This is a genomic window from Lentzea alba (assembly GCF_011067745.1).
Taxonomy (GTDB): domain Bacteria; phylum Actinomycetota; class Actinomycetes; order Mycobacteriales; family Pseudonocardiaceae; genus Lentzea; species Lentzea alba.
Genome location: NZ_JAAMPJ010000022.1, coordinates 1 through 56,138, shown reverse-complemented (window position 1 = coordinate 56,138; position 56,138 = coordinate 1). Strand labels below are relative to the sequence as shown.

The 56,138-nt window shown below is 67.7% G+C and carries 57 protein-coding genes, 3 tRNA genes and 1 other RNA gene (1 of these 61 running past the window's edge); 39 read left to right on the top strand and 22 right to left on the bottom strand.

What is annotated here, in order from left to right; genetic code table 11:
• A protein-coding gene (locus G7043_RS46850; protein WP_166056164.1) for a GNAT family N-acetyltransferase crosses the window boundary here: on the top strand, positions 1-193 show its 3' end. The gene continues 629 nt to the left of window position 1, outside the view; only the last 193 of its 822 coding nucleotides appear in the window; its start codon lies beyond the left edge, outside the window; the stop codon is at positions 191-193.
• Here G7043_RS46850 and G7043_RS46845 read toward each other — a convergent pair.
• A complete protein-coding gene (locus G7043_RS46845; RefSeq protein WP_313888440.1) occupies positions 176-625 on the bottom strand; it encodes an Lrp/AsnC family transcriptional regulator in 450 nt (149 codons plus the stop codon). The two genes, G7043_RS46850 and G7043_RS46845, sit on opposite strands and share 18 nt — an antisense overlap.
• Positions 626-705: 80 nt before the next feature.
• Between G7043_RS46845 and G7043_RS46840 the strand changes: the two genes are divergently transcribed.
• The 6 genes from G7043_RS46840 (at position 706) to G7043_RS46815 (ending at position 7,176) form a co-directional block, all read left to right on the top strand.
• Positions 706-1,137, top strand: coding sequence for a rhodanese-like domain-containing protein (locus G7043_RS46840; RefSeq protein ID WP_166056160.1), 432 nt, complete (start codon positions 706-708; stop codon positions 1,135-1,137).
• A gap of 25 nt (positions 1,138-1,162) precedes the next feature.
• Positions 1,163-1,918 carry a type 1 glutamine amidotransferase gene (locus G7043_RS46835; protein ID WP_166056158.1) on the top strand — a complete coding sequence of 252 codons (756 nt, stop codon included), beginning with the start codon at positions 1,163-1,165 and terminating at the stop codon, positions 1,916-1,918.
• An 86-nt stretch (positions 1,919-2,004) separates the two neighbouring features.
• Positions 2,005-3,138 (top strand): inorganic phosphate transporter, encoded by a 1,134-nt coding sequence (locus G7043_RS46830; protein WP_166056156.1) that lies wholly within the window; start codon positions 2,005-2,007, stop codon positions 3,136-3,138.
• Positions 3,135-3,320, top strand: a complete 186-nt coding sequence (locus G7043_RS46825; RefSeq protein WP_166056154.1) for a hypothetical protein — start codon at positions 3,135-3,137, stop codon at positions 3,318-3,320. The genes G7043_RS46830 and G7043_RS46825 overlap by 4 nt, the downstream gene beginning before the upstream one ends.
• A gap of 26 nt (positions 3,321-3,346) precedes the next feature.
• Positions 3,347-6,247, top strand: coding sequence for a bifunctional [glutamine synthetase] adenylyltransferase/[glutamine synthetase]-adenylyl-L-tyrosine phosphorylase (locus G7043_RS46820; protein WP_166056152.1), 2,901 nt, complete (start codon positions 3,347-3,349; stop codon positions 6,245-6,247).
• Positions 6,244-7,176, top strand: coding sequence for an NADP-dependent oxidoreductase (locus G7043_RS46815; RefSeq protein WP_166056150.1), 933 nt, complete (start codon positions 6,244-6,246; stop codon positions 7,174-7,176). Before G7043_RS46820 ends, G7043_RS46815 begins: the two co-directional genes overlap by 4 nt.
• A gap of 64 nt (positions 7,177-7,240) precedes the next feature.
• Here G7043_RS46815 and G7043_RS46810 read toward each other — a convergent pair whose 3' ends face one another.
• Positions 7,241-7,474, bottom strand: a complete 234-nt coding sequence (locus G7043_RS46810; protein WP_166056148.1) for a hypothetical protein — start codon at positions 7,472-7,474, stop codon at positions 7,241-7,243.
• Between the two features lie 185 nt (positions 7,475-7,659).
• On the opposite strand from G7043_RS46810, the gene G7043_RS46805 reads away from it, so the two are divergent.
• Genes G7043_RS46805 through G7043_RS46795 form a run of 3 tightly spaced genes read left to right on the top strand, consistent with a single transcriptional unit; the run spans position 7,660 to position 8,887 of the window.
• On the top strand, positions 7,660-8,151 hold the full coding sequence (locus G7043_RS46805; protein WP_166056146.1) for a hypothetical protein: 492 nt from the start codon (positions 7,660-7,662) through the stop codon (positions 8,149-8,151).
• Positions 8,152-8,206: 55 nt separating this feature from the next.
• Entirely contained in the window at positions 8,207-8,368 is a 162-nt protein-coding gene (locus G7043_RS46800; protein ID WP_166056144.1) for a hypothetical protein, read from the top strand.
• 18 nt (positions 8,369-8,386) lie between these two features.
• Complete coding sequence (locus G7043_RS46795) at positions 8,387-8,887, top strand: NADAR family protein (protein ID WP_166056142.1); 501 nt, start codon at positions 8,387-8,389, stop codon at positions 8,885-8,887.
• Here G7043_RS46795 and G7043_RS46790 read toward each other — a convergent pair.
• Positions 8,868-9,398, bottom strand: a complete 531-nt coding sequence (locus G7043_RS46790; protein WP_166056140.1) for an NUDIX hydrolase — start codon at positions 9,396-9,398, stop codon at positions 8,868-8,870. The two genes, G7043_RS46795 and G7043_RS46790, sit on opposite strands and share 20 nt — an antisense overlap.
• 74 nt (positions 9,399-9,472) lie before the next feature.
• Here G7043_RS46790 and G7043_RS46785 point away from each other — a divergent pair, with 74 nt between their 5' ends.
• Entirely contained in the window at positions 9,473-9,742 is a 270-nt protein-coding gene (locus tag G7043_RS46785; protein WP_166056138.1) for a hypothetical protein, read from the top strand.
• A 53-nt stretch (positions 9,743-9,795) separates the two neighbouring features.
• On the opposite strand, the gene glnA is transcribed toward G7043_RS46785, so the two are convergent.
• A complete protein-coding gene (gene glnA, locus G7043_RS46780) occupies positions 9,796-11,220 on the bottom strand; it encodes a type I glutamate--ammonia ligase (RefSeq protein WP_166056136.1) in 1,425 nt (474 codons plus the stop codon).
• Positions 11,221-11,388: 168 nt separating this feature from the next.
• On the opposite strand from glnA, the gene G7043_RS46775 reads away from it, so the two are divergent.
• A complete protein-coding gene (locus tag G7043_RS46775) occupies positions 11,389-11,862 on the top strand; it encodes an RDD family protein (RefSeq protein WP_166056134.1) in 474 nt (157 codons plus the stop codon).
• A gap of 71 nt (positions 11,863-11,933) precedes the next feature.
• Here G7043_RS46775 and G7043_RS46770 read toward each other — a convergent pair whose 3' ends face one another.
• Positions 11,934-12,665, bottom strand: coding sequence for a DUF4191 domain-containing protein (locus G7043_RS46770; protein WP_086666914.1), 732 nt, complete (start codon positions 12,663-12,665; stop codon positions 11,934-11,936).
• A gap of 62 nt (positions 12,666-12,727) precedes the next feature.
• On the opposite strand from G7043_RS46770, the gene G7043_RS46765 reads away from it, so the two are divergent.
• From G7043_RS46765 to G7043_RS46750, 4 genes are all read left to right on the top strand, one after another.
• Positions 12,728-14,797 carry an ATP-dependent DNA helicase UvrD2 gene (locus tag G7043_RS46765; protein ID WP_166056132.1) on the top strand — a complete coding sequence of 690 codons (2,070 nt, stop codon included), beginning with the start codon at positions 12,728-12,730 and terminating at the stop codon, positions 14,795-14,797.
• Between the two features lie 148 nt (positions 14,798-14,945).
• Positions 14,946-15,203 carry a hypothetical protein gene (locus G7043_RS46760; RefSeq protein ID WP_166056129.1) on the top strand — a complete coding sequence of 86 codons (258 nt, stop codon included), beginning with the start codon at positions 14,946-14,948 and terminating at the stop codon, positions 15,201-15,203.
• A gap of 99 nt (positions 15,204-15,302) precedes the next feature.
• The gene (locus tag G7043_RS46755) at positions 15,303-15,626 is read left to right on the top strand and encodes a WhiB family transcriptional regulator (RefSeq protein ID WP_086666917.1); all 324 of its coding nucleotides are present in this window, start codon (positions 15,303-15,305) and stop codon (positions 15,624-15,626) included.
• A 287-nt stretch (positions 15,627-15,913) separates the two neighbouring features.
• A complete protein-coding gene (locus G7043_RS46750) occupies positions 15,914-16,786 on the top strand; it encodes a class I SAM-dependent methyltransferase (protein WP_313888439.1) in 873 nt (290 codons plus the stop codon).
• Positions 16,787-17,322: 536 nt separating this feature from the next.
• Here G7043_RS46750 and G7043_RS46740 read toward each other — a convergent pair.
• The 6 genes from G7043_RS46740 to G7043_RS46720 all read right to left on the bottom strand — a co-directional run bounded on the left by G7043_RS46740 (position 17,323) and on the right by G7043_RS46720 (position 20,789).
• A complete protein-coding gene (locus tag G7043_RS46740; protein WP_313888438.1) occupies positions 17,323-17,670 on the bottom strand; it encodes a MarR family winged helix-turn-helix transcriptional regulator in 348 nt (115 codons plus the stop codon).
• A complete protein-coding gene (locus G7043_RS49165) occupies positions 17,661-17,822 on the bottom strand; it encodes a hypothetical protein (RefSeq protein WP_242643463.1) in 162 nt (53 codons plus the stop codon). Before G7043_RS49165 ends, G7043_RS46740 begins: the two co-directional genes overlap by 10 nt.
• 30 nt (positions 17,823-17,852) lie before the next feature.
• A complete protein-coding gene (locus G7043_RS46735) occupies positions 17,853-18,395 on the bottom strand; it encodes a hypothetical protein (protein WP_166056125.1) in 543 nt (180 codons plus the stop codon).
• Positions 18,396-18,481: 86 nt separating this feature from the next.
• On the bottom strand, positions 18,482-19,792 hold the full coding sequence (locus G7043_RS46730; RefSeq protein ID WP_166056123.1) for an ABC1 kinase family protein: 1,311 nt from the start codon (positions 19,790-19,792) through the stop codon (positions 18,482-18,484).
• Positions 19,789-20,589 carry a hypothetical protein gene (locus G7043_RS46725; protein WP_166056121.1) on the bottom strand — a complete coding sequence of 267 codons (801 nt, stop codon included), beginning with the start codon at positions 20,587-20,589 and terminating at the stop codon, positions 19,789-19,791. The genes G7043_RS46730 and G7043_RS46725 overlap by 4 nt, the downstream gene beginning before the upstream one ends.
• Before the next feature lie 44 nt (positions 20,590-20,633).
• Positions 20,634-20,789 carry a DUF5679 domain-containing protein gene (locus G7043_RS46720; protein ID WP_166056119.1) on the bottom strand — a complete coding sequence of 52 codons (156 nt, stop codon included), beginning with the start codon at positions 20,787-20,789 and terminating at the stop codon, positions 20,634-20,636.
• A gap of 195 nt (positions 20,790-20,984) precedes the next feature.
• Here G7043_RS46720 and G7043_RS46715 point away from each other — a divergent pair, with 195 nt between their 5' ends.
• Positions 20,985-21,512, top strand: a complete 528-nt coding sequence (locus tag G7043_RS46715) for a M48 metallopeptidase family protein (RefSeq protein ID WP_086666923.1) — start codon at positions 20,985-20,987, stop codon at positions 21,510-21,512.
• Positions 21,513-21,580: 68 nt separating this feature from the next.
• Here the strand turns inward: G7043_RS46715 and G7043_RS46710 are convergent, their stop codons facing one another.
• A complete protein-coding gene (locus G7043_RS46710) occupies positions 21,581-22,888 on the bottom strand; it encodes a zinc-dependent metalloprotease (RefSeq protein WP_166056117.1) in 1,308 nt (435 codons plus the stop codon).
• A gap of 44 nt (positions 22,889-22,932) precedes the next feature.
• Here G7043_RS46710 and G7043_RS46705 point away from each other — a divergent pair, with 44 nt between their 5' ends.
• Entirely contained in the window at positions 22,933-24,012 is a 1,080-nt protein-coding gene (locus G7043_RS46705; protein ID WP_313888437.1) for a YlbL family protein, read from the top strand.
• 98 nt (positions 24,013-24,110) lie between these two features.
• On the opposite strand, the gene G7043_RS46700 is transcribed toward G7043_RS46705, so the two are convergent.
• On the bottom strand, positions 24,111-24,650 hold the full coding sequence (locus tag G7043_RS46700; protein WP_086666926.1) for a PPA1309 family protein: 540 nt from the start codon (positions 24,648-24,650) through the stop codon (positions 24,111-24,113).
• A gap of 94 nt (positions 24,651-24,744) precedes the next feature.
• Between G7043_RS46700 and G7043_RS46695 the strand changes: the two genes are divergently transcribed.
• From G7043_RS46695 to G7043_RS46685, 3 genes are all read left to right on the top strand, one after another.
• Entirely contained in the window at positions 24,745-27,747 is a 3,003-nt protein-coding gene (locus G7043_RS46695) for a UPF0182 family protein (RefSeq protein WP_166056113.1), read from the top strand.
• Between the two features lie 53 nt (positions 27,748-27,800).
• Positions 27,801-27,874 (top strand) — tRNA-Met (locus tag G7043_RS46690).
• 276 nt (positions 27,875-28,150) lie between these two features.
• Positions 28,151-28,224: transfer RNA gene (locus G7043_RS46685), tRNA-Met, on the top strand.
• 61 nt (positions 28,225-28,285) lie between these two features.
• On the opposite strand, the gene G7043_RS46680 is transcribed toward G7043_RS46685, so the two are convergent.
• A complete protein-coding gene (locus G7043_RS46680; protein ID WP_166056111.1) occupies positions 28,286-28,489 on the bottom strand; it encodes a hypothetical protein in 204 nt (67 codons plus the stop codon).
• A gap of 386 nt (positions 28,490-28,875) precedes the next feature.
• On the opposite strand from G7043_RS46680, the gene G7043_RS46675 reads away from it, so the two are divergent.
• The 6 genes from G7043_RS46675 (at position 28,876) to G7043_RS46650 (ending at position 33,693) form a co-directional block, all read left to right on the top strand.
• Complete coding sequence (locus tag G7043_RS46675) at positions 28,876-29,376, top strand: PadR family transcriptional regulator (protein WP_086666928.1); 501 nt, start codon at positions 28,876-28,878, stop codon at positions 29,374-29,376.
• Positions 29,377-29,436: 60 nt separating this feature from the next.
• Positions 29,437-30,540: a peptide chain release factor 2 gene (prfB, locus tag G7043_RS46670; protein WP_166056110.1), complete on the top strand. Its 1,104-nt coding sequence runs from the start codon at positions 29,437-29,439 to the stop codon at positions 30,538-30,540.
• A gap of 187 nt (positions 30,541-30,727) precedes the next feature.
• Positions 30,728-31,417: a cell division ATP-binding protein FtsE gene (gene ftsE / locus G7043_RS46665; protein ID WP_086666930.1), complete on the top strand. Its 690-nt coding sequence runs from the start codon at positions 30,728-30,730 to the stop codon at positions 31,415-31,417.
• A gap of 39 nt (positions 31,418-31,456) precedes the next feature.
• Positions 31,457-32,359, top strand: coding sequence for a permease-like cell division protein FtsX (gene ftsX, locus G7043_RS46660; RefSeq protein WP_086666931.1), 903 nt, complete (start codon positions 31,457-31,459; stop codon positions 32,357-32,359).
• Positions 32,360-32,389: 30 nt separating this feature from the next.
• Complete coding sequence (gene smpB / locus G7043_RS46655) at positions 32,390-32,866, top strand: SsrA-binding protein SmpB (RefSeq protein ID WP_045311206.1); 477 nt, start codon at positions 32,390-32,392, stop codon at positions 32,864-32,866.
• Positions 32,866-33,693, top strand: coding sequence for an amidohydrolase family protein (locus G7043_RS46650; RefSeq protein ID WP_166056108.1), 828 nt, complete (start codon positions 32,866-32,868; stop codon positions 33,691-33,693). The genes smpB and G7043_RS46650 overlap by 1 nt, the downstream gene beginning before the upstream one ends.
• Here the strand turns inward: G7043_RS46650 and G7043_RS46645 are convergent.
• Positions 33,678-34,319, bottom strand: coding sequence for a response regulator transcription factor (locus G7043_RS46645; RefSeq protein ID WP_166056105.1), 642 nt, complete (start codon positions 34,317-34,319; stop codon positions 33,678-33,680). The two genes, G7043_RS46650 and G7043_RS46645, sit on opposite strands and share 16 nt — an antisense overlap.
• Positions 34,307-35,545, bottom strand: a complete 1,239-nt coding sequence (locus G7043_RS46640; RefSeq protein WP_390829828.1) for a sensor histidine kinase — start codon at positions 35,543-35,545, stop codon at positions 34,307-34,309. Before G7043_RS46640 ends, G7043_RS46645 begins: the two co-directional genes overlap by 13 nt.
• A 121-nt stretch (positions 35,546-35,666) precedes the next feature.
• Between G7043_RS46640 and ssrA the strand changes: the two genes are divergently transcribed.
• Positions 35,667-36,044: a transfer-messenger RNA gene (ssrA, locus tag G7043_RS46635) on the top strand.
• Positions 36,045-36,300: 256 nt separating this feature from the next.
• On the opposite strand, the gene G7043_RS46630 is transcribed toward ssrA, so the two are convergent.
• Positions 36,301-37,215 carry a saccharopine dehydrogenase NADP-binding domain-containing protein gene (locus G7043_RS46630; RefSeq protein ID WP_166056102.1) on the bottom strand — a complete coding sequence of 305 codons (915 nt, stop codon included), beginning with the start codon at positions 37,213-37,215 and terminating at the stop codon, positions 36,301-36,303.
• 53 nt (positions 37,216-37,268) lie between these two features.
• Between G7043_RS46630 and G7043_RS46625 the strand changes: the two genes are divergently transcribed.
• Genes G7043_RS46625 through menC form a run of 4 tightly spaced genes read left to right on the top strand, consistent with a single transcriptional unit; the run spans position 37,269 to position 41,454 of the window.
• Positions 37,269-38,213: a GlxA family transcriptional regulator gene (locus G7043_RS46625; protein WP_166056100.1), complete on the top strand. Its 945-nt coding sequence runs from the start codon at positions 37,269-37,271 to the stop codon at positions 38,211-38,213.
• Positions 38,214-38,241: 28 nt separating this feature from the next.
• Complete coding sequence (locus G7043_RS46620) at positions 38,242-39,654, top strand: amino acid permease (protein ID WP_166056097.1); 1,413 nt, start codon at positions 38,242-38,244, stop codon at positions 39,652-39,654.
• A complete protein-coding gene (locus G7043_RS46615; RefSeq protein ID WP_166056095.1) occupies positions 39,632-40,351 on the top strand; it encodes a chorismate synthase in 720 nt (239 codons plus the stop codon). The genes G7043_RS46620 and G7043_RS46615 overlap by 23 nt, the downstream gene beginning before the upstream one ends.
• Positions 40,348-41,454: an o-succinylbenzoate synthase gene (menC, locus tag G7043_RS46610; protein ID WP_166056092.1), complete on the top strand. Its 1,107-nt coding sequence runs from the start codon at positions 40,348-40,350 to the stop codon at positions 41,452-41,454. The genes G7043_RS46615 and menC overlap by 4 nt, the downstream gene beginning before the upstream one ends.
• On the opposite strand, the gene G7043_RS46605 is transcribed toward menC, so the two are convergent.
• The 3 genes from G7043_RS46605 to hrpB all read right to left on the bottom strand — a co-directional run bounded on the left by G7043_RS46605 (position 41,439) and on the right by hrpB (position 45,457).
• Positions 41,439-42,041 (bottom strand): HD domain-containing protein, encoded by a 603-nt coding sequence (locus G7043_RS46605; protein ID WP_166056090.1) that lies wholly within the window; start codon positions 42,039-42,041, stop codon positions 41,439-41,441. The genes menC and G7043_RS46605 overlap by 16 nt on opposite strands.
• Positions 42,038-43,120 carry a macrolide family glycosyltransferase gene (locus G7043_RS46600; protein WP_166056087.1) on the bottom strand — a complete coding sequence of 361 codons (1,083 nt, stop codon included), beginning with the start codon at positions 43,118-43,120 and terminating at the stop codon, positions 42,038-42,040. The genes G7043_RS46605 and G7043_RS46600 overlap by 4 nt, the downstream gene beginning before the upstream one ends.
• Before the next feature lie 72 nt (positions 43,121-43,192).
• Positions 43,193-45,457 carry an ATP-dependent helicase HrpB gene (hrpB, locus tag G7043_RS46595; protein ID WP_166056085.1) on the bottom strand — a complete coding sequence of 755 codons (2,265 nt, stop codon included), beginning with the start codon at positions 45,455-45,457 and terminating at the stop codon, positions 43,193-43,195.
• Between the two features lie 27 nt (positions 45,458-45,484).
• On the opposite strand from hrpB, the gene G7043_RS46590 reads away from it, so the two are divergent.
• From G7043_RS46590 to G7043_RS46575, 4 genes are read left to right on the top strand one after another with little or no spacing between them, the layout of a single operon-like run.
• Positions 45,485-46,534 (top strand): glycosyltransferase, encoded by a 1,050-nt coding sequence (locus G7043_RS46590; RefSeq protein WP_166056083.1) that lies wholly within the window; start codon positions 45,485-45,487, stop codon positions 46,532-46,534.
• A 4-nt stretch (positions 46,535-46,538) separates the two neighbouring features.
• Complete coding sequence (locus G7043_RS46585; protein ID WP_242643462.1) at positions 46,539-47,336, top strand: GNAT family N-acetyltransferase; 798 nt, start codon at positions 46,539-46,541, stop codon at positions 47,334-47,336.
• 51 nt (positions 47,337-47,387) lie between these two features.
• Positions 47,388-48,674 carry an MFS transporter gene (locus G7043_RS46580; RefSeq protein WP_242643461.1) on the top strand — a complete coding sequence of 429 codons (1,287 nt, stop codon included), beginning with the start codon at positions 47,388-47,390 and terminating at the stop codon, positions 48,672-48,674.
• Positions 48,675-48,720: 46 nt separating this feature from the next.
• Positions 48,721-49,506, top strand: coding sequence for a DsbA family protein (locus G7043_RS46575; protein ID WP_166056079.1), 786 nt, complete (start codon positions 48,721-48,723; stop codon positions 49,504-49,506).
• Here G7043_RS46575 and G7043_RS46570 read toward each other — a convergent pair.
• Positions 49,499-50,737 (bottom strand): phenylacetate--CoA ligase family protein, encoded by a 1,239-nt coding sequence (locus G7043_RS46570; protein ID WP_242643460.1) that lies wholly within the window; start codon positions 50,735-50,737, stop codon positions 49,499-49,501. The genes G7043_RS46575 and G7043_RS46570 overlap by 8 nt on opposite strands.
• Positions 50,738-50,860: 123 nt before the next feature.
• On the opposite strand from G7043_RS46570, the gene G7043_RS46565 reads away from it, so the two are divergent.
• Positions 50,861-50,933: transfer RNA gene (locus tag G7043_RS46565), tRNA-Ala, on the top strand.
• A 367-nt stretch (positions 50,934-51,300) separates the two neighbouring features.
• Positions 51,301-51,666: a hypothetical protein gene (locus G7043_RS46560; protein ID WP_166056077.1), complete on the top strand. Its 366-nt coding sequence runs from the start codon at positions 51,301-51,303 to the stop codon at positions 51,664-51,666.
• 788 nt (positions 51,667-52,454) lie between these two features.
• Here the strand turns inward: G7043_RS46560 and G7043_RS46555 are convergent.
• Positions 52,455-53,189 carry a hypothetical protein gene (locus G7043_RS46555; RefSeq protein WP_166056075.1) on the bottom strand — a complete coding sequence of 245 codons (735 nt, stop codon included), beginning with the start codon at positions 53,187-53,189 and terminating at the stop codon, positions 52,455-52,457.
• A gap of 435 nt (positions 53,190-53,624) precedes the next feature.
• Here G7043_RS46555 and G7043_RS50290 point away from each other — a divergent pair, with 435 nt between their 5' ends.
• Entirely contained in the window at positions 53,625-56,030 is a 2,406-nt protein-coding gene (locus tag G7043_RS50290; protein ID WP_166056073.1) for an FG-GAP-like repeat-containing protein, read from the top strand.
• The last annotated feature ends 108 nt before the right edge of the window (positions 56,031-56,138 follow it).

The following is a 56,138-nucleotide window of genomic DNA, read 5'->3' as shown; positions in this document are numbered from 1 at the left end:
CAGGCACCGTCGGCGCGGTTACGGAGCCGCGGCCACGGCGGCGGTCAGCCGCTGGGCGTACGGGGCAGGTGTCGATCACGTCGTGCTGACGGCAGACTTGGCGAACCCGACCGCGAACTCCGTCTACCAGGGCATCGGGTTCCGGCACGTGTCGGACTGGTCCGAGTACAAGTGGTCAGCCGAAGAGCTCTGAGGACACCGGGCGGTTTCGGACGTGTGAGGAGAACACGAGCGAGGTGGTGGTGTCGCCGTAGCGCTGCATCACCTCGACGAGATCCTCGAGCTCGACCATCGACCGGCAGACGACGCGCAGCAGCCAGCAGTCGTCCCCGGTCACGTGGTCCGCGTCGAGGATCTGCGGCAGCACCAGGACGTGTGACCGGAACCGCGGCGTGTCCAGCGACCGCACCCGCACGCGCACGATGGACTCGATCGGCAGGCCCAGCCGCGCCGGCGACACCACGGCGACGAAGCCGGTGATCACGCCCAGCGACTCCAGGCGCCGGACTCGTTCGGTCACCGCAGGCGCGGACAGCGACACCTCGCGGCCCAGCGCGGTGAACGACATGCGCCCGTCGGTCTGCAGCAGCGAGAGGATCTTCCAGTCCACCGCGTCGAGTTCCACCTGGAAATCATAAGCAGAAGGCGCTGAACGCCTGGACTTCCGCATGTCCGAAGTGGAGCGGTCCAAGCAGGATCAGGGGCATGACGAACGCACTGCGCTTCCCCGCCGCCGATCCGCACGCCGCCGCCGCCCACTTCGCCGCCGAGCTCGCGTTCGAGGCGGACCCCGACGACGTCCACCGGGACCTGCAGGACGGCAACGTGCGGGGATACGTCCTCGTGGAGACGCGCGCACCGGAGGCGTTCGCCCAGGCGCGGATTCCCGGCGCGATCAACCTGCCCTACCGCGACCTGCCCGAGCAGCTCGACCTCGACCCCGACCTCGTCTACATCTGCTACTGCGAGAGCTTCCAGTGCAACGCCGCGACCAAGGGCGCGCTCGCTCTCGCGCAGCGGGGGTACCGGGTGAAGCGGCTCTCCGGCGGCATCACGGCGTGGCGGGAGGCGGGCTATCCGGTCGAGTCGGATCAGCTGGTCGGAGCAGGTGTTTCTAAGGTCGCGTGTCATTGCTGAGTGAAGCCGACATAGGCTCACCTATGTGACCGCACCGCGTTTGCTCGTTCTGCAGCCCTCGCAGTCCGACCCGTTGGCCAAGCTCGGCGAGTGGCTGGAGGCCGACGGTGTCGAGCTGCACCTCGTGTCGTTGAAGGACGAGCCGGCCCCGGAGAACCTCGACGGCTACCAGGGCGTGATCTGCCTCGGCGGTGAGATGGGCGCGCTCGACGACCTCGAGCACCCGTGGCTCGCCGACGCCCGCCGTCTGCTGTCGAGCGCCGTGGCGAAGAGACTTCCCACGCTCGCGATCTGCCTCGGCGCGCAGCTGCTCGCGGCCGCGACCGGTGGGCAGGTCCGCAAGGGTCCACAAGGGCCTGAGGTCGGGGTGTTGCTGGTCGCGAAGCGGGACGCGGCCGGCACCGACCCGCTGTTCGCGGACCTGCCGTTCACGCCGGACGTGCTGCAGTTCCACAGCGACGAAGTGCACCTGCTGCCACCGGGTGCGGAACACCTGGCAGCCTCGCCGAAATACCCGAATCAGGCCTTTCGGGTCGGAACGAGTGCTTACGGTCTCCAGTTCCACATCGAAACGACCCCGGAAATCGTCCTGAACTGGGCGGCGAAGGATCCTGAATCGGCGGCCTGCGCGCGGCCGCACCACTTCGACCAGGACTTCCTCGCCGAGGCCCATCGCGACTTCGAAGAGGTGTGGCAGCCGTTCGTGGCCAGATTCGCCAAGCTGGTGCGGGGAGAACTGTCGCCCGCGGGGTGTTTGGGCACACAACTTCCGTTGGTGTGACGTTACTTTCGTAGGTTATAGGGCATCCTGAGTACCCGGTACCGTCATCCATCGGACACCTTGTTCGATCCAGCCGGAGGATCAGTGTGGATCCCGCACTTGTAGTGATCATCGTCGTCGTCACTGCTCTCATCTTCGACTTCACCAACGGGTTCCACGACACGGCCAACGCCATGGCCACCTCCATCGCCACGGGTGCCCTGAAGCCCCGCACGGCGGTCGCGCTGTCGGCGGTGCTCAACCTCGTTGGAGCATTCCTCTCGGTCGAGGTGGCCAAGACCATCTCCGGCGGGATCGTCGACGACGCCCAGATCACGCCCGCGATCATCTTCGGCGGGCTGGTCGGCGCGATCATGTGGAACCTGGTCACCTGGTACGCCGGGCTGCCTTCGAGTTCCTCGCACGCGTTGTTCGGTGGCCTGATCGGCGCCGCGTGGGTCGCGTCCGGTGTGGACGCCATCCACTTCGCCAAGGTCGTCGACAAGGTGCTGGTGCCCGCGGTCGTCGCGCCGCTGGTCGCCGGTGTGGTCGCGGCCCTCGCCACGATCATCGTCTACCGCCTCAAGAAGGCCGCTGACCCGCGCGTCTCGCACACCGGCTTCAAGGTCGGCCAGGTCGCGTCCGCCTCGCTGGTCTCCCTCGCGCACGGCACCAACGACGCGCAGAAGACCATGGGCATCATCACGCTGGCGCTGATCACCTCCGGCTCGCTCGCGCCCGGCTCGGGCCCGCCCACCTGGGTGATCGTCAGCGCCGGTCTCGCGATCGCGCTCGGCACGTACCTCGGCGGCTGGCGCATCACGCACACGCTCGGCCGCGGCCTGACGACCATCGAGCCCGCCCAGGGCTTCGCGGCGCAGACCTCGACCGCCACGGCGATCCTCGCGTCGTCGCACCTGGGCTTCGCGCTGTCCACCACGCACGTCGCGTCCGGCGGCATCATGGGCTCCGGTCTCGGCCGGGACCGCCACGGCGTCAAGTGGGGCACCATGGGCAAGATGGCCGCGGGCTGGCTGCTCACGCTGCCCGCCGCCGGCATCGTCGGTGCCATCGCGGGCAAGTGGGCGTCGACGGGCACCGGCGGGATCATCGGGGTCGCCGTCATCGGTGGTGCCGTTTCGCTCGGCATCTGGATCCTGTCGCGGCGTGAGCCGGTGAAGCCCGAGCACATCGTCGACGAGGTGGCCGCTCAGGCCGAGCTGCACAAGGTTGCGGCATGACCGTCAACTGGACCGCGCTGCTCCAGGTCTTCGGCGCCACGCTGCTGGTCACGGTCCTCGTGGTGACTTTGTTCGTGCTCGGCATCCGCGCGTTGTCGACCGACAAGAAGATGCCGGCGTACGCGAGCTTCGCCGGGTGCGTCGCCGTCGTGCTCTATGGACTCTCTCTGATCGTCTTCTAGCTCTGTGAGGACTAGGTTGGCTCCTGATGAGCGAACCAGTCCGCCACTCTTCACCAGCAAGATTCGGTCTCACCGAGCCGCGCAGCGAGGAAATGCTGCGCGGTCTCGGCCTGTGGGCTGACCGCCGCCCGGCCGACGGCTCCGAACCTGTGCTGTTCGCGCTGTCCCGTTGCCCGGACCCCGACCTCGCGTTGCGCGGATTGGAGCGGCTCCAAGCGGTCGCCGACTGGGACGCGCTGTCGGCCGCGCTGCACGAGGACGTCGCGGTGCGAGGCCGGCTGCTGGCCGTGCTGGGGTCGTCGACGGCGTTGTCGGACTTCCTCGTCGTGAACCCGGACCGGTGGCGCTCGCTCACCGGCGAGGTCGACGTGTCGCTGGACTTGGCGGACGGCGACGTGCTGCGCACGGAGTACCGGGCGAAACTGCTGCTCGTTGCGGCCAACGACCTGGCGCACGTCGTTGAGTCCTCGTTGCCGTTCGTTCCATACGACACCGTGGCCGCGCAGCTGTCCGATCTCGCCGTGTCTGCGCTACGGGCGTCGTTGAAGCTCGCGTCGGAACGCGTCAACGGTGCGGACCGCTGCCAACTCGCCGTGATCGCGATGGGCAAGTGCGGCGCGAACGAGCTGAACTACGTGAGCGACGTCGACGTCGTGTTCGTCGCCGAGGGCGATCTGAGCGTGGCGACGCGGCTGGCCAGCACGCTGATGCAGATCGCCGGCCAGTCGTGCTTCGAGGTCGACGCGGCACTGCGGCCGGAGGGCAAGGCGGGCGCGCTGGTTCGCACGTTGGACGGGCACGCGTCGTACTACAAGAAGTGGGCGCGGACCTGGGAGTTCCAGGCGTTGCTGAAGGCGCGGCCGGTCGCGGGCGACGCCGAGCTGGGGCAGGCCTACCTCGACGTCGTGCGGCCGTACGTGTGGACGGCGGCCGAGCGCGAGAACTTCGTCGAGGACGTGCAGGCGATGCGTCGCCGCGTCGAGGACCACGTGCCGTCAGGGCTGGCTGACCGGGAGCTGAAGCTCGGCCGGGGTGGTCTGCGTGACGTCGAGTTCGCGGTGCAGCTGCTGCAGCTCGTGCACGGCCGTTCTGACGAAGAGCTGCGCATTCAGGCGACGACTGCCGCGTTGGCGGCATTGGGCAGGGGCGGGTACGTCGGGCGCAACGACGCCGCGGACTTCGGGCGCTCGTACCGGTTCCTCCGCACGTTGGAGCACCGTCTGCAGTTGCAGCGTTTACTGCGCACGCACCTCTTTCCTGCAGACGACGACACCGCGGCGTTGCGCTGGTTGGCGCGCTCGGTCGGTCTTGCGGCGGACGGGCAGAAGTCGGAGGGCCAGGTGCTGCTCGCGGAGTTCCGCAAGCACGCCAACCAGGTCCGGCGGCTGCACGAGAAGCTGTTCTACCGGCCGTTGCTGCAGTCCGTGGCGGGCGTGTCGACGGAGGCACTGCGGCTCACCACCAAGGAGGCCGTTGCCCGGCTCGCGGCGTTGGGCTACACCTCGTCTGACGGCGCGTTGCGGCACATCCAGGCGTTGACGCACGGCGTTTCGCGGCGCGCTCGCATCCAGGGTGCGCTGCTGCCGGTGCTGCTAGATCTGTTCGCCGGGACGCCTGATCCGGACGGTGGGCTGCTGGCGTACCGGAAGGTGTCCGAGGCGCTCGCGGAAACCCCCTGGTACCTGCGGCTTCTGCGCGACGAGGGCGCTGTCGTCGAACGGCTCGCGGTGTTGCTCGGCACCTCTCGGTTCGTGCCCGAACTGCTGGTGCGGGCGCCGGAGGTGTTGCGGCTGCTCGCGGACACCGAGGCGTTGGTCGGCCGTGATCCGCACGCCGTCGGGAATCCTTTGCGCAGCGCAGTCTCCCGGTACGACGACCTGACACGCGCGGTTGCGGCCGCACGGTCGTTGCGTCGGCACGAGATGTTGCGGGTCGCGGCTGCGGACCTGTTGGGCTTCATGCCGATCGAAACGGTGTGCGTCTCGCTGTCCGAGGTGTGGGGCGCGGTGCTGCAGAGCGCGTTGGACGCGGCGGTGCGCGCGGCCGGCGAACCCGTCGCGGCGTTGTCCGTGATCGGCATGGGCCGGCTCGGCGGGCACGAGCTCGGGTACGGCTCGGACGCGGACGTGATGTTCGTGTGCCGGCCGTTCGAGGGCGTGACCGACGCCGAGGCGGCGAAATGGGCGAGTGGCATCGTCGAGAAGATCCGGCGGCTGCTCGGCGCGCCGTCGCAGGACCCGCCGCTGCAGGTCGACGCGGATCTGCGGCCGGAGGGCCGGCAGGGACCGCTGGTGCGGACGCTGGACTCGTACCGCGCGTACTACCGGCAGTGGGCGGAGATGTGGGAGAAGCAGGCGCTGCTGCGGGCGCGGTTCATCGCGGGCGACGCCGCGCTGGGTGCCGACTTCGAGGCGTTGATCGAGCCGTTGCGGTATCCGGCTGACGGCCTGGACGCGGCGTCGGTGCGGGAAATCAGGCGGATCAAGGCACGGGTCGAGACGGAACGGCTGCCGCGCGGCGCCGACCCGAGCACGCACACGAAGCTCGGCCGGGGCGGGCTCGCCGACGTCGAGTGGACCGTGCAGCTGTTGCAGCTGCAGCACTCCGGCGCTGTTCCCGGCCTGCGCACACCGTCCACGACGGCCGCGATGGCCGCTGCTGTCGACGCCGGGCTGCTGGCTTCCGCTGACGCGGCGGCGTTGACGGCTGCCTGGAACCTCGCGACGCACGCGCGCAACGCCGTTACGTTGGTGCGGGGCAAGGCGTCCGACCAGCTGCCGACGTCGGGGCGCGATCTCGTCGCCGTCGCTTCCGTCATGGGGCATCAGCCCAACGGCGATCCGGGTGTCTTCCTGGAGGAGTACCGCCGCACCACGCGCCGTGCACGTGCGGTAGTGGAGCGAGTCTTCTACGGTGAGAAACCGTGAAAGCGATCGCGTTTACCCGGTTCGGCGACGCCGACGTCATGTCGTGGCAGGAGCTGCCCGACCCGCTGCTCGGACCTGACCAGGTCCTGGTCGAGGTCAAGGCGGCCGGGGTGAACCCGGTGGACTTCAAGATCAGAGCCGGTTACCTGCAGGGACTGCTGCCGCACCACCTGCCGTTGATCCCGGGCTGGGATGTGGCCGGTGTCGTGCGGGCGGTCGGCATCGGCGTCCAGGACTGGAAGCCGGGCGACGAGATCCTCGCCTACGGGCGTAAAGACCACGTGCAGTTCGGCACCTACGCCGAGCTGGTCGCGCTGCCGGACCGGATGATCGCGCGCAAACCGTCCAACGTGGACTTCGTGACGGCCGCCGCGCTGCCGTTGGCCGGTTTGACGGCGTTGCAGGCGCTGAAGGCCGTCGGCACCGGCACTGGTGACGCCGTGCTGGTGCACGCCGCCGCGGGTGGTGTCGGGCATCTTCAGGTGCAGATCGCGCGTGAGCTCGGTGCCGCGCGGGTGCTCGGCACGGCGTCGCCGCGCAACCACGAGTTCGTGCGTTCACTTGGAGCCGAACCGGTCGCCTACGGTGACGCGCTGGTGGACGCCGTGGCGGAGCTGGTCGGCGGTGACGGCCTGGTCGACGTGGTGGTCGACAACGTCGGCGGGCTCGCGTTCGACCAGTCGCTGCAGCTGGTGCGCGATCGAGCGCGAATGACGTCCATTGTGGACGGGCCACGGGCGCTGGAGCACGGCGTGATCAACACCTGGGCGCGTCCCAACGGGGAACAGACGCAGTGGCTGGTGGATCGGGTGGCGGCCGGTTCGATCCGCGTCGAGGTGCAGCAGACGTTCCCGTTGGCCGAGGCCGTGAAGGCGCACAAGCTCCTCGAAGGCGGGCACGTGCGCGGAAAAGTCGTACTGACGGCCTGAAAGCTTCAGGTTTGTTTTCAGGTTTGGGGGCACTCCTGCCGGAGTGCCCCCATTTCTGGGCTGCTCAGTCTTCGTCCTGGTCGGGGTCGACAGCGGGAGCGCTGGTGTAAACCTCGACCACCCACTCCTCCTCCAACGACTCCGCGTCGTCGGAGTCGGGAACGAGACGGTTGTAGACGCGGACACCGAGGTCGAGCACGTCAGCGGCCTGAACCGCTTCGAGAGCCTCGGCCGCCGAGTCGACGATGTGGGTGGTGAGCAGCTGCGGAGCCGTGAATTCGGCGACTTCTTGGGACACGCGCGGACCCTAGCGCATTGACGTTTCACCCAATCGATATGAGACTAGGCGCGCCCAGCGGGGGAGCGTGGGCAAGTCACGGGGGTCGAACAGAGGAAGTCATGCAGCATCGTCGGGTCACGCGCGGAGCAAAGACTGCGATCACCATCGCGGGCGTGGCTGCTGGGGTGCTCGCACTACTCGGTGTGATCCAGTTTGCACTGAGTGGCAGCAACTCCACCGCTCAGCCCAACACCACGACGACGACCACTACGTCGAACGGCGTCGAAACCCCTGATGGCGCACTGGAAACCACTGAGCCTTCCGCAGACGTGAAGGTGCAAACGGGTTCCTTCAAGCAGCAGCGCGGCATGCTGACCATAGAGGTCACACGCGTAGAAGCCGCGAACGGCCGTGTGAAGCTCTTCGTGACGGCCACGAACGCCTCCCAGGCCAGGATGACCCTCCCTCGCGACGGCATCGCGGTCTTGGACGATCTGAAGCGCACTTACACGGCGTCGAGCAGCAAGTGGGAAGGCCTGGTCACCCAGGGCACCACGACTCAGGGCACCGTCATCCTCGACGAGAAGCTCGGCACGGGTGTGAACTCGCTCACTCTGACGTTCTCGTCGATCTCCGGCCAGTTCGCCCCCACCGGCGCCGCGATCACCGTGCCGGGCATCCCGATCCCGAGGTGATTCGGTCCCACCGAGTGGGTACGCCTCTCGTGTGTTCAACACTTGGGAGGCACCTGTGGCTCAGCGTGGAAGTGATCAGCACGGCCCCGCCCGCGACGACGAGCTGAAGCGCGAGCTCGCGAACGAACTGCGCGCCGGCGGCCCGACACGTGCGCAGGCCTGGCGCGAGCCGGAGATGCCGGAACCGGACGAAAACCCGTCGGACGACCGCCCGTAGGCGACCTACTGTGGTCGCGTGAAGTACTTGTTCTTCTGGGGACACCGCCCCGAACGCGAGGGCAGCATCGGCAAGGGCTGCCTGTCGCAGTGGTGGCCGTGCTCGTTCGTCGTTGAGGGACAACAGTTCGCGTCGGCCGAGCACTACATGATGTGGCGCAAGGCCTTGCTGTTCAACGACACCGCCGTCGCCGAGCGAGTTCTCGCCGCCCGCACGCCAGCCGAGGCGAAGGCGCTGGGACGAGCCGTGTCGGGATTCGTCGATGCCACCTGGGTTTCCGCGCGCCTGGAGATCGTGGTGGAGGGCAGCCTGGCGAAGTTCGGCCAGGATCGGGCTCTGCGTTCCTACCTGCTGGGCACGGGTTCGCGCGTGCTGGTCGAGGCCAGCCCGCAGGACCGCGTGTGGGGCATCGGCCTGGTCGCCTCGGACCCGCGTGCCGCGGACCCGTCGACGTGGCTCGGCCTGAACCTGCTCGGCGAGGCCCTGATGGAGGTCCGCTCTAGGTTGTCCGCAGCGTGAGGTAGGTGGTGAGGGCCGCCAGCGTGAGGCCGCAGGGGATCTGTCCTTTTCGGATCAACGCCGGAATCTTGCTGAGCGGCACCCACTCGACCCTGGCCGCCTCGGCCGGGTCGTGCTCGCCGGTCTTCTCCGGGTCCGCGCCGACGAAGACGTGCGTGACGTGGTTGCTGATGCCGTTCAACGGGTTCATGGTGATCAGCGGCTCGATGCTGCGCGGCCGGTAACCGGTTTCTTCCTCGGTCTCGCGCAATGCCGCAGTCTTGGCGGTCTCGTTCGCTTCGAGGCGGCCTGCCGGAATCTCCCAGCCCCACACGCCGGTGGTGAACCGGTGGCGCCACATCAGCAGGACGTTGTCCTTCTCGACGACCACCACGGCCGTGGACGGGTAGGGCAGACGCACCACGTGGTGCTCGAACCGTTCACCTCGGGGGAGCTCGACGTCGTCGAGGTCGACGCTCATCCACTCCGAGTCGTAGATCCTGCGGGTGCCGTGCACCGTCCATTCCGTCACGGGGAAGCACTATCACGTGAACCTCGTGCCCACGCCACACGTGTGTCTAGGCGTAGGGAAAGCAGGGAGAGGCGATGTTCAGCTACTCAGGACCAGCCCAGCTCATCTACGTGGACGGCAGAACGGTCGAGCTGGACCGGGCGGATCTGATCGAGACGATGACCGGTGGGTTCTGGCAGTGGTCCGGTGCCGGGACGTCCTCGGAACCCCTCATCGACGGTGACGCCCTGATGAAGCTGCCGACCGGATCCATCGCCGATGTCGTGGTCTCCAACGTCCGGGTCATCACCGGTCCGAGAGGCGTGGCGTGCAGTGCGACGTTGCTCGGCAGCCACACGAACTGAGGGCCGGGTGACTGTTTCCAGTCACCCGGCCCTCAGCGTTGTTCAGAGGTCGATCACACGTCGTAGTAGAGCGCGAACTCGTAGGGGTTCGGGCGCAGACGCAGCGGGTCGATCTCCTGCTCACGCTTGTACGAGATCCAGGTGTCGATCACGTCCGGGGTGAACACGCCGCCCTCGAGCAGGAACTCGTGGTCGGCCTCCAGGTTGTCCAGCACCGCGTCGAGGGTGGCCGGGACCTGCTTGACGTCGCGGGCCTCCTCGGGCGGGAGCTCGTAGAGGTCCTTGTCGATCGGGGCCGGCGGCTCGATCTTGTTCTTCACGCCGTCGAGGCCCGCCATGACCATCGCCGAGAAGGCGAGGTACGGGTTGCCCGAGGAGTCGGGGCAGCGGAACTCGATGCGCTTGGCCTTCGGGTTGTTGCCCGTGATCGGGATGCGGACGCACGCCGAGCGGTTGCGCTGGGAGTAGACCAGCGAGACCGGGGCCTCGTAGCCGGGGACCAGGCGGTGGTAGGAGTTCACCGTCGGGTTGGTGAAGGCCAGCAGCGACGGCGCGTGGTGCAGGATGCCGCCGATGTAGTGGCGGGCGGTGTCGGACAGGCCCGCGTAGCCGCTCTCGTCGTGGAACAGCGGCGCGCCGTCCTTCCACAGCGACTGGTGGGTGTGCATGCCCGAGCCGTTGTCGCCGAAGAGGGGCTTCGGCATGAAGGTGACGGTCTTGCCGGCCTGCCACGCGGTGTTCTTGATGATGTACTTGAACAGCATCAGGTCGTCCGCGGCGTGCAGCAGCGTGTTGAAGCGGTAGTTGATCTCCGCCTGGCCCGCGGTGCCGACCTCGTGGTGGGCGCGCTCGACCGCGAAGCCGTTCGCCTCCATGTTGAGGACCATCTTGTCGCGGAGGTCCGCGTAGTGGTCGGTCGGCGTGACGGGGAAGTAGCCGCCCTTGTACTTCACCTTGTAGCCGAGGTTGCCGCCCTCTTCGTCGCGGCCCGTGTTCCACCAGCCGGACTCGGAGTCGATCTTGTGGAACGACCCGTTCGCCGTGGTGTCGAACTGGATCGAGTCGAAGATGTAGAACTCGGCCTCGGCACCGAAGTACGCGGTGTCGGCGATGCCCGAGTCGGTGATGTACTGCTCGGCCTTGCGCGCGATGTTGCGCGGGTCGCGGCTGTAGGCCTCACGCGTGAACGGGTCGTGCACGAAGAAGTTGACGATCAGCGTCTTCTCGATGCGGAACGGGTCCAGGCGCGCGGTGTACAGGTCGGGCAGCAGCAGCATGTCCGACTCGTGGATGGACTGGAAGCCACGCACGGAGGAGCCGTCGAAGGCGAGACCCTCTTCGATCGCGTCGGCGTCGAACGCCTTGGCCGGCAGTGTGAAGTGCTGCATCACGCCGGGCAGGTCGCTGAACCGCACGTCGACGAACTTGACGCCCTCGTCGGAGATGAACTTCAGCACCTCGTCGGAATTTTTGAACACCCTCGTCGACTCCTTGACTATGGACAACGGCTGGTCATCGCGAGCGACCGTATGTCGGCGGTGTTGCCCGTCCGTCACTCGGATGTTTCGCCAGTGTTAACGGGGCCGTCCGAAGGGGCAAGACGACCTGCCGGTCCTCACCCGTTGAGACGGCCTTACTCTGGTGGAGTGAGCAAGTGGACCGGTTCGTGGCTTTCGGGACCCGACTCCGTGCTCGAACCGGGCGAGGGTTCGAACGACGGCACGCAGCAGCGCTGGCGTGGCGAGCGCCACGGCTTCCCGGAGAAGGGGCCGGGCTCCATCGCCTCGATCGGCCGGCGCACGTTCGCCATCCTGGCCGACTTCATCCTCGCGGCGGGCGTCGCGGCGGTGTTCACCCGCCCTGACCTGCCGAAGAACTGGAGCCTGCTGGCCTGGTTCGTCATCACCGTGGTCGCCGTCGCGTTCTTCGGGTTCACCCCGGGGCACGCGCTGTTCGGGCTGCGGGTGGCGCGCATCGACGGCAAGGCCTTCGTGCACCTGCCCCGCGCGCTGCTGCGCACGATCCTGATCTTCCCGCTGATCCCGGCGCTGGTCTGGGACTCGGACGGCCGCTGCCTGCACGACAAGGCCGCCGGCACCGTCGTCATCAAGGTCCGCTAGAACCCGTTAGACGTGAAGAGGCCCGCCGCACATCTCGTGCGGCGGGCCTCTTCACGTCTAACGGGAGTGCGTCACCCGCGGCGGCGCAGCGTGCGCTGGACGTTGCGCATCTTCGCGCCCGCCGGCATCGGGCCCTTGGGCAGTGCGGCGCCGCGGCTGGCCAGCGCGGAGAGGCGGGTCTCGAGCGTGTCGACCTGGGCGGCCGTGATGTTGCGCGGCAGCTTCATCAGCGTCGACTGCAGCTTCTTGAGAGGGACCTGGCCCTCTTCGGTGCCGATGATGAAGTCGTAGATCGGGGTCTCGCCGATGACGCGCGAGATGCGCTTCTTCTCCTGCGCGAGCAGCGGCTTCACCCGGTGCGGGGAGCCCTCGGCGACCAGGACCACGCCCGGACGGCCGAGCACGCGGTGCACGGCGTCGAGCTGCGTGGTGCCCGCGACGGCGGGGGTCACGCGCCAGCGGCCGCGCAGGTTCTCCAGCGCCCACGCGCCGGCGCCCGGCTGGCCGTCGGCCTTGCGGAAGACGTTGCTCTGCACGCGACGACCGAAGATGATCACGGCCAGCAGCGCGCCGATCGCGACGCCCAGCGGCACGAACATCCAGACCGCGTTGAAGACCAGGCCCAGGACCACGGCGATCGCCGTGACACCGAGGACAGCCCCCAGCATCAGCGGAATCAGCGCCTTGTCCTCGCGGCGCTGCATCTTGAACGCCTCGAAGATCTGCTTGCGCCGTTCGCGGGATGCCGCGCGGCGAGCCTTCGCCGCTTCCTTGGCAGCCGCCTTGTCCTGCTTACCAGCCATGCTCACCAGGATACGGCGCGGTGGTATCGGTCTCGCATCGGCCGTCTGCGAGACTGCCGGGCATGGAGGCGTTGCTGGAGGGTCTTGATCCGGAACAGCGCGCAGCGGTCGAGGCGCCGCGCGGCCCGGTGTGCGTGCTCGCGGGCGCCGGTACCGGAAAAACGCGCACCATCACGCACCGCATCGCCTACCTGTGCCAACGCGGTCACGTCGCTCCGTCACAGGTTCTCGCCGTCACGTTCACCAAGCGCGCCGCGGGGGAGATGCGCACGCGTTTGCGCTCTCTCGACGTGCACGGCGCACAGGCCGTGACGTTCCACGCCGCCGCATCGCGCCAATTGCGCTACTTCTGGCCACGGGTCATCGGCGGTCCGCGCTGGGACCTCGTCGACCAGAAGATCCGCGTCGTCGCCCGCGCCGCGTCCCGGCTAGGGCTGCCGACCGAGCCCGACGCGCTGCGCGACCTCACCAGCGAGATCGAGTGGGCGAAGGCGTCGCTGCTCACACCGGAGGACTACCCGGTCGCCGCCGCGCGCGCCGCCAGGGACATCCCGGCACCCGCCGAGCAGATCATGAAGCTCTACACGACCTACGAGCAGCTCAAGAACGAGGCGCAGCTGCTCGACTTCGACGACCTGCTGCTCTACACGGCCGGGGCGCTGGAGGACAACGCGGAGGTCGCGCAGGAGTTCCGCGACCGCTACCGCTGCTTCGTGGTCGACGAGTACCAGGACGTGACGCCGCTGCAGCAACGCGTGCTCGACTCGTGGCTCGGCGGCCGCGACGACCTGACCGTCGTCGGCGACGCGAACCAGACCATCTACTCGTTCGCCGGTGCCTCGCCGCAGCCGCTGCTCAACTTCGCGCGACGGTTTCCCGAGGCGGTCGTCGTGCGGCTGGAGCGGGACTACCGGTCGACGCCCCAGGTGGTGGCGCTGGCCAACGACGTCATCAAGTGGGCGCGCGGACGTCCCGCCGGCTCGCGGCTGCAGCTCATCGGGCAGCGGCCGGAAGGGCCCCTGCCGCGGTTCCACGAGTTCGACGACGAACCGGCCGAGGCGGACGCGGTCGCGCGGCGCATCAAGACGTTGCTCGACGAAGGGGTCGCGGCTTCCGAGATCGCGATCCTCTACCGGGTCAACGCGCAGTCAGAGGTGTACGAGCAGGCACTCGCGTCGCTCGGCATCCCGTACCTGGTGCGCGGTGGCGAGCGGTTCTTCGAACGCGCCGAAGTGCGCCAGGCGATGATCGCGTTGCGCTCGGCCGGGGATCTTGACGGCAGCCTGCCCGAGGTCGTCCGCTCGGTGCTCGGCCGCGTGGGCCTGACCGACGAACCGCCGACCGGTGGCTCCGCCCGTGAGCGCTGGGAGTCGTTGCTCGCGCTGGTCGAGCTCGCCGAGGAGTTCGCCGCCTCGTCGCCGGAAGCCGACCTGCCGCGGTTCTGCGCGGAGCTGGACATGCGGGCCGAGGCGCAGCACCCGCCGACCGTCGAGGGCGTGACGCTGGCGTCGCTGCACGCGTCGAAGGGCCTGGAGTGGGACGCGGTGTTCCTCGTCGGGCTGGTCGAAGGCACGATGCCGATCCAGTACGCCGACGGCGACGAGGCGAAGGTCGAAGAAGAACGCCGCCTTCTGTACGTAGGCGTGACGCGCGCGCGTGAGCACCTCTGGCTGTCGTGGGCGTTGTCCCGAGCGGCCGGTGGACGCAAGTACCGCCGCCGCTCGCGCTTCCTCTACAGCCTCGTGCCCGAGAACCACCCGGCCGCACGGGTATCTGGCGGCGCGCAGCGGCCTCCTCTGATGAAGAAGGAGAAGCCGACCTGCCGGGTCTGCGCGTCGACGCTGGTCGAAGCGCAAGCCGTCAAGCTCGGTCGTTGCAGGTCCTGCCCGTCCGATGTGGACGAGGAGTTGCTCGAGTCGTTGCGCCAGTGGCGTGCGGGACGGGCGCGGGAGCTGAAGGTGCCCGCGTACGTGGTCTTCACCGACGCCACGCTGATGGCCATCGCGGAGCAGCGACCCACGGATTCGGCCGGACTTGTGGCGATCTCGGGCATCGGCGCCTCCAAGCTTGATAAGTTCGGCGACGACGTGTTGGGCCTGGTCCGAGCCGGTGTCGGGTACTCCGCCACCTGATCGGGACAAGTTTCGTTAAATAGGTTGCGAGCCCGTGGGACGGGGTCATAACCTGCTCATGCCGGGTCCGGAGGACCCGTCTGGGGAAGAAGAACTAACTACTAGAAGCTCTCGACAGCAGAGCTCTCTCTTGGAGGAGGTGGCAGTTGTGAAGCTCTTCAACACTTCGCGCTCGCTCGGCCTCCCCGTGTCCGAGGGTCTCTGCGCGTCCGCAGCCGCTCAGGCGATGTGGCAGAAGTCTGCCCTGAAGCCGGTGGCACTGCTGGGCCGCGAGCGCGGCACCGCCCTGCGCGGCACCGCTCTGGCCAGCGAGCAGCCGATCGTGCTGCCGGTCATCGATGACGTTCACAACTACACGAATGCGCTGTCCGCGCATCAAGTGAGAAGGCTCCTGCCGACCCCATAGAGGGGGTCGAAGGACCACCAGGCTCACGAAAGCCGCGGACTCGCACAGAGTCCGCGGCTTTCGTGTTTTTGCAGTACCCCACACAAGGAGAAAACCCTGATGTTGACCGCGACTGTCCCGCTCACCGGCGAGACACTTCCGGACCTCGCGGACGGGCTCGACCTGCCCTGCCGCACCCACAACCCCGACCTCTGGTTCGCGGACGTTCCGGCTGACCTCGAGAAGGCCAAGTCCTTCTGCGGGACCTGCCCGGTTCTGGCGGAGTGCCTCGCCGGCGCGATCGCCCGTCACGAGCCGTGGGGTGTCTGGGGTGGAGAGATCTTCGAGCGCGGTGTCGTGATCGCGCGGAAGCGGCCGCGTGGCCGTCCGCGCAAGGACGCGGCAGCTGTCGTCACTGCTGACAAGACGGAGGCGGCGGCGTGAACACCGTGACTACCAGCAACAGCACGATCCCCACCTACCTGAACGAGGCCCTGACTCCCATGTCTCTGAACGAAGAACTCGTGCGAATACGAATACAAGAAGCCCAGAGGTACGCGGAAGAGCAACGCCTGGCGAACCGCCTCGCGTCAGCGCAACGTTGGCGCAGGTTGTCGCGATGGGCGGGACGCAGAGCGGCTCGCTTCGACCTCTGACAGTCTCGAGCTGAGGCCGTCATCCACGAGAAGGTGGATGGCGGCCTCGGCCGTTCCTCCGTACCGTTTGCTTTTGTGTCGCACCACACTCACGACGGAATCGACTGGTCCGCCCGCCTCCACGCGATGAGGCGCTACGGCTCGCTGCAGTCCGAAGCGTTGTCCGTGGTCGCCCGCAGACTCGTGTCCCTGCTGCCCGACTCACCGGTCGTGATGGACGTCGGCTGCGGTGCCGGCTCCATGAGCGTGCCGCTGGTCTCGGCCCTGCGCGAACACGGCGGCGGCGTGCTGGTCCTGGTAGACGCCACGCCGGAGTTGCTGGACGCGGCCTGCACCGCGGCGCGTGCCGAGGCGGACGGCGCCGTGTCGATCAAGCCCGTGCTGGCCGACCTGGCAGCGGAAGACCCGCTGTCCTTCGCCGGCCCGGTTGAGCTCATCTGGGGCTCGCGGGTGATCCACCACCTCCCTGACCAGCTGCGCGGGGTGAAGCGCCTGGTAGAAGCGTTGGCTCCCGGCGGCTGGCTGGCCCTCGCCGAGGGCGGGCTGGAGACGCGGTTCCTGCCCTGGGACCTCGGCGTCGGCGAGCCAGGCCTGCAGGACCGCATGGCAGCGGCCCGCGCCGACTGGTTCGTGTCGATGCGCGAGAACATGACTGGCTCCGTGCGCCTCCCGGTCGGCTGGAACGTCGCCCTGGCCGACGCGGGCCTGGGCGAGATCAGCGCCTTCAGCTTCGTCGTCGACCACCCGGCCCCGGCCAAGCACCTCGTCCGCGAATGGGCGGTCGACCGCCTGACCTGGCTCGCCGAGATCACCGGGCCGTACCTGCACCCGTCCGATCGCGACGCGTTGCGCCGGCTGCTCAACCCGTCCGACTCCGAGTACGTGGGTGCGCGGGAGGACGTGTTCCTGCTCGAGACGGACACCGTCCACCTGGGACGGCGCCGATGACGGCTGGGGCGTCGCCGACTGCAGGGGCGTCGCCGGCCACGGCTTGCCACAGATGTGGGCGGTCGCGTGCCTCCGTTTCCGACCTGGAGTTCCTGGCCTGGTCTTCTGAGCGGACCGGTGGGTCGATCCGGTGGTTGTGTCAGGTGTGCTCGAAGGCCCACGTGCGGGACATCGAGGGCAAGCTGCCGGACGAGTACTGGCGCTGACTCACCTGGAGGGACCGGCCGCGGCCATCAGGGCTTGCCACGGGGCCGCGTCGAAGATCAGCAGGATCGAGGTGATCTTGCCGTTGGTGACGCGGAAGTGTTCGGCTGCGTGCCGACAGACGAGGCGGTGTGCACGTCGTAGATCAAGGTGGCCTCGGCGTCGCCGTACAACTCACTGATCAGTTCGACGTCGGTGACGATGCCGAGCAGACCGTCGAGTCCGCCCAGACAAGCGAAAATCTTCGCTTGTCTGGGCGGCCGCGGGAACGTCCCCTCGGAACCGGGCGTCGTGGTAGGCCCTGACGGTGCGTCGGGTCGCTGAATCGGTGGTCATGTCGTCTCCTGGGGCGGGTTCAGGTGCTGCTCGATCCGGTGCTGGTTCTCGGCGAGGCGCAGGCACAGGTGCCGGAGCAGGGTGAGCTCGTCCGGTGTGAAACCGTGGAAGAGCGCGGTCATGGCGCGTTGTGTCGGCTCGCGGAAGGACTCCAGCCACTCCTCGCCCGCAGGCGTGATCCGGGCGCGAACCGATCGGCGGTCGTGCTGGTCCTGGACCCGCTCCGCAAGTCGATCGTTCGCCAAGGTGTCGACCAGGCCGGTGACGTTTCGGGAGCTCACCCGTCCCGCGCGGGCGAGTTCGCCGATGCTCAGGCCCTCGTCGGAAGCTGTGCTCAGCCGCACGAGAACGTCGAACGCTCCCGCGCTGAGACCGCGTCCGCCCGCGCCGCGCCCGCGCCGTGCCCGCGCAAGCGGTCGACCGCCTGTGAAGCCGAGCGGACGGCTGCGGCCGCCTCCAACGCAAGGGTGTCGCCGTTCCGGGTGAAGGAGCGCATCGACGCTCGGACGTACCCATGATCATGCGGTCAGGTCGGGTAGAAGTGGCGTAAGGCCTGCCTGACCAGCGCCGTTCCTCGTCGGCTGCTCTGCTCCAACTCCTCGTGCAGCTCGCCCGGCGTGCACAGCCGCGCATCCACCACGGCGTCGAGGATGGCCACGACCGCGCGAGGGTTCGCCTCTCGCCGGGCGAGGTCCAGGCAGGCCCTGGCCGGAGAAGCCAGCCTCAGTCCGTCGCGCTGCACCACGCCCGGTGGCCGGGTCGTGCGTTCGAAGAGGATCCACGGGTGCGCTCTTCGCATGTTCTTTCCAGCCAGCACGTGAACGTGCCGGGGAAGTGGCAACGCGGCGCCTTGGCGGACGAGCGCGTCCGCTCCTGTGATCACCGATTCCGGGCCGGCGAACGAGAGAACCGCTCGAAGTCGGTCGAGTCGGCTGGGCGGCGACGGCTTTTGCAGAACGACGCCGGGAAGCACCTTTTGCCAGGGCCCGGAAGGTGCGCAGCGGCGGTGGATCTCCCGGGCGGACAGGCCGGATTCGAGCAGGTCAGCGGTGGTTGCGAGGTGTGCCATGCGGACCATCGTGGCCCACGGGCAGGCGGCGAAAACGGGCTGAGAGACAACCTGTGGACAACTCCGGGCAGGTTCACTCGGACGAGTTAGTCGTCGAATCCCGGCTGCCAGCGGGCGACGATTTCGCGGGCCGTCACGTGGGCGTCCAGCTGGCAGAGGATGCCGGTGGCTCCCAATGTCACGCGGTGAATCAGCAGGTATTGCGGGGGCAGGTTCAGGGATCGGCCGGTTTGCGAGTCCGGGCTGCGCAGGTCGCCCACACGTTCTGCCTGCGACTGCAGCCAGCGGCGGGTGAAGTGGAACGACTCGGTGCGCAGGGGCTCGACGAACGGGGCCAGGTAGCCGAGCACGTCCTCGCCGTGCAGGGACATGCCCTCGCGGATGAAGTTCTCGGTGCGCAGGAGTTCGACCAGGTCAGCGGAGCGGCCGTCGAGGGCGAGCCTGGTCATCAGGCCCAGCGTCTTGGGCAGGCCGTCGGGCAGGCGGGCCACGGCGCCGAAGTCGAGCACGCGCAGGCGGCCGTCGTCGCCCAGCATGAAGTTGCCGGGGTGCGGGTCCGCGTGCAGCAGGCCGGAGCGCGACGGGGCGGAGAAGTGGAACTCGGCGAGCAGCTGACCGGCCAGGTCGCGATCAGCCACCGAGCCCTCGCGAATGATCGACGACAGGCCGACGCCGGACGTCCACTCGGTCACCATGACCTTGGGCGATGAGGCGACCACGCGCGGAACCAGCACGTGCGGGTCGTTCTCGAAGGCCTTCGCGAACGTGCGCTGGTTCGCCGCCTCGTCGCGGTAGTCGAGCTCCTCCAGGTACCGGTCGCGCAGCTCCTCCAGCAGGGGGCGCACGTCGGTGCCCGGCATGATCGCCTGCAGCAGCCGGGAGAACCGCAGCAGTTGCTTCAGGTCCGCGCGCAGGGCCTCGTCGGCGCCGGGGTACTGGACCTTCACCGCCACGTCGCGACCGTCGTGCCACACCGCGCGGTGCACCTGGCCGATGGACGCCGAGGCGGCCGGGTCGTCGTCGAACGACTTGAAGCGCTTCGCCCAGGACGCGCCGAGCTGTTCGGCGAGCACGCGGTGGGTGGTGCGGGCGGGCATCGGCGGGGCCGCGGTCTGCAACTTGGTCAACGCCTCGCGGTACGGGGCCGCGAGCTCGTCCGGGACGGCCGCCTCGAACACGCTCAGCGCCTGGCCGAACTTCATCGCGCCGCCCTTGAGCTGGCCGAGCACCGCGAAGACCTGTTCCGCCGTCTTGGCGGTCACCTCGGCGTTGACCTCGTCGGCCGCGCGTCCGGTCAGTCGCTTCCCCCAGCCACCGACAACCCGGCCGGCCACCCCGAGCGGGAGGCTCGCCAGCTTGGCGGTGCGCTGCACGGCCTTGCGCGGAATCTCGGTCACTCGGCCATGTTATGTGCGGAGCACTGACAGTCAGGGTGCGGATACCAGCTACGCCTCTCAGCAACACCCGCCACGAGGTCGAGCTCGACAGTGGCGTTCAGCACGGCAGGTGGGGGCAGGTCGCGGCCCCGGAGGTAGATCAACGACTCCAGGATCTGCGCCACCGCGAGCGCCGCCGTTCCCGTCGCGAAGAGCACGTCGGTCGAGGCCGGTCGGCTGACGAGCTGGGCCGCGATGACGGGCCAGGCAGGGTCCTGGTCGGCGCGGTGCAGGTCCGCGCAGTTCAAGCACGAGGAACGGCCGGGCAGGACCAACGGTCCGACGATGCCCACACCTTCACGCACCCGCACGGGGAGATGCGGCGTCCGGAACGCCATCAGCGTGCTCACGAGGTTCGGATCGGGGACCAGCGTCGCCGCGAGCACCGTCAGATCCGCGTTGTGCGCCAGCTGAACGCTTGATTCAGCTAGAAGCGAAGTAATTGAAAGTGCAAGGTGTCCGGCGCCGTGGACGGCGGCCGTCGCGCCCTTCGCGGGGGAGCCGGTGTCGAGCAGACCGGCCTCTTCGAGCGAGTCGAGAACGGCGCTCAACTGGCTCGGGTCCTCGCCGCGCACTTTCAGTCTTTCACCCAGTTCAGCGACGGTGTGGCGGCCGTCGAGGGTGAGGAGCTGGTCGATCAGCGCTTCGGGCAGTGAGTCGATCACCACGGCGTGTTTCGGATCGGTGCCGACCTGCACGACGCCTTCGCCGCGGCGCACCACGGCGAGTCCTGCACGTACGCGAGGTCTCGTGTCCACATGAGAAGACTGGCAGGGGGCGGGGCCCCCTGCCAGCGGAAACGTCAGACCTTGGCCTTGCCGAGGATCCGCGTCATCTTCGTGCCGCAGACAGGGCAGGTGCCCTTCGCCATGCGCCGGCCGTTGGTTTCCTCGACCTTGCCGTCGAAGTCGCGCTTCTCCCGACACTTGACGCAGTAGCCGTTGTAGGTCTCGGCCACAGCCCCTCCCTTGCAGTTGTGAGTGCGGACACACTCGGGGACCTTGGCGCGACGGTACCTGGGCGAGGCGGTGATTCCGCGCATGTCGTTCTCGCGCGTGTCCAGCCGCCGTTCGGTGGAACTTCACCCGCCGGGTGCGCGGCTGCCGCCGGTTGGGGGCGGAAAATTGTCGGTGCCGCCGTTTACGGTGACTCCATGGCCGAACCGCGGGTGGAGGTGCGGCGGAGCCCCCGGCGCCGCCGCATGGTCAGCGCGTACCGGGAGGGCGACACCGTCGTCGTCCTTCTGCCGGCACGGATGACCAAGGGGGAAGAGAAGCACTGGGTGGCGGAGATGTTGAGCCGCCTCCAGCGCAGTGAGACGCGCAGGAAGTCACCTGCGCGGACGTCGGACGAGGCGTTGATGGCGCGGTGTGCCGAGCTGTCGGCGCGCTACCTCGACTCGCTCGCCGATCCCGTCAGCGTGCGTTGGGTGCCGCCCATGCGCACGCGCTGGGCGTCGTGCACGCCGACCGAGGGCACCATCAGGGTGTCCGAGCGGCTGCGCGACGTGCCGCCTTGGGTGCTCGACTACGTGCTGGTGCACGAGTTGGCGCACCTCTTGGTGCCAGGGCACGGCAAGGACTTCTGGGAGTGGGTGCACCGCTACCCGAAGACCGAGCGCGCCATGGGCTATCTGGAAGGTCTCTCAGCCGCCGCAGGCTGGGGCATCACCGAGGACTAAGGACCATCAACGCGAAACGCCCGGCGAGGGTGTGCTCGCCGGGCGTTTCGCATGTTCAGGAACCGGGGTCAGCTCTCGTCGGGCTTGCCGTCCTCGGGCTTCTCGCCGCTCTCGCGCATGGTGCGCTCCAGCTCCGCGATCGGGTCCTCGAGAGCGTTGCGGGTGTTGGTCAGCCGCTCGGCGAACTCCAGCGGGTCGTCCAGGTCCTCGGCGGTCGGGACGAGCTCGGCGTGCTCCCACACGCTGTCGCGCACCTCGACGCCGTGCTGGTCGCCGATGAGCTTCCACAGGGCGGAAGCGGCCCGCAGCTTGCGCGGGCGCAGTTCGAGGCCGACCAACGTCGCGAAGGTCTGCTCGGCCGGGCCACCGGAGGCGCGGCGGCGGCGCAGCGTCTCGCGCAGCGCCGGGGCACCGGGCAGGCGTTCGGACACGGCGGCGTCGACCACGACGTCCACCCAGCCCTCGACCAGGGCCAGCAGGGTCTCCAGGCGGTTCAGCGCCGCCTTCTGCTCCGGGGTGGTCTGCGGTTCGAGCAGGCCAGAGCCCATGGCCTCCTCGATGGAGGCCGGGTTCGACGGGTCGATCTGGCCGGCCAGCTGCTCCAGGGCCGATGTGTCGACCTTGATGCCCTTGGCGAACTCCTCGACGGTGTCGAGCAGGCGCTGCCGCAGCCACGGCACGTGCGTGAAAAGACGCTGGTGGGCGGCCTCGCGGGCGGCGAGGAACACCATCACCTCGGAGGCGGGGCGCTCCAGGCCCTCGGTGAACTTCTCGATGTTCGCGGGCAGCAGCGCCGCGGTGCCCTCGGGGCCGAGCGGCAGGCCGACGTCGGTCGAGGTCAGCACCTCGGCGCCGAGCTGCGCCAGGGCGTTGCCGAGTTGCGAGCCGAACGCCATGCCGCCCATCTGACCGAGCATCGACAGCAGCGGACCGGCCGCCTGTTTCGCCTCGGCGGGCATCGCCTCGACCCACGCGCCGGACATGCGCTGCGCGACCGGGTCGCACAGGCGCTGCCAGGTGGGGATGGTGCGCTCGATCCAGTCGCGCGCGGTCCACGCCTCCGTCGTGCGGGTGCCGGCGGGCAGCGACGTGACCGGGTCGAGCCACATCTCGGCCAGGTGCACGGCGTCCGTCACGGCACCGGACTGGTCGGCGGCGAACCCGACGGTGGTCGTCGTCGAGGACAGCTGCTGGAACGCGATCTGCTTGGCGAGGTCGTAGTTGACCGGCCCGCTCGACGTCCCGGCGCTGCTCAGCATCGCGCCCAGCTGGCTGAGCATGTTGCCCAGCTGGCTGAAGTCGAACGGGTTGTCTCCCGGCTTCCCGCTCTTGTCGTCGGGGTCGTGCGGGCTGAACCCGAACGGCACGTCACTCATGCCTCTACCGTACGCGGATCCACATGGTCGTACGCTGTTCAGCCGTGAGTGAAACCGTCACGACCGCACCCCCACCCGCGCCCCCGCCGAGGGAGCGCGGACTGACCCGCCGGACGTGGACGCTGATCGTCAGCTTCCTAGTGGTGGCGGCACTCGGACTGCTCGGCGGTTTCGCCAGAGTCCCGTACGTCGCGCTGGGCCCCGGCCCGACCTACGACGTGCTCAGCAAGGTCAAGGACACCGACGTCGTCTCGGTGGAAGGCCAGGACACCTTCCCCACCAAGGGGTCCCTGCGCATGACGACCGTTTCGCTCACCGACGACGTGTCGCTGTTCGGCGCTCTCGGCCTGTGGCTGTCCGGCCGCTACGCCCTCGCCCCGCGCGAGGAGTTCTTCAAGCCCGGCGAGTCGGAGGAGGAGGTGCAGAAGAACAACGAGCTGGCGTTCAGCGAGTCCCAGACCGCCGCCGAAGTCGCCGCGCTGCACTACCTCCAGTATCCGGGCATGGTGATCGCGAACCAGGTCACCAAGGGCAGCCCCGCGGACAACGTCATCCCGCTCGGCGCCCGCATCATCTCGGTCAACGGCAAGCAGGTGCAGAGCGCGGCCGACGTGAGCAGCGCGCTGGAGAACACCAAGCCCGGCGACCGCATCGAGGTGGCTTTCGAGAAGGACGGCACCTCGAAGTCGACCCAGCTGACCCTCGGCACCCGCGACGACGGCCGTCCCGCCGGCTTCATCGGCATCTCACCGGTGGACCGCGCCGACGTGCCGTTCAAGATCAAGATCAGCCTGTCGGACGTCGGCGGCCCGTCCGCCGGCCTGATCTTCGCGCTGGCGATCGTCGACAAGCTGACGCCGGGGGAGCTCAACGGCGGCAAGGCGATCGCGGGCACCGGCGAGATCACCGGCGACGGCACGGTCAAGCCCATCGGCGGCATCGCGTTCAAGATGGTGGCCGCGAAGGAGGCCGGTGCGACCGCGTTCCTCGTGCCGAAGGACAACTGCCAGGACGCGAAGCAGCAGGCGCCGGAGGGGCTCAAGCTGATCAAGGTCGAGAACCTCAAGGACGCGGTGTCGTCGCTGGAGGCGCTCAACTCGGGCAAGGACACGCCCGCCTGCTGATCGGTTCGGCACGCGGGGGCCCCGCGTTTCCCTGGAGGAAACGCGGGGCCCCCGCGTGCCGTTGGAGGCCGGGTTGTGCCAGCCTGGGGGTGTGAGGGTCAGGGGCGCAAAGTGGCGAGCAGGGCGTCGGTGAGGTTGGGCGCCAGCTCGGGGTGCTCGACGACCTCCTCTGGCACCTCGACCGTTCCGCGCAGCCGCAGCACGCAGGAGACGGAGCCGTCGCGCAGCACCGCCGCCACCAGGCGCGCCTCGCGGCGGGCCGGGTGTTCGGCCGCAAACCTGCGGGCTGCCTCGTCGTCCAGTTCGCCGTGCTGCAGTTCCGTCTCGGCTTCCGGCGGCAGGACCACGATCTCCTGGGCCAGTGCGCACCCGGTCACGGCCGGGGGCCACTCGATGCCCGCCAGCGCGTCTCCCAGGTCGCCCGTCAGTTCGTCCTGGGCGATCGGGGTCAGCGGGGAGGCTTCGGGGTCCAGCTGGGCCCGCAGCTCTGGTTGCTGCTCGATCAGGTCTGAGGTGGCCACGAGGGCGAAGAGTTGCGGGGGCTGCTCCCAGCCGCCCGCCCCGACGAACTCCTCTACCTCGCGGGCGACCGTCGGGAGGATGACCGCTGGCGTTTCACTCGCTGACACGCGTGTCATCGTAAGACCGCCGACTTCACGGGAACCCAGGGCGTCGTCCGTAGAGTTGGACTAAACGTACGTATTGAAATTCCGCGATCCAGGAGCGTGCCTCGTGGCCACACGGCCTCCAGTCGGACTGCCGAAACTGTCCCGACGCAGCCGAATCCTGCTCATCGTCGGTGTTGTGCTCCTGTTCGGTCTCATCACGGGATCGCGGTTGCTCGACACCTACGTGAACTGGCTGTGGTTCGGCGAGGTGAAATTCCGCGACGTCTACAGCACGGTGCTGCTCACCCGGCTGGGGCTGTTCGTGGCCGCCGGGGTCGTCGTGGGCGGCATCGTCGCGCTCAACCTCTACCTCGCCTACCGGTCCCGCCCGGTGTTCGTGCCGGTGTCCGGCCCCGACGACCCGGTGGCCCGCTACCGCACGGTCGTGATGCGGCGGATGCGGTTGTTCGCGATCGGCATCCCGGTGTTCGTCGGGTTGATCGCGGGCGCGTCGGCGCAGCAGGACTGGCAGCCGTTCCAGCTCTTCCTCAACGCCCAGCCGTTCGGGGTGACCGACCCGCAGTTCCAGCACGACATCGGCTTCTACGCGTTCAAGCTGCCGTTCTACGAGTGGGTGCTGTCGTGGCTGTTCATCACGACGGCGGTGTCGTTCATCGGCGCGGTGATCGCGCACTACCTGTTCGGCGGGATCCGGCTGGCCGGTCGCGGCGGCCAGTTGTCCGGACCGGCGCGACTGCACCTCGCCCTGGTCGCCGGCACGTTCGTGCTGCTGAAGGCCGTCGCGTACTTCTTCGACCGGTACGAACTGCTGCTGCACGAGAACGAGAAGTTCGTCGGCGCCAGCTACACCGACCTCAACGCGGTGCTGCCGGCCAAGCTGATCCTGCTGTGCATCGCGGTGTTCTGCGCGATCGCGTTCTTCGCGGGCGCGTTCATGCGCAACGTGCAGCTGCCCGCCATCGCGACCGTTCTGCTGGTGCTGTCGAGCGTGCTCGTCGGCGCGGCGTGGCCCGCGGTGCTGGAGCAGTTCTCGGTCAAGCCGAACGCCATCCAGAAGGAAGCTCAGTCGATCGAGCGCAACATCAAGGCGACACGACAATCGTTCGGGCTGACCGAGGACAAGGTCGAAACAAAGCCCTACGACGGCAAGCAGAACATCACCAACGAGCAGATCAAGACCAACGACGCGGCGACGCTGGGCAACATCCGCCTGCTCGACCCGGCCGTGCTCGGGCGGACGTTCACGCAGTTCCAGCAGCTGCGGCCGTTCTACGGGTTCCCGAACAAGCTCGACGTCGACCGGTACACAGTGGACGGGAAGCTGCGCGACTACATCGTGGCGGTCCGCGAGCTGAAGCTCGACAGCCTGCCGCAGGGCCAGCGCGACTGGATCAACCAGCACCTCATCTACACGCACGGCAACGGCTTCGTCTACGCCGAGGCGAACAAGGTCAACGCGGTGGCCGACCAGACCAACGGCGGGTACCCGGAGTTCAAGACCGGTGAGGTCGCGCCGGACGGCACGATCCGCAACGCCGAGAACGGCATCAAGGTCGACCAGCCCCGCACTTACTACGGCGAGCTGTTCGGCACGAACGACTACTCGATCGTGGGTGGCCGGCCGCAGGGTTCGGCGGCCGAGTACGACACGGATGCCAAGTCGTACACCTACACCGGTTCCGGCGGCGTGCCGATCGGCAGCCTGTTCAACAAGCTGGCGTTCGCGGCGTACTACGGCGAACGGAACATCCTCTTCAACCAGTCCATCGCGGACGAGTCGAAGATCATGATCAAGCGTGCGCCGCGGGACCGCGTGCAGGCCGTCGCGCCGTGGCTCACCGTCGACAGCGACCCGTACCCGGCCGTCGTGAACGGCCGCATCACCTGGATCGTCGACGGCTACACCACGCTCGACAACTACCCGTACGCGCAGCGCACCCCGCTGGGCGACGCGACGAACGACTCGCTCACCGCGGACGGCGTGGTGATCTCGCAGGCCAACAAGCCCGTCAACTACATCCGCAACTCGGTCAAGGCCACTGTGGACGCCTACGACGGCACCGTGAGCCTGTACGCGATGGACGAGCAGGACCCGGTCCTCAAGGCGTGGATGGGCGTCTTCCCGAACACGGTGAAGCCGAACAGCGAGATCTCGAACGAGCTGCGCCAGCACTTCCGCTACCCCGAGGACCTGTTCAAGGTGCAGCGGCAGATGCTGTCGAAGTACCACGTCTCGTCGCCGTCGGACTTCTACTCCGGTGTCGCCTACTGGGCGCCGGCGCAGGACCCGACGATCGACAACGTGACCTCGGCGGACGCCCAGCGCGACGCCGCGGCCAAGCGCAGGGACGCGCAGCCGCCGTTCTACGTGCTGGCAGGTGACCCGGCCGATCCCAGCAAGGTCCGATTCCAGCTGACCAGTCCGCTGGTCCGCGAGAACCGGGAGTTCATGGCGGCGTACGTCACCGTGGGGTCCGACCCGGACAACTACGGGAAGATAAGCGTGTTGCAGCTGACGCAGGACGCCAAGGGCCCGCAGCAGATCCAGACGCAGTTCCTCACCTCGGACAACGTCAGTCGCGAGCTCAACCTGCTGGCACAGCAGAAGACGACGGTCGTCTACGGCAACCTGCTCACGCTCCCGGTGGGCGGCGCGCTGCTCTACGTCGAACCCGTTTACATCGAGCGCGCGTCCAACAACACCTCGTATCCGCAGCTGTCCAAGGTGCTCGTCTGGTACGGCGACCGGGTCGGATACGCGTCGACGTTGAGCGAAGCGTTGGAACAGGTGCTCAGCGGCACCGGCGCGGTCGTGCCGCCGCCGAGCACCAACCCGCCGAACAACAACGGCAACTCGACGCCGCCGTCCACGCCGCCGTCGAACAGCGCGTTGAGTCCTGACCTGCAGAAGGCGGTCAACGACATCGACTCGGCGTTGGCGGAAATCAAGAAGGCTCAGCAGAACGGTGACTTCGCCGCGCTCGGCCAGGCGTACCAGCGCCTGGAGGACGCGTCGGCCCGCTTCAAGCAGTACAACACCGGGGCTGCCGTGCCGCCGCCTACGGGCCAGTCGTCGGTTGTGCCGAGCCCCACACCGTCAGGCTGACCTCTCGATTTGCATTAAGCGCTCCACCCCGCGTAAGGTTCTATTCATACCGACGCGGGGTGGAGCAGCTCGGTAGCTCGCTGGGCTCATAACCCAGAGGTCGCAGGTTCAAATCCTGTCCCCGCTACAAAGTTGGAAAAGTCCTGTCTGCGGAGAGCGTAGACAGGACTTTTTCGCATTGCATTGGGGGCGGAGCCCCCAAACCCCACCCTGGGGGCAAGCCCACAGACCCCCCCGTAGGTTGACCATCGGGAAGCGGGAAGCTGGGCCTTCTCGGGGTTTTTCGGGGGGTGACCTGCGGAAACCGCGGTTGGAGGGGGGTGGTGAAAAAGGGGTTTTCGGAGGGTGTAGAGTTCTCCTTACAACAGCAAGACAGCAAGACAGCAAGACAAGCTAGAAGCGGCGCGGGGTGGAGCAGCTCGGTAGCTCGCTGGGCTCATAACCCAGAGGTCGCAGGTTCAAATCCTGTCCCCGCTACTAGACAGAAGGCCGGAACCATCAGGTTCCGGCCTTCTGCTTTGTTCGAGGTCAGCGCGTTTCAGGTCATGTTCTCCGCCCAGTACTGGGCGCACAGCATGCTGGAGCAGATCCGGCCCTCACCGTTGACGGTGCGGTGCTTGCGGATCTGTTTGCCGCACACCATGCACTCGTCCTTGCCGGCCTGCTCCGGGATGCCACCGGTCATCCACGCCACCGTGTGCGCCGCCACCTTCTTGTGGTCCAGCCACTTGATGCTCTTCATCGTCCCCGACCTCCGTGTCTCGCTCCGCCTGCCTGGCAATGATCATTTTCCCGGTTGCGCGGGCGTAGGAAAGAGGTGCGAGCGGACATCACCGGGTCGTGCGACGAGGGCCCACGTCCGTCCATTCGGGTGGCTCCGGCCGGTGAGAGTCGTACCGCCGATCGAGTGAGATCGGGTGACTTTCGTTTCTGCGAAAGGGTTTTTCCATCCGGGATGGACACAGACGGTCAAGCGGCCAAACGCGTGAGGTTGGCAAACTGCCGCTTACTCAGCGAGACTTTTCGTTGCTCCGCATGGCCCATCAGACTAGCCCGGTGATCAGCCACAGTGGACAGAACGGCTGACCATTGTGGACAGCTTCCCCCAGACGTGGGAACGTTGTCGTTGTGTCAGACCTGAATGCGACCGCAGCCGCCCTGCTCGGGCTGCTGCACGACGGACCCAAGACCGGTGGCCAGTTGGTTGCGGAGGCAGGAGACCGCTTCGGCGCGTTCTTCAGCGTGACCCGCAGCCAGGTGTACCGCGAGCTGCCCGCGCTGGCTGACCAAGGCCTGCTGCGCCTCGGCAAGCAAGGACCGCGGTCGAGCCAGCAGTACGTGCTCACGGCGGCGGGCAAGAAGGCCTTCAAGAACTGGCTGCTGTCCGAGCCCGGCCCGGACCACCTCCGCAGCCCGCTCATCCTGCGCCTGGTGCACGCCGGCTCGCTGACCGCGAAGCAGCGCGAGTCCCTGATCACGACCGCGCGTTCCGCGTACGGTCAGGAGCAGGAGAGCGCGAAGAGCGCGGCCAAGACGGCGGAGGACCCCTACGCCAAGGCGGTGGCCGAGTTCGGCCTTGCTCATGCGAAGGCGGTTCTCAAGCTGCTCGACGCCATCCCCACGGCTTAAAGGGGACGCCAGCGAAGCACCGGTCGCGAACGGCGACCGGTGCTGGCGTAATCTTTTTGCGTGAACCCGGACGTCGAAGCAGACATCAAGGACCTCTCCGCCACGCTCTCGAGCATCGAGGCGGTGATGGACCTCGATGCGTTGCGCGCCGCTGTCGCGGACCTGGAGGAGCAGGCGGCCCGCCCGGACCTCTGGGACGACCAGGAGAAGGCGCAGAAGGTCACCAGCCAGCTGTCCCACAAGCAGGGTGAGCTGCGCCGCATCACGAACCTGCGCGAACGTCTCGACGACCTTCCGCTGCTTTACGAACTCGCCGAAGAGGCCGAGGACGCGGACGCCCAGGCCGACGCGGACAACGACCGCGCCAAGCTGCGCGAGGAGATCGCGAGCCTCGAGGTTCGCACGCTGCTGTCCGGCGAGTACGACGAGCGCAACGCTCTGGTCACCATCCGTGCCGAGGCCGGTGGCGTCGACGCCGCGGACTTCGCCGAGATGTTGCTGCGCATGTACTCGCGCTGGGCCGAACGCCACCAGTACGGCGTCGAGGTCTTCGACACCTCCTACGCGGAAGAGGCGGGCATCAAGTCCGCCACGTTCCGCGTCACCGCGCCCTACGCCTACGGCACGCTGAGCGTCGAGCAGGGCACGCACCGCCTGGTGCGCATTTCGCCGTTCGACAACCAGGGCCGCCGCCAGACGTCGTTCGCCGGCGTCGAGGTCGTGCCCGTCGTCGAGCAGACCGACCACGTCGAGATCGACGAGAAGGACCTGCGCGTCGACGTCTACCGCTCGTCCGGCCCCGGCGGCCAGGGCGTCAACACCACCGACTCGGCCGTGCGCCTCACGCACATCCCGACCGGCATCGTGGTGTCCTGCCAGAACGAGCGCTCGCAGCTGCAGAACAAAGCCACGGCCATGAACGTCCTGCAGGCCAAGCTGCTCGAGCGGCGCCGGCAGGAGGAGCAGGCCAAGATGGACGCGCTGAAGGACTCCGGTTCCAGCTGGGGCAACCAGATGCGCTCCTACGTGCTGCACCCGTACCAGATGGTCAAGGACCTGCGGACCGAGCACGAGGTCGGCAACCCTTCCGCGGTGCTGGACGGGGAGATCGACGACTTCCTCGAGGCCGGCATCCGGTGGCGCAAGCAGTCCCAGCAGGGCTAGTCGGCACTGGCCCGCAGCTGATCTGAGGCGAAGAGCACGTTCAGTCCGAACGAGGGCGGGACGTGCTCTTTTCGTGGACGGGACGTGCCTGGTCGGACACGCCGCGTCGAGGTTCGAACCGCCCTTCCGGGGCCGGAAGTTAACCGGAACGGGGGCTTTACCCCGGCCATGAGTAGACTCGCGCCTCGTGATTCGTCTCGAACACGTTTCCAAGGTCTACAAGACCTCCACGCGTCCCGCGCTCGACGACGTGTCCGTCGAGATGGAGAAGGGCGAGTTCGTCTTCCTGATCGGGCCCTCGGGGTCCGGCAAGTCGACGTTCTTGCGCCTGCTGCTGCGCGAAGAGGTGCCGACCAGGGGACGCGTCTACGTCTCCAACTTCGACGTCGCCAAGATGTCGCGGCGCAGGGTCCCCCGCCTGCGTCAGTCCATCGGTTGTGTGTTCCAGGACTTCCGTCTTCTGCCCACGAAGACGGTCGCGGAGAACGTCGCCTTCGCGCTCGAGGTCATCGGCAAGCCCCGCAACACCATCGTCAAGGTGGTGCCGGAGGTGCTGCAGCTGGTCGGCCTCGACGGCAAGGAGGACCGTTTCCCCACCGAGCTGTCCGGTGGTGAGCAGCAGCGCGTCGCGATCGCCCGTGCGTTCGTGAACCGGCCGCTGGTGCTGATCGCCGACGAGCCGACCGGAAACCTGGACCCCGACACGAGCCAGGACATCATGTTGCTGCTGGAGCGGATCAACCGCACCGGCACGACCGTCATCATGGCCACCCACGACCACGGCATCGTCGACTCGATGCGCCGTCGCGTCGTCGAGTTGGCGTACGGCAAGGTCGTCCGTGATGACGCACGCGGCGTTTACGGCGTTGGCCGTTAAGCGTCCCTAGCCCCCGAACCCCAAGGAACCCCGCCCCCGATGCGTACCAGCTTCGTGTTCAGCGAGGTCGTCACCGGACTTCGCCGGAACGTCACGATGACGATCGCGATGATCCTCACGACCGCCATCTCGCTCGGGCTGCTCGGCGGTGGCCTGCTCGTCGTCCGCATGGTCGACAAGATGCAGGCCAACTACGCGGGCAAGCTCGAGGTCTCCGTGCTGCTGACGAACGACGTCAGCGCCAACGACAAGGACTGCACCCAGCAGCCGTGCGCGGGTCTGCGTTCCCAGCTCGAGCAGACCTCCGGCGTCGAGACAGTGGTGTTCCAGAACCGCGACGAGGGCTTCGAGCGCTTCAAGAAGATCTTCGAGGCGCAGCCCGAGCTGCTCAAGCTCGCGCGGCCGGAGGCCATTCCGGCGACCTTCCGCGTCAAGCTGGAGGACCCCGACCGCACCGACGTCATCAAGCAGGCCTTCGAGGGCAAGCCGGGTGTCAAGGGCGTCGACGACCAGGGCAAGTTCCTCGAGCGGTTCTTCGAGGGCCTCAACGGTCTGCGCGACGTCGCCCTGATCCTCGCGCTCATCCAGGCGTTCGCCGCGTTGCTGCTGATCTCGAACACCATCCAGGTGTCGGCGTTCACCCGCCGCGTCGAGGTCGGCATCATGCGACTGGTCGGCGCGACCCGGTGGTACACGCAGCTGCCGTTCCTCATCGAGGCGGTCGTCGCGGGCATCATCGGCTCGGTCACCGCGGTCGCCGGCCTGGTGCTGTTCAAGGCGTTCTTCCTCGACCGGATCACCAGGAACCTCACCGAGTCGGGCATCATCCCGCCGATCGGGTACCTGGACATCCTGATCGTGTCGCCGTGGCTGTTCCTCGTCGCGATCGTCATCTCGGCCACCACCGGCTACGTGACACTCCGTCTCTACGTGCGGCTTTAACCGCTCGCACGACCACGTAAAGTTGTCGCCATGGTCAAGGAACGCGGGCAGAAGGTCATCGCGTCGAACCGCAAGGCTCGGCACGACTGGGCCATTCTCGACACCTACGAGGCGGGCATTCAGCTCGTCGGCACCGAGGTGAAGAGCCTGCGCATGGGACGGGCGTCCCTCGTGGACGCCTTCGCCCAGGTCGACGACGGCGAGATCTGGTTGCACGCGCTGCACATCCCGGAGTACGTGGCGGGCACCTGGACGAACCACGAGGTCCGGCGCAAGCGCAAGCTCCTGCTGCACAAGGCGGAGATCGAACGGCTGATCGGCAAGACCAAGGAGTCCGGTCTGTCGCTCGTCCCGCTGCAGATGTACTTCAAGGACGGCTACGTCAAGGTCGAGATCGCCCTCGCCAAGGGCAAGAAGGCCTACGACAAGCGCCAGGACATCGCGAAGCGCGACGCCAACCGCGAGATCGCCAAGGCGCACGGACGGGCGTTGAAGGGCCGTTACTGATGGCACTGGTGGACGTCCACGTCCACTTCATGCCCCAGAACGTTCTCGACAAGGTCTGGGCGTACTTCGACCGCGTGCGCGAGTCCGGTGTCGACTGGTACATCCACTACCGAACGGACGAGAACGCCCGGCTCACCGCACTGCGGGAGCTGGGCGTTGTCGCGTTCGCCCCACTGCTCTACCCGCACCGGCCGGGCATGGCGCAGTGGCTGAACGAGTGGGTCGCCGACTTCGCGTCACGGGCCTCCGAGGCTGTTCCGACGGGCACGTTCTACGCGGAACCGGGTGCTGACGCGTACGTGCGCAAGGCGTTGGAAGCCGGGGCGCGCTGTTTCAAGTCACACGTCCAGGTGGGCGGGTACGACCCGCGGGACGAGCTGCTGGACGGTGTCTGGGGCCAGCTCGCGGAAGCCGGTGTGCCGGTGGTCGTGCACTGCGGCGACGGGCCGATGCCCGGTGAGTTCACGGGGCTCGGCATCTTCGAGGGAGTGCTGAAGAAGCATCCGCGGTTGACCGCGGTGATCGCGCACGCCGGGATGCCCGACTATTCGCAGGCGTTGGACCTGGTCGAGCGCTATCGGAACGTGCACGTCGACACCACGATGGTCGGCGTTCCGTTCACCGAGCAGATGGTGCCGCTGCCGGACGGCTGGGTTCAGCGCGTCGCCGGGCTGGCGGACCGGGTCGTGCTGGGCACCGACTTCCCGAACATCCCGTACCCCTACGACGTGCAGCTCGACGCCATCCGGTCGTGGGGCCTGGGCGCCGCCGCCGAGCAGGCGATCCTGCACGACAACGGCGCCCGCCTGCTTCAGCTGTCCAGGTAGGCGAGGACAGCGCGCACCCGGCGGTGCTCCGAGTTCGAAGGTTCGAGGCCGAGCTTGGCGAAGATGTTGCCGACGTGCTTCTCCACCGCGCCGTCGGACACGACGAGCGAGCCGGCGATGGCCGTGTTGGACAGTCCTTGTGCCATCAGCCCGAGCACCTCGCGTTCGCGGGGCGTCAACGAGTCGACGGGACTCTTCTTACTGCGCACCATGAGCTGCGTGATCACCTCGTGGTCGATGCTCGTGCCGCCGTCAGCGACCCGACGCACCGCGTCGACGAACTCCTTCACATCGGCTACCCGCTCCTTGAGCAGATAGCCGACTCCGCTCGCACCTCCCGCGAGGAGCTCCACGGCGTAGCGCTCCTCGACGTACTGCGACAGCACCAGCACCGGCAGCCCGGGGTAGCGGCGGCGGCACTCGATGGCCGCCCGCAGGCCCTCGTCGGTGAACGTCGGCGGCATCCGCACGTCCACCACGCACAGGTCCGGCCTGTGCTCGGTCACGGCGTCCAACAGGTCGTCGCCGTTCTCCACTGCCGCAACGGTTTCGATGCCCTCGTCGGCGAGCAACCGCTGCACGCCCACCCTCAGCAGCACCGAGTCCTCGGCGATCACCACACGCACGGCAACTCCGCTCGAATAACGGTCGGCCCACCAACGGGGCTGACGACGACAACCACACCGTCGATAGTGGCAGCCCGGTCCGCCAGACCGGCGAGTCCGCCGCCCGGCTTCAGCTCGGCGCCGCCCTGACCGTTGTCGGTGACCTCGACCAGCACCCCGGTCTCGACCCGGTTGACCCGCACGGTCGCCTTGGTGCCGTTGGAGTGCTTGGTGATGTTCGTGAGCGCTTCGCCGACGGTGAAGTACGCGGCGCTCTCCACCGATGTCGGCGGTCGCGGTTCGACGTTGACCTGGAGATCGACCTCGATCGGGACGCGTGCGGCCAGCGCACTCAGTGCCGCGTCGAGACCGCGGTCGCCGAGCACGGACGGGTAGATCCCCCGCGCCAGGTCGCGCAGCTCCTTGATGGCGAGCTTCGCGTCCGCGTGCGCCTCGGCGATCAGCGCGGCCGCACCCTCCGGATCGGAGTCCATTTTGGACTTCGCCCGGCCCAGCCCCATCGCCACCGCGACGAGCCGCTGCTGCGCGCCGTCGTGCAGGTCCCGTTCGATGCGCCGGCGTTCCGCCTCGGCCGCCTCGACGCCCCGGGCCCGGCTCGACTGCAACCGCTCCGCCTCGATCGCGAGCGCGTCGGCGCGAGTCGGCCCGAGCATCCCGCGGGCGAACCTGCCGTGCAGCACACCGAGCCACCTGGTGCCGATGACCGCGAACGGCACCAACGCCAGACCGATCACCGAGACCGGCAGCGCCGACGTGAACGAGTTGATCGTCCAGAACTCGCCCACGATCACCGCGAACGGCGCGTCGTCGATCCAGAACGGCACCGCGACGAACGCCGCCGCCACCGTCCACATCGCGAGGACGGACGCGAACTCCACCACCCCCAGCGGCAGCAGGAGCAGCAGATAACCGAAGTCGCGCCACGTCGCCGGATCGGTGAACTGGGCCTTCCACCGCTGCCACAGCGTGCCGTCCGGCCTCTCGCGGTACGGCCTGGGGATGTCCGTGCGCAACGCCGCCCCGACCCACGCCCGCTCGATCGTCGCACCACCGCGCACCACGTTCATCGCGAGCCAGAGGATCGGCAGACCGACCCACAGGACCGATGTCGCCAGCCCCACCACGACCAGCACGACGGAGAGGGTGAACCAGAAGATGCCGGTCACCAGGTTGGTCAGCAGGTAGAACCCGGCTGCGAGCGCGTTCGGTTTCCTCATGCCGTCCATCGTGTCGTTCTCGCTGGTCAGAGACCATCTGGCCAGCTAGCCGGTCAGAGGTGGGGACAGCCCTACCAGCCTCGGGAAGAACTGGTTGGCCCCACTCGTTATGCTATGCGTACCACTACAAGGGGGTGAACGGTTTCGACTGTGGACGTTGATTCAGGGGAAGCGTGCCGGTGCAGGCGAGAGACCACCGCAAGCGTCATCGCAAACCAATAAGCGCCACGTCTAACGACACGCGCACCGCTTACGCTCTTGCTGCCTGACAGCGAGTAGCGGCGGTTGTCGGCCTAGGGTTGCCTTCGACCTAGTGTCCGGCATCAGCTAGAAGGCTTACCTGCAGTCTCGGTCGCGGAGGCTGTTCGGGAAACTCACAGCGACTGGGCCTGTCACATCAGCTCGTCTGCGTGACTGATGGGGCCAAGTAGAGACAGAGCAGACTGCGCACGGAGAAGCCCTGATGAACCGCCACAGGACCCGGGTTCGATTCCCGGCACCTCCACTCGGCCGAAGGCTGCTCGGTGGCCCTGCGGGCCACCTTCGCCTGCTCGTTCCGGGTGTTTTCTGGGGGCCCAGCCCCCAGACCCCAGCCGGGGGCTTCGCCCCCGGACCCCCCGCCCGCCTCGCTGCTTCGCAGCTTGGCGGGCGTTCAGCTTGGCGGGTGTTCAGCTTGGCGGGTGTTCAGGTTGGCGGGTGTTCAGGTTGGCGGGCGTTCAGGTTGGCGGGCGTTCAGGTTGGCGGGCGTTCAGGTTGGCGGGCGTTCAGCTGGTCGGGATTACGTTGGACAGGGCGTTCAGGAAGTTTTGGGCGTCGAACATCGCGCCTGCTGAGGCCACGCCGGTTACGTTGAAACGGCCGGTTAGCAGGCGTTCTGCTGCTTCTACGGCCAGGGGTGCGGTCACGGCGTAGATGTCGCGGCCTGTGGCGGTCATGCGGCGCTCTGATGAGCCGTTGCGGACTACTACGTCCACCTCGAAGGTCTCCGCCTCCTGACGTTCCGCGCCGCTGTGCAGGCCGTCGGAGGCGCTCACCGACATGTAGGTGGTGACCGCCGGGATCGCCAGGTGGCTCGGCACGGTCACGACGTCGGCCATGGTGAACTCGGCGACGACCTCGCGCGGGCCGGACGGGAAATCCCAGGTCACGGTGGCCGGGGAGTCGGAGTGGTACTCCAGTGCGCCGTTGCGGAACCGGACACCGCGGCCGGCTCGGCGGTCGCGGGAGACCTGGCCCGCGGTGAGCGTGCCGGGGCTCGGCTGCCAGCCGCTCAGGCCGTAGGCGACGTGGGCGGAGTCGGCGGTGGTCCAGTCGCCCATCGCGGCGGTGACCATCAGGTCGCCGAGGCCGCCGAAGAACGCCATTGCGGGCACCACCGGAATCGTCGCGCCGCGGGCGACGGTGTCGGCGTTCGCCTCGATCTCGGCCGCCACGTCGACGTACGGGATGCCCGCCCGTTCGGCCGCGGCGATCAGCGGCAGGGCGGTGACCGCGAACGGGCCGGCCGCGTTGATCACGGCGTCGGCGCCCTCCAGTGCCCGGTCCAGGGCCGCCGGATCGTCCGCCGTTGCCTGGGCGCGGCCGAACGGCAGTGCCGAGAAGCCGCGCTTTTCCAGTTCTGCCACCACGAAGCGCCCCGTGAGTCCGGAAGCGCCGTACACCGCGATCTTGTGTCCCATGTGGATCATTCAACTGGTGAACCCGAGAACGGACTAGTGTCTGGAACGACACGATGCGTACAGTTTCGGACATGCTCGCGTTCGCTGTGACCGACGGGATGCTGCACTTCGAGCTGACCGCCACGTACGAGATCTTCACCGCTCCCCAGCTCGACTACCGCGTGGTTGTCTGCGGCAACGCGCCGGTGCGCGTCGGCAGGTTCACGCTGGAGCCGGATCTGCCTCTTGACCAGCTCAAACGCGCTGAAACGGTGATCGTGCCCGCGCTCGCGGACGTGGACGACCCGATCGACTTGGAGCTCGTCCAAGCGGTCCGGGAGGCGCACGAGGAGGGCGCGCGGATCGTCTCGCTGTGCACGGGCGCGTTCGTGCTCGCGGAGGCCGGGCTGCTCGACGGGCTCCGGGCGACCACGCATTGGGCGCACACCGACGTGCTGGCCGAACGGTATCCGCGGGTCGAGGTCGACCCGGACGTGCTGTACATCGACAACGGCCAGGTGATGACGAGTGCGGGCAAGGCGGCGGCGATCGACCTGAGCCTGCACCTGATCCGGAGCGATCACGGCTCCGCCACGGCCAACACCGCGGCGCGCCGGCTGGTCGTGCCGCCACACCGGGACGGCGGGCAGGCGCAGTTCGTGCTGGCGCCGGTGCCGTCCGGCGAAGGGCATCCACTCGCGGAGCTGTTCGACTGGGTCTCGGCGCGGTTCGACCAGACGATCACCGTCGAGGACCTGGCGCGGCAGGCGAACGTGAGCTCGCGCCATCTCGCCCGGCTCTTCAAGGCGGTCACGGGCACCACGCCGTTGCAGTGGCTGCACACCCAGCGGATCCGGCGCGCCCAGGAGTTGCTGGAGATGACGGACGACAGCGTCGACCAGATCGCCGAGGCGTCCGGCATGGGCACGGCCACGACGTTGCGCCGGCACTTCCACCGAACCGTTGGTGTGCCACCGGACACATACCGCCGCACGTTCCGCCCGGTTGGTGGCCGATAGGCCGGAGCTGGGGGTTTATGTTGATCGGATGAGCAACGGACAGCGCATCGGGGCGCGGGTGTTGCGGCGCAAGCCGATCGACCAGCTGACTCACCCTGGCAGCGAACTCAAGCGCACCATGGGTGTCGGCCACCTCACGATGATCAGCATCGGCGCCACGCTCGGCACCGGCATCTTCGTCGTTTTGGGGGAGGCGGTGCCGCTCGCCGGTCCCGCGATCGTGGTGTCGTTCGTCCTCGCCGGCATCACCGCGCTGTTCTCCGCGCTGTCGTACGCCGAACTCGCGGGCCTCATCCCCGCGTCCGGTTCCTCGTACTCCTACACCTACGCCACGCTCGGCGAGATCGTCGCGTGGGTGTGCGGCTGGTGTCTCGTGCTGGAGTACGGCGTCTCCGTCGCGGCGGTCGCGGTCGGGTGGGGGCAGTACGTCAACGAGTTGCTGCACCTGGTGACAGGACTGCGGATTCCGGACGTGCTGAGCCAGCCGCCGGGGGCCGGCGGGATCGTCAACGTCCCGGCCGTGCTGGTCGTGGTCATCTCGATGCTGGTCCTGCTGGGCGGTTCCAAGGGCAGTGCGCGCACGAACACGATCCTGGTGTGGGTCAAGGTCGGCGCGCTGCTGATGTTCTGCGCGGTCGCGTTCACCGCGTTCAAGGCGGGCAACCTGCAGCCGCTGTTCCCGCTGGGTCTCGCGGGCATGAGCGCCGGTGCGGCCACGTTGTTCTTCTCCTACATCGGGTTCGACGCCGCGTCGACCGCCGGCGAGGAGGCCAAGAACCCGCAGCGCGACCTGCCGCGCGCGATCATCCTGTCGCTGGTCGTGATCACCGCGCTGTACTGCGCGGTCGCGCTCGCCGCGATCGGTGCGATGCCGTGGCAGTCGTTCGAGGGCACGGAAGCCGCGTTGAGCCGGGTGCTCACCGACAACGTCAGCGGCGCGATCTGGCCGATCCTGCTGTCCATCGGCGCGGTGGTCGCCACGACCTCGGTGGTGCTGACCGTCCTCTACGGACAGACGCGCATCCTGTACGCCATGTCCCGCGACGGGTTGGTGCCGTCGGTCTTCGCGCGGCTCAGCCCGAAGACCGGCGTGCCGTTCGTGAACACGCTCGTCGTCGGTTCGTTCATCGCGGTGCTCGCCGCGCTGGTGCCGCTGGGGTCGCTGGCCGACGCGACCAGCATCGGCACGCTCTTCGCGTTCGCGCTGGTCAACGTCGCGGTGATCATCCTGCGCCGCACCGAACCGGACCGGCAGCGCAGCTTCCGGGTGCCGTTCTCGCCGGTCACGCCGCTGCTGGGGCTGGCTTTCTGCGTCTACATGATGTTCAGCCTCGGGCTCGACACGTGGATCGCGTTCCTCGCGTGGATGGTCCTCGGGTTCGTCATCTACTTCGGTTACAGCGTCAGGAAGGCACGCCTTGCGGTTCCGAGTGATCAGTGACGTGCCCGGCATCGCCCGCGTCGCGGCCTACTACGCCGCGGTGTGGGAGACGACCGAGGACGTGCTGTCCACCGAGACGTTGCACTGCATCCGGCACGCGGGCGGCGCGACCATCGGCGCGTTCGACGGCGACGAGCTGGCCGGTGCCACGACCGGGCTCTTCTGCCCGGACGGGTCGGTGTACTCGATGATCGCGGCCGCGCGGTCCGGCGTAGGGCACCCGTTGAAGCTCGCGCAGAAGGACTGGGCGGTCGGGCTCGGCGCCAGGTCGATGCGGTGGACCTACGACCCGCTGGTGGCGCGCAACGCCCGGTTCAACCTGGTGAAGCTCGGCGCGGTCGTCGCCGAGTACACGGTGGACTTCTACGGGCCGATGCGCGACGGCGTGAACGAAGGTGACGAGAGCGATCGCCTGACCGTGCAATGGGATCTCACGCGGTCTCGTGAGGCGCACGAGTCCGTGCCCTCGGGCGAGGTCACTTCGGTGGCACCGGACGGGGAACCGTTGGCGCGCACGGACGGCGAACGGATCTGGTGCCGGGTGCCACGCGACATCGTGCAGGTGCGCAAGGAGTCCGCCGCGCTGGCTCGGCAGTGGCGTGAGTCGGTGCGCGGCGTGTTCGTCGACGCTTTCGGTCAGGGTTACGCGGCCACGTCGATGTCCCGCGAGGGCTGGTACGAGTTGGAGCGCCGATGAAGATCGAGCGGATTGAGCTGCTGCACGTCGCGATTCCGCTGGTGTCGCCGTTCCGCACGTCGTTCGGGACGATGACGACCAAGGACACGTTCCTGCTGCGGGTCGTCACGGACGCCGCGGAGGGCTGGTCGGAGTTCGCGGCCGACCCGGAACCGCTGTACTGCTCGGAGTTCGTCGGAGCGGCCGAACTGGTGCTGGAGCAACATCTCGTGCCGCGGGTGACACCCGAGATCACGGCCGCGGAGGTCGCTCACCGGACCGAGGCGATCAAGGGCCACAAGCTCGCCAAGGCCGCACTGGAGACCGCGATCCTGGACGCGGAACTGCGGTCGTACGGGATGTCGATCGGGACTTTTCTGGGTGCCACGGCCTCCAAGGTGCCCGCCGGCGTCTCGGTCGGGATCAAGAACTCGATCCCCGAACTGATCGCGGACGTCGAGGGCTATCTCGCCGAGGGGTACGCCCGGATCAAGCTCAAGATCGAACCGGGCTGGGACCTCGAACCGGTGCGGGCCGTGCGCGAACGGTTCGGCTCCGACGTGTTGCTGCAGGTCGACGCGAACACCGCGTACACGCCGGCCGACGCCGAACACCTGCGCCGGCTCGACGAGTTCGACCTGCTGTTGATGGAACAGCCGCTGGAAGAGGACGACATCCGCGGCCACGCGCTGCTCGCACAACGGATCCGCACGCCCATCTGCCTCGACGAGTCGATCACTTCGGCCAAGGACGCGGCGACGGCGATCGCGCTGGACGCCTGCCGCGTGATCAACGTCAAACCGGCTCGGGTCGGCGGTTACCTGGAGGCGCGCCGGATCCACGACGTCGCGGTGGCGCACGGGATTCCGGTGTGGTGCGGCGGAATGCTGGAGACCGGCATCGGGCGCGGGCCGAACCTGGCGCTGGCCGCACTGCCGGGTTTCGTGCTGCCGGGCGACGTGTCGGCGTCGCGCCGGTACTTCGCCGAGGACGTCACCGAGCCGTTCGAACTGGAGGACGGGTTCATGCACGTGCCGACCGGTCCGGGCATCGGCGTCGACCCGATCCCGGAGACGTTGCGGCGCTTCACCACCGCGACTCGCGTGCTCTACCCCAACGACTGAAGCTCGCGCGCGAGGTTGATCCGCGCGGCGGCGTCCCACAACTGCCGTGCGGGTTCGCTCACGTAGAGGTCCTCGCGGTCGAGCAGGGTTTTCAGCACGTGGGCGCGACCCGCCCGCCACGTTTCGTCGTCATACCGCGAGTACTCCTGGCGCACGGCCTGGCGGTAGCGCTCGTAGTGCTCCGGCTCCGAGCCGAGGATCGCGAGGTCGGCGTCGAGCAACACGTGTGCGAGCGGATCGTCGGACGAGTGCGTGATCGTGGCCAGCACCAACGACTCCACGCGCGCGATGTGCTCTTCTTCCAGGCCGTGCAGGCGTTCTCGTGCCCACGCGGCTGACGCGCGTTCGTCGTCACCCGGGTTGCCGTCGTAGATCACGTCGTGCGCGCAGGCGGCCAGCGCGAGGATCGCGCGTTCTTCCGTGCTGAACGCGAACGCGTCGGCCAGCTCGGACGAGTCGCGCGCGACCGACATCACGTGGAAGGTGTTGTGGTACGAGCGATGTGGTTCGGCGTAGCGCTCCATCAGGTCGCCCGCGTCCGGTGCGCCTCCGAGCGTGCGGACCGCGTCGTCCCAGATCCGTTTCACCGCGCCAGCTCCTCCTCGACCACGTCCGCCGCGAGCGCGCTGCCGCCCGACTGGTGAATCATCCGCCGCATGTCCTTGACCCGTGCGGAAATCGCGGAATCGGACGACAGCTGACTCACCAACGAGCGCACGCCCTCCTTGGTGACGGTGTCGAGCACCACGCCCAGCCCGAGCTCCTCGACGCGCTGGCCGTTGAGCCGCTGGTCGGCCATGTGCGGCACGACGATCATGGGAACTCCGTGGTGCAGCGCCTCCATCACGCCCGCCATCCCGCCGCGCGTGACGAACACGCTGGCGTGTTCGAGCACCGCGAGCTGCGGCACTTCGTCGTGCGTTTCGACGTTCGCCGCCGGCCTGTGCACGCTGCCCCTGGTGACGAGCCGCCACGGCATCCCGCGCGCCGCGTCGGAGCACACCTGCGTGGAGGTCGTCGCCAGCACCACCGGTCGGTCGTCCGGCGGCTCCCAGGTGCCCTGGAACGCCCGTTCGGTCAAGCACGGGCCGGTGAAGGCGAACCGTTCGTCGAACGTGTCGCCCTCGGGCTGGAACTCCCTGGCGAACAAGGCGATTCTGCGTCGCGCGCCCGCGACGAACTCCGGCAGCGAGCTGCCCACGAAGCCGTGCACCCTGGTGAAGAACTTGATCGCGTCCGGGTCGAACGTGCGCGCGGGCACCACGGCGGCGCCCAGCGACCAGTGCTCGTTGCTGGTCAGAAAGCTCTCCAGCAACAGGTTCGGCACGTCCAGCCGGCGCGCGATCACACCGCCCGCCCAGGCCGCGATGTCCCACAACACGATGTCCGGCGGGTCGTCCCGGAACCCGGCCTCCAGCTGCGGCAACACCGACTCGGCCTCGACGAGGGCGAGCTGCGCGGCGACGTAGAGGGACTCCGGCAGCTCACGGGGCAGCGTCGTCTCGTACGAGATCGCCGTCGCACCGCACTCCCGGACCGCCGCGGTGAACTGGGCGGGGACCGGGCAGCTCACCCGGTGACCGCGGCGCACGAGCTCGGCGATCATCCCGAGCGCGGGGTGGACGTGCCCGCGCTCGGGCATGAGGAAGATCGCGATGTGCGCCACAGCTGAGATTAACGTTGTTCGATTCCTAATGGTTCAAAGTGCTGTTGTGATTCTGTTCAGGTTTTCTTTGTTCTATCTTTTGTCGTAAGGGCGCTCGGGCCAGTGGTGCTTGGGATACCGGCCCTTCAACTCGCTGCGCACCCGCAGGTAGCCGTTGCGCCAGAAAGACCTGAGATCGCTGGTCACGGCGGTGGGACGGCCTGCGGGGGAGAGCAGGTGCACGACCACCGGAACTCCTGCGATCTGCGGCGTGTCGGCCCACTTCATGGCGTCCTGGATGCGGACGTGGAGGGCTGGCTGGTCCTGCGTGTAGTCGACCTTGCCCTGGCCGATGCGTTCCGGGGCGAGCTGGTCGAACTCCGCCGCCTCCGGCCACGGCAGCAGGCTCCGCAGCAGCGTCGTCGTGTCGATCTTGGCCAGGTCGGAGCGCTTCTTCGCCTTGCCGAGGTCGATCGCGCGGATCAGGTTCTCGTCGTCGACGCTCGGCCAGTCGCGGGTCCGGTGCAGGAACGCCATGCGCTCGCGCAAGCGTTTGGCGGCGTCGGTCCACTTGAGCAGGCCCAGGCCTTCGGCTTCGAGGCCGAGGCGGAGTGCCTGCTGCGACTTGGCGAGGTCGTTGAGCGGACGTTCGTCGAGGGTGATCGCGCCCAGCTTGCGGACCTCGTTGGCGACGACGTCACCGGTCCACCGGATGTCGTCCTCCGTGTGCACGAGCGCCTTTGCGGCGGTGATGGCGAGTTCTTCGTCGGCAGGGGCGGCGAGGCGGACGCGGCCGTGCTTGCTGCCCGGTTCGCGGTCGGCGATCGCGATCGCCAGCCATTTGTTGTGCGAGTCGGTGTGCTCGACGGCCGTGCCGTTGGCCATCAGGTAGACGTTGCTGTTCTTGGAGCGGCGTTTCGCCAGCCGTTCCGGGTAGGCGAGTGCGACGACGAGTGCCGGGTCACCGTTGCCCGCCGGGTTGCTGCCGAGCTTCTCCAGCTTCTTGGCTTCCTTGCGCCACTTGCCAGGGGCCTTCAGCGCGGTCGCGAGGTCGCTCGTGCTGGTGTGCGTGCTGTCGTCGAGCAGTGCCACGACTTCGGCGGCGGTCCGGTTGCCGGCGAGTGCGCTGCCGTCGATGAGCGCGCGGCCGAGCCGGGGGTGCAGGCCGACGTTCGCGATGCGGTCGCGGCGGTCCGGTTCGAGTGCGCCGATGGCGTTCAGGGTTTCCTGGGCTGCTTTCAGCGCGCCCTCGGGCGGGGCGTCCCACCAGTTCAGGCTGCTGCCGTCCGGGGTGCCCCAGACCGCGAGCTCGAGGGCGAGCCTGGTCAGGTCAGCCGTTTTGATCTCGGGTTCCGGGTAACGGGGGAGCGTCGAGTGCTCGTGTTCCGGCCAGCAGCGGTAGACGCGGCCCGGGGCTTCACGTCCGGCTCGTCCGGCGCGTTGCTCGGCGACGGCCTGGGAGACGCGGATCGTGGTGAGTCCGGCGAGGCCCCTGCGGTGGTCGACCCTGGGAACGCGGGCCAGCCCGGCGTCGACGACCGCCCGGACGCCGGGGACGGTGAGGCTGGACTCGGCGATGCTGGTGGCGAGCACGACTCGTTGGTGCTGACCGGGTTTGAGGGCGGCGTCCTGGGTCTGGGCGTTGAGCTGGCCGTGCAGGATCACGGTTTCCGCGTTGAGCAGGCTCGCCGTGCGGTTGATCTCCTTGACGCCCGGCAGGAACGCGAGCACGTCGCCGTCCACTTCGGACAGAGCCTTGTTGATGGCTCTGGCGACCGTGTTCTCGATGTGCTCGTTGCGTGCGGGTGGGACGTACGTGATCGCCGTCGGGTACATGCGCGACTCGGTGTGCAGGACCGGTGCGTTGAGCAGGTCGGAGAGTCGTTGCGCGGCAACGGTTGCGGAGGTCGCGAGGAGTTTCAGGTCCGGGCGCAGGCCCGCCTTGGCGTCCAGCAGGAGCGTGAGGAGCAGATCAGCGTCGAGGTGACGTTCGTGGCACTCGTCGAGCAGGACGGTGCCGACGCCCTTGAGGTCCTGGTCGTGCTGAAGCCTGCGGACGAGCAGACCGCTGGTCACGACCTCGATGCGGGTGTGCTTGCTGGTCTTGCGGTCGCCCCTGACCGAATAGCCGACGGTGTGGCCCACGGGTTCGTTCAGGAGGCTCGCCATGCGTGCGGCGGCGGCGCGGGCGGCGATCCGGCGCGGTTCGGCGACCACGACTTTGCCGGGCAGGGCCAGCGGGACGAGCGTCGTCTTGCCGGTGCCGGGAGGTGCGACGAGCACCGCCGCGCCGTGGTCCTCGAGGGTTTTGAGGAGCTCGGGCAGAACGGACTTCACCGGGAGATCGGGCAGGTGCACGCCGATGAGTGTGTCAGGGTGGAGGTCATGGGGATTCTTGGTGTGGTGTCCGGGACGCTGTCCACACTGCGATCCGCGCGGAACGTCGCGCAGTGGAAGCACGTGTCCGAGGTGTCTTCCGCTTCCGCGGTCGCCTCGGTCTTGGCGGTCGTACCGGCGCGCAACGAGGAAGCCGCGTTGCCGGCATTGCTGTCCGGGTTGGTCGGTCAGCCGGGTGTGCGCGTCGTGGTGGTGGACGACGCTTCTGGGGATGCGACGGCCGCTGTCGCGCGTTCGTGCGGGGCTGAGGTGATCTCGTCGTCCGGCCCGGCTGACGGTTGGGCAGGCAAGACGCACGCGATGCACCTCGGGGTGGAGGCCGCCCGGGACGAGGAGTGGCTGCTGTTCGTGGACGCGGACGTGACCGTCGCGCCTGATCTGGTGGGGCGGCTGGTGGCGTCGGCCGGTGAGCTGGGCGCGGATCTCGTGTCGTCGTCGGGGCGGGGGACCGGGCCGGCGTGGTGGTTCCTGCTGCCCGCGTTCAACACGCTGGTGTTCGAGGGCTCGCCGCCGGACGGTCGTGGTGCGACGGCGCTCGCGGTCGGGCATTGCATCCTCGTGCGGCGGGCTGTTTTCGAGGCGGACGGCGGGTGGCCCGCGCTGGCCTCGACGCACGCTGACGACGTGGGCCTGGCCACGTTGATCAGGGACTCCGGCGGGGTCGTGCGGTTCCTCGACGCGACGGCGCTGCTGACGACGTCCGGCCTGGATTCGTTCGGCGACACGTGGCGGTCGTTGCGCAAGAGCATCCAGCCGTCGATGCGGGAGATGTTCGGGCCGTGGGGGCGCGTGTTGTTGGTGGTCGCCGGGCTGCTGCACCTGGCGTACGGGCTGATACCGGTGTTGCGGTGGCGTTCGCCGTGGTCGTGGCTTGCGTGGTTCGCGCAGGCCGTGTCGCACCGTGAGTTCGTGCGGCGGGTCGGTGCACCTCAAGTGTCGGCTGTGCTGGCGCCTCTCTCGTGGGCGACGATTGGCGTGTTCCTGCTGGACTGCGCGTTGCGTCCAGGTGCGTCGTGGAAGGGCCGTCGAGTTGGTTGACCCGTTGCGTGATCCGGACGACCCGGAGTTGCTGGACCCGTACCAGTCGCGGTCCCTCGCGATCCTGGTGGAAGGGGCGCGGCTCGCGTCCGGTGCGGTGCGGTACGGCAAAGTCGGCAAGGTCGGCTCGGCCGCGGTGGTGATCAACCGCGAGAACCCGCTGCCCGCCGGGAACTTCGGCTGCGCGCTGGACGGGTCGTCGGTCGAGGTCGCGTCGACGCTGCTGCAACTGGAGCACACGTTCGCTGCGGTGGGGCGGGCGGAGGCGGTGGTGTACGCGTCGCCGACGACCGTGGACGAGATCGAGGGGATCGCCGACGACTCCGGCTGGTACGCGGTCGAGGAGCTCCAGACCGTGGTGCACCGCGGGCCCGCTTCCGTGGCCGCGGAGGTTCGGCCGGCTGTCGACGCTGATCTGCCCGGGATCGTCGAGCTGCTGTCGGACGAGCTGGTGGGAAACCGGGAGCGACTGGGGCGGTGGCTCGGGCATCGATTGGACGACCCGCGTTGTTTGTTGATGGTGGTGGACGACGGCGACCGGATCGGCGGGTTCGTGTCGGGGTTCGCTGAACGCGGTGTGGGCTTGGTCGAGCAGTGTGTCGTGCGTCCGGCGCGACGGCGTCGTGGCGTCGGACGGTCGTTGGTGGTGTCTGCTGCTGCGGCCCTGCGGTCTGGCGGTGCGATGTTGATTGCTTCGCAGGTAGACGAGGGTCCGGGGGAGCGGTTCGCGGAGGCGTGCGGCTTCGTGGCGGCGTATCCGGTGACGGCATATGTACGCAGAGTGGATGAGCTGCTCGATTGAATTACTTAGTTGCCGCGTGACATATCCTTAGCAGGGCTAAAGGAGGCTTTGTTGCGCGAGCGGTTGCCGGTCGAGGTGTGGGTTCTGGTCGCGGCGAGCTTCATCATCGCCGTGGGGTTCGGGATCGTGGCGCCAGTGCTGCCGGTGTTCGCGGCGGAGTTCGGTGTCGGGCACACCGCCGTGGCGGCGCTGATCAGCGTTTTCGCTTTGGTCCGGCTGGCGTTCGCGCCGGTCAGCGGCGTGCTGGTGAACAAGTTCGGGGAGCCGCGGGTCTACATCGTCGGCATCCTGATCGTGGCTTTCGGCACGGCCATGGCCGGGTTCTCCGGCAGTTATGTCGAGATGGTGCTGTGGCGTGCGCTGGCCGGTGTCGGGTCGACGATGTTCACGGTCGCCGCGCTCGGGTTGCTGATCCGGATCACCCCGGCGCCGATGCGCGGCCGCGCGTCCGGGCTGTGGGCGGCTGGCTTCCTCATCGGCAACATCGCCGGTCCGATCGTCGGTGCTGTCTTGGTGCCGCTCGGGCTCTGGGTGCCGTTCGTGTCGTACGGCGTGTTGCTGTGCCTCGCCGCGTTCGTGGTCTGGATCTTCTTGCGGCGCTCGGAGCTGGCCGCGCTGGACAAGTCCAACAGCGAAGGCCACATGCCGCTGGTCGAGGCTCTGCGGCACCGGGCCTATCACGCCGCGCTGGCGTCCGGGTTCGCCAACGGCTGGGCCGTCTTCGGCGTGCGCATCTCGTTGGTGCCGGTGTTCGTGGTCGAGGCGCTGAAGCAGAGCGCGACCCTGGCCGGCCTGTCGATGTCGGTGTTCGCGGCCGGCAACGCGGCGATGCTGTTCCTGTCCGGCAAGGTCGCGGACACGTGGGGCCGCAAGCCGGTCGCCATCGCCGGTCTGGTGATCAGCGGCCTGGCCACGATCTGGATGGGCTTCACCAGCGGCATCTGGGACTTCATGGCCGCCTCGATCGTCGCGGGCATGGGCGCGGGCCTGCTGAACCCGCCGCAGAACGCCGTGGTGGCCGACGTGATCGGCACCCGCGGCAAGGGCGGTCCGGTGCTCGCCGGTTTCCAGATGGTGACCGACCTGGGCGCCATCATCGGCCCGATCTCCGCAGGCGTGCTCGCCGACGCGTTCGGTTTCGAAGCCTCGTTCGCCGTCACCGGCGCCGCACTGCTGCTGGCCGTCGGCTTCTGGTTCCTCGCCCCCGAGACCCTGCCCACCCACGAGGAGGAACACACGGCCTCGTCCGTCGCGCCGGAGTGCGGCTGCCTCGACGAAAGCGCCGAGGTCCCGACCGGCGAACGCGTGGGCGGCAAGCCACGCCACCCAGAAGCGTGATCGCCCACTCAGCTTTCTTTTAGTTTGTGTCGCTACCCTCGTCGCCGTGGGTGGAGCAGAGCGCAGTGCGCGGAAGAAGAAGCAGGCCGCGCGTGCGGTGACCCAGGCCCGTAGCTCGGGCGGTTCGGACCGCACCAAGGTGATCGCGGGCATCGCCGTAGTGGCCGTGCTGGCCGTCGCGGTGATCGGCTACGTCGTGTTCCAGCAGATGAAGCCGTCCACGACCGGCACGGAGGCGATCCCCCTAGCCCCCGCCGACCACACGATCTCGGCACCCGCGGTCCGCGACGGCAGCACCGTGCTGGTCGGCAAGGATTCGGCTTCCGTCACGGTGGACGTCTACGAGGACTTCCTCTGCCCGATCTGCGGCACGTTCGAGAAGACCTACGGCTCCTCGATCAAGCAGGCCGTTGAGGACGGCAAGGTGAAGGTCCGCTACCACATCCTGCCGATGCTGAACCGCCTCTCCAGCCCAGAGGGCTACTCGACCGAGTCGGCCAACGCCGCCCTGTGCGTGGCGGACGACGGCAAGTTCAACGCCTTCCACGCGGCGCTGTTCAACACGCAGCCCGAGGAAGGCGACGCCGGCTACACCAAGGACCAGCTCATCAAGCTGGGCAAGGAAGTCGGCGTCACTTCGGCTTCCTTCGAGTCGTGCGTGCAGAACCAGACCTACAAGTCGCAACTCGACGACCTGATGTCGAAGACCAGCAACGACCCGGCTCTCCGCGACGCCGAGACGGGCCGCTTCCGCGGCACGCCCAGCGTCGCTTCTGGCGGCAAGCTCGTCGACCTCGACAACAAGAACTGGCTCTCCGACCTGACTAAGTGAGTCCGTCGATCGGCGCCTGGCCCTGAGTCCATCGGGCCAGGCGTTGTGCTTTTCCTTGTTCCGTCCGCGGCAGCTTGCCCGTTTCGAGCACGTGGACCTGACACGTGATGCCGAGGCGTTCCTTGAGCTTGCCTGTCAGTTCTTGGCGGATGTCCTGTGTGGACTCAACCGCCACGTGCAGTTGCGCCGTGGTCGTGCGCCGGTCCTCGACGATCAGGTAGTGCGGACTCGCGAGTTCGAGCACGACCGCCTCGATCTCCGTGGGGAACACGTTGACACCCCGGACGACGAGCATGTCGTCCTTGCGCCCCTTGAGCTTGCTCATCCTTCTGAACGTCCGCAGGCCCGTTGGTTCGTGGAGGCTGGCGATGTCGCCCGTGCGGTAGCGGAGCAGCGGCATACCGGTCTTGGTGAGCGTGGTGAAGATGAGCTCGCCGTCCTCGGTCTCGGGGTAGAAGTGGTCCTCCGCGATGTTGAGAAGCCCTTCGGAGTCAAGGGATTCGCACGCCACACCAGGACCGATCACTTCGGATAGCCCGTAGATGTCCAGCGCCTTGATGTTCAGCCGTCGCTCGATCTCCTGCCGCATCTCCTCAGTCCACGGCTCGGCACCGAAGACGCCGACCCGGAGGCTGGTTTCTTTCAGGTCGTCCGCGAGCCTCAGCGCATATGACGGCGTGCAGCACAGGACGTCCGGCTTCAGGTCCTCGATGAGCCTGACCTGCCGCTCCGTCATGCCACCCGACATGGGGACGACGGTGGCCTTCAACTTGAGTGCACCGTGGTGCACCCCGAGCCCACCCGTGAAAAGCCCGTAGCCGTACGCGTTGTGGATGGTCGATCGCTGAGTAGCTCCCGCGCCCTTCAGCGCCCTGGCCATGACCTCGGCCCAGACCTCGATGTCGTTGGCGGTGTAGGGAATGAGCGTCGGCCTGCCCCCGGTTCCTGAGGACCCGTGCACGCAGACGACGTCCTCCGGCGGCGCAATCCGCAACCCGAACGGGTAGTGGTCCCACAGGTGCTGCTTGGTGATCGTCGGCAGCAGGTGGATCTCGTCGAGGCTGACATCTGTGCCGCGCGTCACTCCAAGATCCCTGAGCCGCGCACCCTGGAAGTTGTCGGTGCTGAGCAGCCTGTCGACAAGCCCTCGCAGCCGCTGTTCCTGCAGCTCGCGACGGGCCTCGGGGTCCATGCACTCGATCTTCGGGTCGAACGGCGCTCCGGCGGTCATCACCCGGTCCTACCAGGCCGAATGCGCTTTGGATACCCCCGATTTTTATCTCGTGGACCTCTTGATGTACGGTATTGCCACACGAGAACGACAGGGAAACCTGGCGGGAACGTGGACCTTCAAGGGGCTGTGGCGCAGCTGGTAGCGCATCACACTGGCAGTGTGAGGGTCAGGGGTTCGAGTCCCCTCAGCTCCACTTGAATTGAGAGCCCGTCTGATCTAGCGATTGTCGCTGGTCAGGCGGGTTTCTTGCTGTCCTGGCTCTGATCTTCGGTGATCGTGTTGTCCTGCCCCTATGGAGCAGTTCTGGAGCAGCAATCTCCGGCTTGATCGGCGTGCAGATCGCTGGACTGGGTGATCGTTGCGCCCCTCTCGCCAACGGGGTGAGGGTCGCCGTGTTGGCTATGCGGCAACAGGGCCGGAGGGTCGTCGTGCGACTGGTTCTGGTGCCCGTGGGTGTGCTTTGACGGTTGCATTGGCTTTGTGTCATCTGGGAGTAGACCTCGGTGACGCGGTTGGTAGGTGGTGGCCGATGCTCGTCAAACCGTAGAAGAAGGTGTGGTGTGTCGTACCTGGTCGTGTTCGACAGCAAGACCTGGCACGTCGACGCGGACGTGCTGCGCGACTCACTGCGGGAGGAGTGGCCGGCTGTCGAGATGCAGCCGCCGACCCCACACATCGTGAGCGAGGTCCGGGACGTGCACTGGTTCTACCGGACCGAAGACGCCGTCGTCGAGGCGTACACGGCCAAGGACGGCACCTGTCTCTACCTGATGGGCGACCTCGACCTGGTGGTGAAGTTCGCCATCTGGTACCGGAAACTCGTGACGGCGGACATCGACGTGATCTTCTGCGACGAGGGGTACAACTTCGACGGCGTGGTCACGCTGGACTCGACCGAGGAGGATCTGGTCGAGATGGCTCGATGAGCGGATCGCACGGTTGCGCGACGGAGGTGCTGAACTGCATCCTTGACGACCTCGCTCTCTACCCGCTGGACGCGATGCAGATCAACTCGAGCAGGTCGACGCCGTCACGGTGCGTCTGTCGAAGTCGTTCTGGCGCAGGTGCACCGAGTTGCGCAGTGCCGCAGTTGGTCGGTGGCTGCTGGCACTTGGGCGCGCGCCTTGGCCCAAGGACGCGCTGCCTCGCTTGGAGCTCGTTCGCCTGGGTGGAGGCCGGTTTCGGCTCATCGTGCCGTCGTGACCTGCCCACATGCCGTCGACGCTTGGTGATGCTGATGGCGAGTCTCGCACTGTTTGTGCTGGAGCAGCACCAGGAACGGATCGTCATCGAACGGCACTCAACAGCGCTGAACGGCGGCTAGTTGCGCTGGAGTTGTTGGGGTTCTGGTGTTTGTGCTGGTAGGAGTCCTTTGTGGACCGCTGGCAGTGTGACGTTCAGGGGTTCGAGTCCCCTCAGCTCCACTTGAAATAGAGCCCGTCTGATCGAGTGGTTTCCGCTGGTCAGGCGGGTTTCTTGCTGTTCTGGCCCTGATCTTCGGTGATCGTGTCGTGCTGCCCCTATGGAGCAGTTCTGGAGCAGTGATCTCTGGCTTGATCGGTGTCCTGGTCGCTGGACTGGGTGATCGTCGCGCCCTTCCCACTAACGGTGTGAGGGGGCAGGAGGATTGGTTACGCCGCAAGTGGTCCGGAGACGTGGCGCTGTGATGGTTCCGGTGCGTCTGGTGTGCTCGGATGTTCAGGTCAGCTTCGTGTCAGCGGTATTGGAGGTCGTTGAGGAGTCGGAGTTCGACTTCGGGTGCGATGTGGGATAGACCTCCGGTGACGCGGTTGGGCAAAGGGTGACCGAGTCGTCGTGCTTGGGCGATCTCGGGGCGCCGCCGGAGATCAGCCATGTCTTGTGGCTGAGCCGCAACCCGTGAAGCGTCAGTCCTGGCCGGATCGGCACCGTGCGGACGCCTGATCGAGGGCGTCCTTCGTTGCCGTTGACCGCGGGTTTGAGTACCCGTCGAATGAAGGGTGCTGCGCCACAGCCATGTTCCGCCTTCTGCGGTGAACACGAACTCGTTGTCGTGCCGGTCGAAATGATTGCGCAGCATGGTGATGAGGAACGGCGGAAGTGTGATGGTACGGGCGGACGAAGCCGTCTTGGGTGAGCCGAGCCACCGCGTGTGTGCACTTTCGTGCAGTGCCCCGGTGCGCGGGTCGATGATGAGGACGCTGCGGTCGAGGTCGATGTTGTCTCGTCGTAGGCCGGTGGGTTCGCCCCAGCGGCATCCGGTCCACGCGGCGGTGATGATGAGCAGGCCGGCTATGTCGTCGTCGAGGGCGGCGGCCTGTTCGGCGATGCGGAGGATCTCGGTGGGGGTGGCCCCAGACGCGTTCGCGTTCGAGGCGGTGGCTGCGTCGTGAGGATCATCGAGAGCACTTTGACGATGGTCGCGACTGTCGTGTTGGAATAACCGAGCTGACGTAGATCGCTGATCCACTTGTTCACGCCGAGTGCGGTGATGGCGTTGAGCGGTGTGGCGCCCAGCGGAGCAGGATGTGGCAGCGCAGGACGCTGCGGTAGTTGTCGATCGTGCGCGGGTTCAGGTCCAGCGCGGCGAACCAGGTCGTGACCCATTCCGCGACGGTGGTGCGGCCGCGGGTCGGGTCGAACCAGGTGTTGCGGCGTTGGTCGGATTCGATGTCGGCGGCGTAGTTGTCGGCGGCGCCGGTGGTGACGCCGGAGCGAGGCAGTGCGGCCGTCCCCGGTCCGGTAGCGGACTCGCCAGGACTGCGTACCGATCTGTTCTGCCCAAGCCATTACGACTTCCTGTGGTCGGCTGAGTGGTGTCGTGTTTGTTGTGCGCTTGTGGTGCTCAGAGCGCACGCCGAGCGGTGCCTTCGGGCCCCAGGTGCTACCTCCGGTAGTACGTCGTGTGCTCGCTGTCACCCGTTCGGCCTCATTGCCATTCGCTATCTGGGCAGGCAGACTCCTGCGCCGAGGGTGGCGTTCGCGTGTTGTCGGGGGACATGCGCGATACGGGGGGCTTTTCTTGACACGCGTCGGGGTGACGCAGGGCTTGTTCCTGCGCGCGTTCTTGTCGTTCACAGTCGTATTCACGTTCGTCGTCGTACCGGCAAGGGCGGCTGATCCGGAGTGTGTTGACGCGCAGCCGACTGCGGCGGCGGCCGATGAGATGGCGGCGCGTTGTGATCGCCGGGTCGAGATCGGTGATCGTCGGTCGGAGAACTCGCAGTCGTTCGCGAAGCCTGATGGTGGTTATACGACGGAGAGTTCGGTGGAGCCGCGCTGGTCGCGCCGGCCGGACGGTTCCTGGGCCGCGATCAATGTGGAGTTGCAGTTCACCGGTAGCGCGGTGACGCCGAAGGCCGCGGCGTTGCCGCTGGTGTTCTCCGACGGCGGCGCTGAACCTGCGGCGGTGCTGCGGGACGGTGATCGCGAGTTGTCGATCACATGGCCGCTCGGTGAGCTGCCGAAGCCGACGCTGTTGGGTCCGAATGCGACGTACGCTGAGGTTCTGCCGGGTGTCGACCTGCGGCTGACTGCGACGGCTCGGGGGTTTTCCGAGTTGTTGATCGTGAAGAACCGAACTGCGGCGCAGAGCGAGAAGCTGGCGCAGGTGAAGTTCGGGTTCGCGACGAAGAACGTGACGGCGGCATCCAACGGCGCGGGTGGTCTGGACGCGAAGGATGCGCAGGGCAATGTTGTCTTCGCGTCGCCGACGCCGTTGATGTGGGAGTCCGCGGCGACGACGGTGCCGTTGAAGGCCGCGGTTGATCCGCCGCGGCCGCCGCGTCAGGTCACGATGCCCGTCTCGGTGGCCAATGGTGAGCTGACCGTGACGCCGGACGCGGCGATGATGTCGGATACGTCGACTCGGTTCCCGTTGTACATCGATCCGTCGTGGACGGGACGTATCTACAACGGCCAGTGGGTGCTGGTCACGAACAAGACGGACATGGCGAATCAGGGGTTCTGGCAGGGCGGTTTCCTGCAGGAGGCCGACAAGAAGGGCGCGGTTGGCACCGGGCTGATCTGCGACTATCCCGATTCGATGGGCGGGTGTCTGCAGGGTACGACCTACAACGTCCGGTCGTATTTCAAGATGGACACCAGTCACGTCAAGGGCAGGAAGATCAACGGGGCGTCGTTCCGGATCCAGCAGATGTGGGCGTCGCACTGCAACGACGGTGGTTCGAACGCGATTGCGCGGTGGACCAACGACATCGATGGCTCCACGACGTGGAACAACCAGCCGGGCTGGATGGGGGATGAGTGGGCGGCCTCGGTGCCCGCGAACCACAAGTACACCCAGGAGCACAACTGCGCGGGCACCGGTGATGTCGAGTTCGACATCGGAGGAGTCGTACAGGCCGCGGCCAACAACAACCGCGATGTCATCACTCTTGTGCTGCATGTGGGCAACGAGAACAACACGGCCCAGTGGAAGCGGTTCAACGCCATCACACCGATCCTGGCGATTGACTACAACACTCCGCCGGACGCACCGGATGGTCTGACGTCCGACCTCAAGGGGTGCACGACCAGCTCGTTCGTGCCGACCGTGACGCCGACGCTGCGTGCCCGTGTCAACGACAGGGACGGTGATCCGGCGCTGCAGGCCCGGTTCGAGTGGGCGCGTGTTCGTGAGGATGGCAGCTATACCCCGGTCTCTGGGGTGCGTGACACCTATCCGTGGGGCAGCAACACCACCGCACAGACCACGATCCCGACGCCGCCGAAACTGGACGACGGTGTGTTGGACCGGTCCGAAACCCTGGTCGCCACGGGGGATTGGGACAACGACGGCCATCCGGACGTGCTGGCCCGCGACAGTGGCGGCTACCTGTACCTGTTCCCCGGCAACGGAACGGTGCTCCGTGCCCGCGTCCTGCTCAGCGGCGGCTGGCAGGACTACACCTTCGCCGGCATGGCCGATTGGGACAATGACGGCAAGAAAGACATCATCGCCCGCCACGACCTGACCGGTGAACTGCACATGTTCGCCGGCAACGGTGTGCGCGCGATGCTGACCGAGACCTCACCCGCCAAGATCGGGTTTGGTTTCGGTGGCTACCAGTTGGCGGGCTTGGCTGACTTCGACAAGGACACTAAGCAGGATCTGATCGCCAGGGACGGCAGCGGCGAGCTGTGGCTGTATCCCGGGGAAGGCATTCGGTCGGTGTCGACTCAGGTACGTGCTCGCATCGGTGGTGGTTTCGGCCCGTACACCGTCTACGGGATCATCGACCGCACCGGTGACGGCGCCCCGGACATCATCGCTGAGTACGACAATCGGCTGGGTCTGCTGCACCGTTAGGTGACAGTGGTAGTCACGCAGCCTGGCTGGCTGGCGTGGACATGATTACTTCGTATTCGATAGGGGTCAACCGGCCGAGAGCAACCTGGCGCCTGCGACGGTGGTAGG

Bases quoted from the DNA above. Each gene is read 5' to 3' on its own strand.
- G7043_RS46710 (WP_166056117.1), bottom strand. From the start codon at position 22,888: ATGAGTGACGTGCCGTTCGGGTTCAGCCCGCACGACCCCGACGACAAG.
- menC (WP_166056092.1), top strand. From the start codon at position 40,348: ATGAAGATCGAGCGGATTGAGCTGCTGCACGTCGCGATTCCGCTGGTG.
- smpB (WP_045311206.1), top strand. From the start codon at position 32,390: ATGGTCAAGGAACGCGGGCAGAAGGTCATCGCGTCGAACCGCAAGGCT.
- G7043_RS46770 (WP_086666914.1), bottom strand. From the start codon at position 12,665: ATGGCTGGTAAGCAGGACAAGGCGGCTGCCAAGGAAGCGGCGAAGGCT.
- G7043_RS49165 (WP_242643463.1), bottom strand. From the start codon at position 17,822: ATGCGCTCCTTCACCCGGAACGGCGACACCCTTGCGTTGGAGGCGGCC.
- G7043_RS46840 (WP_166056160.1), top strand. From the start codon at position 706: ATGACGAACGCACTGCGCTTCCCCGCCGCCGATCCGCACGCCGCCGCC.
- ftsX (WP_086666931.1), top strand. From the start codon at position 31,457: ATGCGTACCAGCTTCGTGTTCAGCGAGGTCGTCACCGGACTTCGCCGG.
- G7043_RS46680 (WP_166056111.1), bottom strand. From the start codon at position 28,489: ATGAAGAGCATCAAGTGGCTGGACCACAAGAAGGTGGCGGCGCACACG.
- G7043_RS46715 (WP_086666923.1), top strand. From the start codon at position 20,985: ATGGCCGAACCGCGGGTGGAGGTGCGGCGGAGCCCCCGGCGCCGCCGC.
- G7043_RS46765 (WP_166056132.1), top strand. From the start codon at position 12,728: ATGGAGGCGTTGCTGGAGGGTCTTGATCCGGAACAGCGCGCAGCGGTC.
- G7043_RS46640 (WP_390829828.1), bottom strand. From the start codon at position 35,545: ATGGACGGCATGAGGAAACCGAACGCGCTCGCAGCCGGGTTCTACCTG.
- G7043_RS46630 (WP_166056102.1), bottom strand. From the start codon at position 37,215: ATGGGACACAAGATCGCGGTGTACGGCGCTTCCGGACTCACGGGGCGC.
- G7043_RS46735 (WP_166056125.1), bottom strand. From the start codon at position 18,395: ATGGCACACCTCGCAACCACCGCTGACCTGCTCGAATCCGGCCTGTCC.
- G7043_RS46650 (WP_166056108.1), top strand. From the start codon at position 32,866: ATGGCACTGGTGGACGTCCACGTCCACTTCATGCCCCAGAACGTTCTC.
- G7043_RS46785 (WP_166056138.1), top strand. From the start codon at position 9,473: ATGTTCAGCTACTCAGGACCAGCCCAGCTCATCTACGTGGACGGCAGA.
- G7043_RS46590 (WP_166056083.1), top strand. From the start codon at position 45,485: ATGGGGATTCTTGGTGTGGTGTCCGGGACGCTGTCCACACTGCGATCC.
- G7043_RS46825 (WP_166056154.1), top strand. From the start codon at position 3,135: ATGACCGTCAACTGGACCGCGCTGCTCCAGGTCTTCGGCGCCACGCTG.
- G7043_RS46570 (WP_242643460.1), bottom strand. From the start codon at position 50,737: ATGACCGCCGGAGCGCCGTTCGACCCGAAGATCGAGTGCATGGACCCC.
- G7043_RS46625 (WP_166056100.1), top strand. From the start codon at position 37,269: ATGCGTACAGTTTCGGACATGCTCGCGTTCGCTGTGACCGACGGGATG.
- G7043_RS46755 (WP_086666917.1), top strand. From the start codon at position 15,303: ATGTTGACCGCGACTGTCCCGCTCACCGGCGAGACACTTCCGGACCTC.
- G7043_RS46820 (WP_166056152.1), top strand. From the start codon at position 3,347: ATGAGCGAACCAGTCCGCCACTCTTCACCAGCAAGATTCGGTCTCACC.
- G7043_RS46700 (WP_086666926.1), bottom strand. From the start codon at position 24,650: ATGACACGCGTGTCAGCGAGTGAAACGCCAGCGGTCATCCTCCCGACG.
- G7043_RS46620 (WP_166056097.1), top strand. From the start codon at position 38,242: ATGAGCAACGGACAGCGCATCGGGGCGCGGGTGTTGCGGCGCAAGCCG.